Here is a 54,531-nt window from a genome sequence, read left to right on the forward strand (position 1 = left end):
CGCCAGGCACCGCGGCGCGGACCTGTCGGGTCTGCGATGGCGCGGTGCGCGGCTGCGCGGCGCCGACCTGCGGGGAGCCCTCCTGCTGGGCGCCGACCTGCGCGGTGCGGACCTGCGGCGCGCTGACCTGCTCGGAGCGGACCTGCGCGGCGCCGACGTCCGCGGCGCGGACCTCACCGGGGCCCTGTTCCTCACCCGGACCCAGCTCGACGCCGCCCGGGGCGACGCCACGACGCGCCTGGGCGGCCACCTCACCGCGCACTGGGCCCACCGGGTGCCCCGAGGTGACGCTGCAGGTCACAAGGGGTAGAAAGGCGGACCATGGCCAAGAAGTCGAAGCAGTCGAAGAAGGCGTCGAGCACGACGTCGAAGAAGAGCGCCACTGCGAGCCTGGCTGGGCGCCTCCGCGCCGCCCAGGCCGAGCTGGAGCGCACCACGGCGGCGAAGGCGGACACGGCCGACCGCCGCGACGTCGCCGCCAGCCGGCGCGACGAGGCGTCCGCCGCCGTCCAGGCCGCGAAGGCAGCCCGCAAGGACGCTCGCGCCGCCCTCGCCGCGGCCGAGAAGGGGCTGGAGAAGGCGAAGAAGTCGCTCGCCGACCTCAGCACCAAGGCGAAGAAGGCCGACAAGGCCGCCCACGCCGCTGACGTCGCCGCCGACGAGGCCCGCCGCGAGCACGAGCAGCTGGCCCGCAAGGCCGCCCGTCGCCAGGGCTCCGCCGACGCTGCGACCGCCGCCGACGCCCAGGCCCTCGAGCCCGTCGAGGCGCCTGCCTCCGAGCCCGCAGCCGTCGAGGCGCCCGCGGAGCCGACCGCGGACGCTGAGGCTCCGGTCGAGGCCTCGGCTGAGACCCCGGCCGAGCCGGCGGCAGCGTCCGAGGCGCCCGCACCGACGCGCCGCACCCGCGCCACGGGCACCCGCACCACGACGCCCCGCGCGCCGCGAGCCACGGGCACCCGCACCCGCCGCACCAGCGCTGCGGCCGCCGGCACGGGCACGGGCGAGCCCGGCGTCGTCGTCGACACCCCTGAGGGGGAGGCCGCCGACACCCCGCCGCGCACCACCCGCACCCGTCGCAGCACCGGGACCGCTGGCACGGGCACCCGCACCCGTCGTCCCCGCGCCGCCGCGGCGACGACCGCCCCCGCCTCCGACGAGGCCGCTGCCACCGAGGCGGCTCCGGCCGGCGTCTCCGACGCCGACCAGCCCGAGCAGGTCACCTCCGAGCAGCCCGCTCAGCAGGTCAGCTCTGGGCAGCCCGCTGAGCAGGCCAGCTCCGAGCAGCCGAGCGAGCACCAGGGCGAGCACCAGGGCGAGCACCAGGGCGACCAGCAGTCCTGACGCCCGCTCCGGACGCCCCGGAGACCCGCACCTCGCAGCCCGGGGCGCGGGTCTCCTGGGCGACCAGCGCACGACGTCCAGCACCCGGGGCCCGGCGACCCTCCTAGACTCGGCTCCCATGCCCGCCCTGCCCCGCGAGGAGGTCGCGCACCTCGCGCGGCTGGCCCGCATCGACATGCCCGACGCCGAGCTCGACCACCTCGCCGAACAGCTGACCGCGATCGTCGACGCGGTGGCCTCGGTCACCGGTGCCGTCGCGGCCGCTGAGCGCGCCACCGGTGAGCCGGTGCCCGCCACCAGCCACCCGGTGCCGCTGGTCAACGTGACCCGGCCCGACGTCGTCAGCGGCGTCCTCACCGCCGCCGACGCGCTCGCCGCGGCCCCCGAGGCCGAGGACGACAAGTTCCGCGTGCCGCGCATCCTGGGGGAGGAGGCATGAGCGACCTCACCCGCCTGGACGCCTCCGCGATGGCGCAGGCGCTCGCCGCCCGCGAGGTGAGCTCCGTCGAGCTCACGCAGGCCCACCTCGACCGGATCTCCGAGGTCGACGGGCCCGTCGAGTCCGGCGTCCACGCCTTCCTCCACGTCGACGCCGAGGGCGCTCTCGCACGCGCCGCGGAGCTGGACGCCGCCCGCGCGCGCGGTGACGAGCTGCACGCCCTCGCCGGCGTGCCGGTCGCCGTCAAGGACGTCATGGTCACCCGCGGCATGCCGAGCACCGCGGGCTCCCGCATGCTCGAGGGCTGGGTCCCGCCCTACGACGCGACCGTCGTCGAGAAGATGCGCGCCGCGGGGCTGGTGACCCTCGGCAAGACCAACATGGACGAGTTCGCCATGGGGTCGAGCACGGAGCACTCCGCCTTCGGGCCCACCCGCAACCCGTGGGCCGCGGACCGCATCCCCGGCGGCTCCGGCGGTGGCTCGGCTGCCGCTCTGGCGGCCTTCGAGGCGCCCCTGGCCACCGGCACCGACACCGGCGGCTCCATCCGCCAGCCGGCGGCCGTGACGGGCACCGTCGGCGTCAAGCCCACGTACGGCGGCGTCTCGCGCTACGGCCTCATCGCCCTGGCCAGCAGCCTCGACCAGGGCGGCCCGTGCGCCCGCACCGTGCTCGACACGGCGCTGCTGCACGAGGTGATGGGCGGGCACGACCCGCGCGACTCCACCTCCCTGACCGACCCCGTGCCCGCCGTGGTGGCCGCCGCCCGCGAAGGAGCCCGGGGCGACCTGACCGGCGTGCGCGTCGGCGTGGTGGCCGAGCTGGGCGGCACCGGGCACGCCGAGGGCTTCCAGCCCGGGGTGCTGCAGCGGTTCGCCGAGGCGCTCGACCAGCTGCGGGACGCCGGCGCCGAGGTGGTGGAGGTCAGCTGCCCCAACCTCGAGCACGCGCTCGGCGCGTACTACCTCATCCTCCCCAGCGAGGCGAGCAGCAACCTCGCCCGCTACGACGGCATGCGGTACGGCCTGCGGGTGGTGCCGGACGGCGCGGACGTCACGGCGGAGCAGGTCATGGCCGCCACGCGCGCCAGGGGGTTCGGCGCCGAGGCCAAGCGCCGCATCATCCTGGGCACGTACGCGCTGTCCAGCGGCTACTACGACGCCTACTACGGCAGCGCGCAGAAGATCCGCACGCTGGTCCAGCGCGACTTCGCCGCCGCTTTCGCCGAGGTGGACGTGCTGGTCAGCCCGACCGCTCCCACCACGGCGTTCCGGCTGGGGGAGAAGCTCGACGACCCGCTGGCGATGTACCGCGGCGACGTCGCGACCATCCCCGCCAACCTCGCGGGCATCCCCGGCATGAGCCTGCCGGTGGGCCTGGCGCCCGAGGACGGTCTGCCGGTCGGCCTGCAGCTGCTCGCGCCCGTCCGCGAGGACGCGCGCCTCTACCGCGTGGGCGGCGCCCTCGAGGCGCGCCTGCACGCCGCGTGGGAGGGGTCGCTGCTCGACCGCATCCCCGCCTGGACGCCCGCCCCGACACCCGGGACCCCCGCCGCGACCACCGCCGGAGCCTCCGCATGAGCACCAGCTCAGACCTCATCGCCTACGACGACGCCGTCGCGCGCTTCGACCCCGTGGTGGGCCTCGAGGTGCACGTCGAGCTGAACACCGCCACGAAGATGTTCAGCGGCGCGCCCACCGAGTTCGGCGCGGAGCCGAACACCCAGGTCGACCCCACCTCGCTGGGCCTTCCCGGCTCGATGCCGGTGCTCAACGCCAAGGCCGTGGAGTCCGCCGTCCGGATCGGGCTGGCGCTGAACTGCTCCATCGCGGCGGAGTGCCGGTTCGCGCGGAAGAACTACTTCTACCCGGACATGCCCAAGAACTTCCAGACCAGCCAGTACGACGAGCCGATCGCGTTCGACGGCTGGCTGGACGTGGAGGTCCCCGCCTCCGAGGACGGCTCGCTGCCGGCGTTCACGCACCGGGTGGAGGTCGAGCGGGCGCACATGGAGGAGGACACGGGCAAGTCCTCGCACGTCGGCGGCGCCACCGGGCGCATCCACGGCGCCGAGTACTCGCTGGTGGACTACAACCGCGCGGGCATCCCGCTCATCGAGATCGTCACGCGCCCCATCACGGGCGCCGGTGACCGCGTCGGGGAGGTGGCGCGCGCCTACGTGGCCACCCTGCGCGACCTGCTCCGGGGCCTGGACGTCTCGGACGTGAAGATGGAGCAGGGCTCGATGCGCTGCGACGTCAACCTCTCCCTGCGCGACGCCCCGGACGCCGAGCTCGGCACCCGCACCGAGACCAAGAACGTCAACTCCCTGCGCTCGGTGGAGCGCGCGGTGCGCTACGAGGTGTCGCGCCAGGCCGCGGTGCTGCTGTCCGGCGGCTCGGTGGTGCAGGAGACCCGTCACTGGCACGAGGACACCGGCCTGACCACGTCGGGCCGCGTGAAGTCCGACGCCGAGGACTACCGCTACTTCCCCGAGCCCGACCTGGTGCCGGTCGCCCCGGACCCGGCCTGGGTGGAGGAGCTGCGCGCGGCGCTGCCGGAGCCCCCGGCCGCCCGTCGCCGCCGCCTCCAGGGGGAGTGGGGGCTGACCGACCTCGACATGCGCGACCTGCTCAACGCCGGCGCGCTCGACCTCGTCGAGGCCACCGTCGCCCACGGCGCGCCCGCCGCGGCCGCCCGCAAGTGGTGGACCGGTGAGCTCAGCCGCGCGGCGAACACCCGCGGGACCTCCCTGGAGGACCTCCCGGTCACCCCGGCGCAGGTGGCCCAGCTCCAGGCGCTGGTGGACGGCGGCGGGCTCAACGACAAGCTGGCCCGGCAGGTGCTCGAGCACGTGCTGGACGGCGAGGGCGACCCGCAGCAGGTGGTGGACGCCCGCGGCCTCGCGGTGGTCTCGGACGACGGCGCGCTGCTCGCCGCCGTCGACGAGGCGCTCGCCGCCAACCCCGACGTCGCGGGCAAGATCCGCGACGGCAAGGTGCAGGCGGCGGGTGCCATCGTCGGCGCCGTCATGAAGGCCACGCGCGGGTCGGCGGACGCCGCCCGCGTGCGCGAGCTCGTCCTGGAGCGGGTCGCCGCAGACGCCTGAGGGGTCAAGGCCCCCTACCGGGAGACCGACAACACTCCCGTGAGCACTGCACGGACGAGCGACGGCGAGGTGCGCCGGGCCTCCTGGCTCGACGCCCTCGCCGTCGGCGCCGCCGCGGCGCTGGTCCTGTGGCTGGTCCGCGTGCAGCCGGCCCTGCCGTCCGTGCCGGGCCGGCTCTGGCTGCTCGCGCTCGTCGCAGCCGCCGTCGTCGCGGGGTGCACGGCGGTCGCGGCGGCGGTCCTCGCCCTGGCGGGCGCACGACTCGTGGCGGGTGGGTTCCTGGTGGCCCTCGCGGTGTCGTCGTCCGTCGTCGGCGCCGTCGTCATCACCGCTGGCCCTGGCGGTCGGTACCTCGACGGTGTGAGCGGGACGCTCGTGGGCGTCGTGGTGGTCGTGGGCTGCCTGCGCGAGCTCGTCGCCCGCCGGGAGCGCTCCGCCCTCGTCGCCGACCTCGAGCGCCAGGTCCGCACCGACGGCCTCACGGGTCTGCCCAACCGGCACGACCTGCTGGAGTCGGTGCAGCGGGAGCACGGGCAGCCGGGCCGCGGCAGCACCGTGGCGGTGGAGCTCGGCATCGACTCCTTCTACGAGTACAACGTCCAGCTCGGCGCGGCCCGCGGCGACGAGGCGCTGCGCGTGGTGGCCCAGGCGCTGCGCGAGGCCGTCCCCGCCGGGTGGACCGTCCACCGCCTCGGCGGTGACCAGTTCGTGCTCCGCGGCCCCGGCGACTCAGCGGCCGGCGCGGCGTGTGCGCAGGCGGCCCTGGACGCCGTCGTCACCGCTGCGGTTCCTGGCGCCGTCCCGCTCAGCGCCAGCGCAGGGGTGGCCGAGGCGCGCCCCGGCGCCTCCGACCCGACCGCGGTCCTCGCCGACGCGTCCGCGGCGCTGCGCGCCACCAAGAAGACCCACGACGGCGGCATCGCCGTCCACGACGCGGCCATGGCGGCGAGCTCGCAGCGCCAGCAGCTGGTGACCGCCGCACTGCGCAGCGCCCTGGCCCACGACGGCGTGGTGGCGCACCTGCAGCCGGTGGTGGACATCGCCACCGGGTGCACCGCCGGTGTGGAGCTGCTCGCCCGCTGGCACGACCCCGACCTCGGGCACGTGCAGCCCGACGAGTTCGTTGCGCTGGCGGAGTCCACCGGCCTGGTCCACCAGCTCGGGACGTCGGTCCTGCAGCGCGGTCTGGACGCCTTCGTGGCGGCCGGCTGCGTCGAGCGACGGCTGCGGGTCGCGGTCAACGCCTCGGTGCACGAGCTGCGCCGGCCCGACTACACCGACCAGCTGCGCGCCACCGCCGCCAGCCGGGGCGTGCCGCTGGAGCTCATCACCGTGGAGGTCACCGAGTCGCTCTTCGTGGCTCGGGACGACCCCGGCTTCCGCACGCTGCTGGAGCTCGACGCCGCCGGTGTGGCGCTGGCCATCGACGACTTCGGCACCGGCTTCTCCTCCCTGGGCTACCTCGAGAGGCTGCCCGTCACCTACGTCAAGGTCGACAGGTCGCTCGTCGTCGCGGCCTCGTGCAGCGAGCGCTCGCGGGCCCTGCTCGCCGCCGTCGCGTCCGTGAGCCGCGCGATGGACCTCCACGTCATCGCCGAGGGCATCGAGGACCAGGCGCAGGCGCAGATGGTCAGCGAGCTCGGCATCGCCCTGGGGCAGGGGTGGCTGTGGTCCAGGGCGCTGCCCCCCGAGGAGCTCGCGGCGCACCTCGAGGCCTCCGCTCGACGGCTGGCGGCCGCCTCGTGACGCCCTGGTGGGTCTCGGTGCGCGTCGCCGTCGTCGTGAGCGCCGCCTCGCTGGTGGTGGTCGCGGCCCTGGGGGTGACCGGGACCGGCCGCGCGGACGTCGTGGGCATCGCGCTCACCGGCCTGTGGGCCTCCCTGGCCGCCGTCGCCGTGCTGCTGGCGCCGCGCAGCGCCGGCCTCTCGCGGCGCTGGCGCACGTGCGGCCTCTGGCTGGCGCTGCCGTACGGGGTCGGCCAGCTGGTCCTCGCCGTGGAGAAGGCATCCGTCTCCGGAGTGCTGGCGTTCCCCGCCGCCGGTGACCTCATCTCCTTCCTCGCCGCCCCGGGCTGGTTCGCGGTGCTGCTGCTGGTGCCTCGGCCCGCCGGGCCGGCGGGCCGCCTGCCGCGGGTGCTCGCCGACGTCGGTGTCGTGGCGGTCGCGGTGGGCCTGCTCTTCTGGCGGATCGCCTTCACCGACGTGCACGCGGACACCGCCACGGTGGCCGCCTCGGTGGCCGTCCAGCTGCTGGAGCTGGTCATCCTGGCCCTCGTCGTCCAGCTCGTCGTGGTGACCCGGGACCGGGGTGCGGCCCTGCTCGCGCTGGCCGTCGCGATGATCGTCACCGGTGACCTGGCGTACTCGGCGGCCGTCCTGCAGGACGTGACCCTGCCGACCTGGCTGCAGGGCGCGCTGCTCTCGTCGGCCTGGCCGCTCGTGGCGGCGGCGCTGTTCGCGGTCCGGCGGCCGCGCCCGCGGCCGGAGGTCAGCACGGAGGCCGCAGCCTCCGTGGCCACCGTCGCCGCGCTGGCGCTGTGCGGCGGTGCCGCGGTGCTCGAGGTGGTGCTGAGGGGGCGCGGCGTCGACGCCACCAGCGCGGTGCTCCTCGTGCTGCTCCTGCTCGCCTGCACCGCGCGGGAGCTCGTCCTCCAGAGGCAGCGGGTCCGGCAGGTGGCCGCCCTCAGCGCCGCCGCGGACCTCGACCCCCTCACGGGTCTGTTCAACCGGCGGGCGCTCGCCGCCGCGCTGGCGGACCTGGCCTCGTCGAGCGGCCCCATCGGCGTCGTCGTCGTCGACCTCGACGGCTTCAAGCGCGTCAACGACGTGCTCGGCCACGCCACCGGAGACCAGCTCGTCGTGGCCGTCGCGCGCGCTCTGCGCCGGGCCAGTCCCGGCGCCGTCACCGCGCGCCTGGGAGGGGACGAGTTCGCGCTGGTCCTGCCCGCCGCGGAGCCGGTGGTGCTCGCCGCCGCGGACCGCCTCGCCGACCTCGTGCGCGACTGCGCGCAGGAGGTGCCGGGCGTGGCCGGGGTGAGGGTCTCTGCGAGCGTGGGCGTGGTCATGGGCGAGCGCGCCGACCTGCGCGAGACCGTCGACGCCCTCGCCGTCGTCTCGCGGGCCTCGGCCGCGATGCAGGAGGCCAAGCGCCGCGGTCGCGACCGGGTGGTGCGGCACGACGAGGTGGCGGGACGGGCTGCGCGCGAGCGCGAGGTGGTCGGGCTGCTGGGGCCCGCGCTGGCCACCGGCCGCGGGCTCGTGGCGCGCGAGCAGCCCGCGCTCGACATCGCCTCGGGGAGGGTGGTCGGCCACCGGGTGCTCCTGGGTCTCGCCCCTGACGTCCCGCCCCACGAGGTGCTCGACGTGGCCCGTCGCCGCAGCTGGGACGCGCCCCTGGCGCGGAGGTCGCTGCAGCGGGCCGTCGACGTGCTCGCTGCGACCCCGGGTGGGAGCGCCTGGCTGCACCTCGAGGCCCACCAGCTGCACGACGACGCGTGGCCGACCCGGATCGAGGCCGCGCTGCGGGAGGCGGCCGCGCCGTGCCGGGACCTCGTCGTGGAGGTCGCGGGCCGGATCGCGGAGGACGACGCCCGCGCGGTCCGCGCCCTGGACAGGCTCTCGGCGGTGGGCGTGCGCGTGGCCGTGGCGGCCCCGCACGCCGGTGGCGGCACCTCCCTGCCGCAGCTGCCGTCGCTGCCCGTCGACGTGTTCGTCCTGCCCCCGGCCACCGTCGCCGCCGCGCAGGCGCCGAGCGGCCTGGTGGTGGCGCGGGCGCTGGTGGACGCCGCCCACGGGCTCGGGCTGCAGGTCCTCGCCGACGGCGTCGACGAGCCGGCCCAGCTGGACCGCCTCGCCGCCCTGGGCGTGGACCTCGCCCGCGGCGCCCTGTGGCCGGCCGTCGACGCGACCGCCGGCCCGGGCCAGTGGGAGCCGGACCAGCGGGAGTCAGGCCAGCGGGAGGCGGAGGAGCCTGTCGTCGCCGGCAGCGGGGCGCCCGCGCGAGGTGTTGTCGGTCAGCACCCACAGTGAGCCGTCCGGGCCGGCGACGACGTCGCGCACCCGGCCGTGCGCACCGTCGACCACCCGCTCCGGCTCACCGAGGCGCCCGTCGTCCAGCGGGACGCGCCACAGCTCCTGTCCGCGCAGGGCCGCCACGTAGACCGCGTCGCCCGTGACGAGCAGCCCGCTCGGGGAGGCGTCGGCGGTGCGCCACGTGACCAGGGGAGCGGTGAAGGCGGGGTCGGTGACGTCCTCGGGCCCGCCCGACGGGCCGGCCACCGCGCCCTCCACGAGCGGCCAGCCGTAGTTGCGGCCCGGCTCGAGGAGGTTGAGCTCGTCCTGGGCGTTCTGCCCGAACTCCGCCGCGAACATGCGGCCCGCCGCGTCCCACCCGATGCCCTGGGGGTTGCGGTGCCCCCAGGTCCACACCGGCGAGCCCTCCACCGGGTTGCCCGGCGCCGGCTGCCCGTCGGGGGTGAGGCGCAGGACCTTGCCGGTGAGGGCGGTGCGGTCCTGGGCGGTGGAGGGCGCGCTGGCGTCGCCCGTGGTCACGTAGAGCATGCCGTCGGGGCCGAACGCCAGCCGGCCGCCGTGGTGCACGGCGGCCGAGGCGATGCCCGTGAGCACCGGTTCCGGGGCGGACAGCGATCCCGGCGCCGACGGGTCCGCGCTGCCTGGGGTGTACCGCATCCTCACCACGCGGTCGTCGGTGGCCGTGGTCGTGTACGCGTACACGTAGCCGTCCTCGGCGAAGGCGGGGGAGAGGGCCAGACCGAGCAGGCCGCCCTCCCCGCGGGGCTCCACGTCCGGCACCGACCCACCCGGTCCCGGGGCCGGCACCTGCTGCGCCTGCCAGCCCGTGCCGGACTGCGAGACCCGCACCACGCGCGCGGCGTCCCGCTCGCTGACCAGAGCGCTGCCGTCGGGCATCACGACCGTGCTCCAGGGCACGTCGAGCCCGGTGACGACGTCCTGCGCGGCCTGCGGCGTCCCGCGCAGCGCGAGCCCCGCGGCCAGCGCCGCGGGCGGACCGCCCACCCCGGAGGAGGGCGCCGACGCCGAGCCCGAGGACGACGAGGACGACGACGGCGCGGGGAGCTGCTCGGTGGAGACCGGCGCCGGCGCCGCGGCGTCCTGGCCGGAGCAGGCGGAGGTCGCCAGCGCGGCGGCGAGCAGGACGGCGGGCGCGGCGCGCCCCGCGCGTCCGGCGGGTGATCGTCGGCCCATCCCCCAGGGTCACCCGGTGCAGGTCGCCGGGCCAGTCGGGGCCTGACAGGGTGGGTGCCCGTGACCGACCAGACGACCGACGCGCTGCTCATCACCCTGCCCGACACCGACTGGCAGGAGGCCCTCGCGCCGCACCTGCCCGCCGGCGTGCGCAGCCTCGTGTGGGACGTCGACTCCGACCCGCGCGAGGCCCTCGGTGACGACGCCGACCACGTCGCCTACGTGGTGCTGCCGTACATGCACCCGGCCGGCGCGCTGGAGACCGTGGCCTCGCTGCCCGCCCTGCGGCTGGTGCAGACGACGTCGGCGGGCTACGACAACCTGCTCGACCGCCTGCCCGACGGGGTGCGCCTGGCGAACGGCGCGGGCATCCACGACGCCTCCACCTCCGAGCTGGCCCTGGCCCTGGCGCTGGCCAAGCTGCGCGGCCTCGACGACGCCGTGCGCGACGCCGAGCAGGGGGCCTGGCGCCCGGTGCAGCGCCGGGCCCTGGCCGACCGCCGCGTGCTCGTGCTCGGCACCGGCGGCATCGGTGGTGCCATCGCCGACAGGCTGGAGCCCTTCGAGGTCGACCTCGTCCGGGTGGCCTCCACGGCCCGCAGCGACGAGCGGGGCCGGGTGCACGGCGTCGACGAGCTGCCCGAGCTGCTGCCCACCACCGAGGTCGTCTTCATCGGGCTGCCGCTCACCGACGCGACGCGCGGCATGGTCGACGCCGCCTTCCTCGCTGCCCTCCCCGACGACGCGCTCGTGGTCAACGTGGGACGCGGGCCCATCGTCGACACCGAGGCGCTGCTGGCCGAGCTGCGCGCCGAGCGGCTGCACGCCGCCCTCGACGTCACCGACCCCGAGCCGCTGCCCGCCGACCACCCGCTGTGGGGGGCGCCGAACGTGCTCATCGCCCCGCACGTGGGCGGCAACACCACGGCCATGCGGCCCCGGGCCCTGAAGCTGCTCCGCACCCAGGTCGAGCGGCTGGTGGCGGGGCAGGACCCGCTCAACGTGGTGATCGGCTGACGTCCGCGGGCGGGGCCGTCCGGACGGCCCTCGGGGCCGGTGGGGGCGCTCCCTACGGGACCGTAGGATCGCGGGCATGACCCAGGCCGACATGAAGCCCCGCTCCCGCCAGGTCACCGACGGGCTCGAGGCCACCGCCAGCCGCGGCATGCTCCGTGCCGTCGGCCTCGGCGACGACGACTTCGCCAAGCCGCAGATCGGCGTGGCCTCGTCGTGGAACGAGATCACCCCCTGCAACCTCTCCCTGGACCGGCTCGCCAAGTCCGTCAAGGACGGCGTGCACGCCGCCCAGGGCTACCCGCTGGAGTTCGGCACCATCTCCGTCTCCGACGGCATCTCCATGGGCCACGAGGGGATGCACTTCTCCCTGGTGAGCCGCGAGGTCATCGCCGACTCCGTGGAGACCGTCATGCAGGCCGAGCGCCTCGACGGCTCGGTGCTGCTGGCCGGCTGCGACAAGTCGCTGCCGGGCATGCTCATGGCGGCCGCCCGCCTCGACCTGGCCAGCGTGTTCCTCTACGCCGGGTCGATCCTGCCGGGCTTCGCCAAGCTCTCGGACGGCACCGAGAAGCAGGTCACGATCATCGACGCGTTCGAGGCCGTGGGCGCCTGCTCGCGCGGACTGATGAGCCGCGAGGACGTCACCGCCATCGAGAAGGCGATCTGCCCGGGCGAGGGCGCCTGCGGCGGCATGTACACCGCCAACACCATGGCGAGCGCGGCAGAGGCCCTGGGCATGAGCCTGCCCGGCTCGGCGGCCCCGCCGGCCACCGACCGCCGCCGCGACGGCTTCGCCCGCCGCTCCGGCCAGGCCGTGGTGGAGATGCTCGCCAAGGGCATCACCGCCCGCGACATCATGACCAAGGAGGCGTTCGAGAACGCCATCTCGGTGGTCATGGCCTTCGGCGGCTCCACGAACGCCGTGCTGCACCTGCTGGCGATCGCGCACGAGGCCGAGGTGGACCTCACCCTCGCCGACTTCGACAGGGTCGGCTCCCGCGTGCCGCACCTGGCCGACGTCAAGCCCTTCGGACAGCACGTCATGACCGACGTCGACAGGATCGGCGGCGTCCCGGTGGTGATGCGCGCCCTGCTCGACGCGGGCCTGCTCCACGGCGACGTCATGACCGTCACCGGCAAGACGATGGCCGAGAACCTCGCCGACATCGCCCCGCCGGACCCGGACGGCAAGGTGCTGCGGGCGCTCGAGAACCCCATCCACCCCACGGGCGGCATCACGATCCTCCACGGGTCGCTCGCCCCCGGCGGTGCCGTGGTGAAGTCGGCGGGCTTCGAGTCCGACGTCTTCGAGGGCACCGCCCGCGTCTTCGACCGCGAGCGCGCCGCGATGGACGCCCTGGAGGACGGGACCATCACCGCCGGTGACGTCGTCGTCATCCGCTACGAGGGCCCCAAGGGCGGCCCGGGCATGCGCGAGATGCTCGCCATCACCGGCGCCATCAAGGGTGCGGGCCTCGGCAAGGACGTGCTGCTCCTCACCGACGGCCGCTTCTCCGGCGGCACCACCGGCCTGTGCGTGGGCCACGTCGCGCCGGAGGCCGTGGACGGCGGTCCGGTCGCGTTCGTGCGCGACGGCGACCGCATCCGCCTCGACGTCAAGAACAAGACCCTCGACGTCCTGGTCGACGAGGCCGAGCTGGCCTCCCGCCGCGAGGGCTGGGCGCCGCTGCCCCCGGTCTACACCCGTGGCGTGCTCGCGAAGTACACCAAGCTCGTGGGGTCGGCCAGCGGCGGCGCCGTCCTCGCCTGACCGCCCTCGTGGCTCAGCCACCGGGACGGTCCGTCTCAAGGAATGAGACGGACCGTCCCGGTGGCTGACAGGGCGCGCTCGAGGGGTCTACTCTCGCGGCATGGGCACCCTCGTCGTCGTACTCGCGCAGCGCGCGAGCTGACGCCGTCGTCGACGTCCTGCCGCGCGCGACCCTCCGGAGCCTTCGGGCCGGAGGGTCTTTCCATGCCCGGCGGGAACGAGTGCCGGGCTGCTCGCACCGCCAGCCAGCACACCGGCACCGCGTCCACGCCGGACCAGCAGCACCGCAGCACCAGGAGGACCGATGAGCACCGCCAGCACGGAGGGCGCCGCCGCCCCGCAGGGCGAGCGCATGACAGGCGCGCAGAGCCTCGTGCGCTCCCTCGAGAGCGCCGGGGCGGAGGTCGTCTTCGGCCTCCCGGGCGGGGCGATCCTGCCCACCTACGACCCGCTGCTCGACTCGACGAAGCTGCGCCACGTGCTCGTGCGCCACGAGCAGGGCGCTGGTCACGCCGCCCAGGGCTACGCCGCCGCCACCGGCCGGGTCGGGGTCTGCATGGCGACGTCGGGGCCGGGCGCCACCAACCTCGTCACCGCCATCGCCGACGCCCACATGGACTCGGTGCCGATGGTCGCGGTGACCGGGCAGGTCTCCTCCAAGGCGATCGGCACCGACGCCTTCCAGGAGGCGGACATCGTCGGCATCACCCAGCCGATCACCAAGCACAACTACCTCGTGACCGACCCGGCCGACATCCCGCGGGTCATCGCCGAGGCCTTCCACCTGGCCTCGACGGGCCGCCCCGGGCCGGTGCTCGTCGACGTCACCAAGGACGCCCAGCAGGCGATGACGACGTTCTCCTGGCCCACCTCGCTGGCCGAGCTGGACCTGCCGGGCTACCACCCGACCACGCGTCCCCACGCCAAGCAGGTCCGCGAGGCGGCCCGGATGATCGCCGAGGCGAAGCGCCCGGTGCTCTACGTCGGCGGCGGCGTCATCCGCTCCGGCGCCTCCGCCGAGCTGCGGCGCCTGGTCGACCTCTCCGGAGCGCCCGTGGTCACCACCCTGATGGCCCGCGGCGCCCTGCCCGACTCCCACCCGGCCAACCTCGGCATGCCCGGCATGCACGGCACCGTCGCCGCGGTGACGGCGCTGCAGCGCGCCGACCTCATCGTCAGCCTGGGCGCCCGCTTCGACGACCGCGTCACCGGGCTGCTCTCGAGCTTCGCCCCGGGCGCGGCCGTCGTCCACGCCGACATCGACCCGGCGGAGATCGGCAAGAACCGCCGCGCGGACGTCCCGATCGTCGGAGACGCCAAGGAGGTCATCTCCGACCTCGTCCCGGCCCTGGAGGCCGAGCACACCGCGGGCCGGCGCGCCGACCTGGCGGGGTGGTGGCGCCAGCTCGACGAGATGCGCACCACCTACCCCCTCGGCTATGACGAGCCGGACGACGGCTCGCTGAGCCCCCAGAAGGTCATCCAGCGCCTGGGCGAGATCAGCGGACCCGAGACGATCTTCACGTCCGGCGTCGGCCAGCACCAGATGTGGGCCGCCCAGTTCATCAAGTACGAGAACCCCAACACCTGGCTGAACTCCGGCGGTCTGGGGACCATGGGCTACTCGGTGCCCGCGGCGATGGGCGCCAAGGTCGGGAGCCCCGGGTCCACCGTGTGGGCCATCGACGGTGACGGCTGCTTCCAGATGACCAACCAGGAGCTGGCCACCTGTGCGATCGAGGGCATCCCGATCAAGGTGGCGGTCATCAACAACTCCAGCCTCGGCATGGTCCGGCAGTGGCAGACGCTGTTCTACGACGGCCGCTACTCCAACACCGACCTGCACACCGGTGTGGGCAGGGCCAAGGGCCAGCGCGTCCCCGACTTCGTCAAGCTCGCCGAGGCGTACGCCTGCGTGGGCCTGCGCTGCGAGGACCCGTCCGACCTGGACGCCGTCATCGACAAGGCGATGAGCGTGGACGACCGGCCCGTCGTCGTCGACTTCGTGGTCCACCGGGACGCGATGGTGTGGCCGATGGTCGCCGCCGGCGTCTCCAACGACGCCATCCAGTACGCCCGCGGCCTCTCGCCCGTCTGGGACCGCGAGGAGCAGGACCCTGAGACCGGCCTGGAGATGAACGGAACCGCCCGATGAGCGCGCTCACCGCCAGCAGCAACGCCAGCAGCACCGGCAGCTCGACCACGCGCCACACCCTGTCGGTGCTCGTGGAGGACAAGCCCGCCGTCCTGGCGCGCGTCGCCTCGCTCTTCGCGCGCCGCGCGTTCAACATCCACTCCCTCGCCGTCGGGCCCACCGAGCACCCGGCGCTCTCGCGCATCACCGTGGTGGTCGACGTCGAGGACTCCCCGCTGGAGCAGGTCGTCAAGCAGCTCAACAAGCTGGTGAACGTCCTCAAGGTGGTCGAGCTGGAGCCGGAGACCTCGGTCCAGCGCGAGGTGCTCCTGGTCAAGGTCCGCGCCGACGCCACCACCCGCGGCCAGGTGCTGGACGTGGTCAACGTCTTCCGGGCGGCCGTCGTCGACGTCGCCCCCGAGGCCATGACCATCGAGGCCATCGGCGCGCCCGAGAAGAACGCGGCGCTGCTCAAGGTCCTCGACCCGTTCGGCGTGCGCGAGATCGTCCAGTCGGGCGTCGTGGCCGTCGGCCGCGGTTCGCGCTCCATCACCGACCGGGCGCTGCGCAGCGCCTAGGGCACCGGGCAGCGCCTGATGCCCGTCCGCCAGACTTCCCGACACATCCCTACTGAAGGAGTGACAGCCACCGTGGCTGAGATGTTCTACGACGACGACGCCGACCTGTCGATCATCCAGGGCCGCAAGGTCGCGGTCATCGGCTACGGCAGCCAGGGCCACGCCCACTCGCTGTCGCTGCGCGACTCCGGCGTCGAGGTGCAGGTCGGCCTGGCCGAGGGCTCCAAGAGCCGCGCCAAGGCCGAGGCCGAGGGCCTGACCGTCACCACGCCGGCCGAGGCCTCGAAGTGGGCCGACGTCATCATGCTGCTGGTGCCGGACCACGTGGCCCGCCACGTGTACGCCGAGTCCGTCGAGCCGCACCTGACCGCCGGCAAGGCGCTCTTCTTCGGCCACGGCTTCAACATCCGCTTCGGCTACATCAAGCCCCCGGCCGACGTCGACGTCGCCATGGTCGCCCCCAAGGGCCCGGGCCACCTCGTGCGCCGCGAGTACGCCGAGGGCCGTGGCGTCCCGGTGATCGTGGCCGTGGAGCAGGACGCGTCCGGGAAGGCCTGGCCGCTCGCGCTGTCCTACGCCAAGGGCATCGGCGGCCTGCGCGCCGGTGGGATCAAGACCACCTTCACCGAGGAGACCGAGACCGACCTGTTCGGCGAGCAGGCCGTGCTGTGCGGCGGCGCGTCCGCGCTGGTGCAGGCCGGCTTCGAGACCCTCGTCGAGGCGGGCTACCAGCCCGAGGTCGCCTACTTCGAGTGCCTCCACGAGCTCAAGCTCATCGTCGACCTCATGTACGAGGGCGGCCTGGCCAAGCAGCGCTGGTCGGTGTCCGACACCGCCGAGTACGGCGACTACGTCTCCGGCCCGCGCGTCATCGACGCCTCGGTGAAGGCCCGCATGAAGGACGTCCTCACCGACATCCAGAAGGGCGAGTTCGCTCGCCGCTTCATCGAGGACCAGGACGCCGGCGCGCCGGAGTTCAAGAAGTTCCGCGAGGAGCAGCAGGGCACGCAGCTGGAGAAGACCGGTGCCGAGCTGCGCAAGCTCATGAGCTGGGTCGAGACCAAGGACGACGACTACGTCGAGGGTTCTGCCGCCCGCTGACGCACCCGTGTCCCGCACAGGGCCGCCCTGCGCCGCTCCCTCGGAGTGGCACGGGGCGGCCCTGGTCTGCTCCTGCGGGACCGGGGCCACCCCGGGCCGACGGGGGACTGGAACCAGATCCCCCCAGCCTCCTGGTGGGGACGACGATGAGAGCGGGCGCGCACGACGCCGTCTGCGCGAGTGCGCCCGGCCCTGGCGGAGTCCAGGGTCAGGGAGGGCTCGGTCCTGGCCCTGGACTCCGCCAGCGCGGTGCTGCCGGGTCCGGGAGTGGCGTGGAGGCTCCCGGCGTTGGGGCAGGGGTGAGCCGAGGGTCCCGCACCAGCGCGAAGAGCGAGCTGCCCACCAAGCCGTGCGCGGTGTGCGGCCGCACCATCACCTGGCGCAAGAAGTGGGAGCGCGACTGGGAGGGCGTCCGCTACTGCTCCGACGCCTGTCGGCGCCGCGCCCGCTCGGGCTCGGCCTCCGACGTCGACGCCGCCCTCGAGGCGTCGCTGGAGCGCCTGCTGGACGCGCGATCGTCGTCGTCCTCGGTCTGCCCGTCCGAGGCCGCCCGCGCCGTCGCGGGCGAGCGGGGCCTGGAGGGGGAGGCCTGGCGCGACCTCATGGAACCCTCCCGTGCGGCAGCGCGCAGGCTCGTGGCGGCGGGGCGGGCGCAGATCACGCAGGGCGGCGCCGTCGTCGACCCCGACACCGCGAAGGGCCCGATCCGCGTCCGCCGGCCGCGGACGTGATCGGGCGCACGGTCGCCGGGGTGGACGACGTGCTGGTGCTCCCCCTGACGGTGCTCCCGGCGCTGTTCGGGGTCGGCGTCCTCCTGTGGGCCGTGCCCCGTGCCTGCGCCGTCGACGGGGTCGACGCCCGACCCGCTCATCGGCATCCGCACCCGCGCCACGAAGAGCTCGCCGGAGGCGTGGGTGGGCGGGCACCGGGCGGCCCTTCCGCTCGCCCGGACCTCCGGCCAGCTCTCGCTTCCCTTCACCGCGGCCGTCATCGCCGCGGTGGCCGCAGGTGCCAGCGCCGTCGTGCCCGAGGCGACGGCCGCCGTCCTCGCCGCCGCGGGGCTGCTCACGGTGCTCGGCACGGGCACCGCGGCGAGCATCGTCGCCGACCGCGCTGCCCGCAGGCCTCAGCAGCGGGTGGGACGCCAGACGAGCACCGAGCACGGCGCGGAGTGCTGCACCCGCATCGCCGTCGAGCCGAGCAGCACCGTCTTGGTCAACCCCTTGCTCCCGGAGGCGACGACGATGAGGTCCGCCTGGAACTCCTCGGCGGCCTCGACGATCTCCGCCGCGGCCGACCCGCTGCGCACCTGCGTGCGCACCCGCCCCGGCCAGGCCGCGAAGGCCTCCGCCACGACGGCCACCGCGGACTCCGCCTCCTGCCGGTAGCTGGGAGCGGTCGGGTCGGGGCTGGCGGCTGAGCCGCGCCCGCCGATCTCGTCGCGGAACGGCACGGCCGCGGTCGGGCTCAGCACCGCGACCACGAGCAGCTCCGCGACCTCGGCCTCGTCCAGCAGCATGGGCAGGGCCCGTGCGGCCTGCAGCGACTCCAGCGACCCGTCGGTCGCGACGACCACCTTCGTGCTCATGCGCGCGATCGTGCCGGTCGCAGCCCGCCCGCGCGCGCCGAGGCGCCGGTCCGGCCGGTCCGGACTGCTCGGTGTGGCGTCTCAGACGCCCTTCTCGGCCGGCAGCAGACCGCGCGCGACGGCGTCGACGAGCTCGGCGTGGTCGGCCTCGGTCTGGTCGGCGTAGCGGCGGGCGAAGGCGGCCAGGGCCGTGTCGGCCTTGTCCGAGGAGCCGAGGTACCCGGCGATCATGGAGGCGCCCGAGGTGCGGGCGTGCCCCTTGGCCAGCAGCTGGGCGCACACCCCCGCGTAGTCGCGCAGGGCGTTGGCGCCGATGCCGTCCAGCACCACGCTGCCCTTCATGTTGCGGAACTGCCGCACGTAGTACTGCCGCTCGCCGACCGTCGTCCAGCCCAGCAGCGGGTCCGACGTGGTCTGCAGCGCCTGCTGGTACTCCACCACCCGCTGCCCCTGGTGCTCGTGCCAGGCGTTGTCGCCGTGCACCCACGGTGCGACGACGGAGCGACGGGCCTGCTTGAGCTGCAGGAAGACGACGTCGTCGCTGTCGGACCCCTCCAGCAGCGCCACGTAGGCGCGCAGCCCCACGCTGCCGACGCCCACCACCTTGTGGGCCACGTCCACCAGCGTGTAGCCGCCGAGCAGTCGCGCCCAGTGCGGTGCGAGCGTGGACAGGTAGGCGTCCAGCGCCTCGGCCAGCAGCGGTGCGTCGTCTGGTTCGGGACGGGTGATGAGCGGCGGCTCCACCACGATCCGCCGGGTGAACACCGCGCCGGAGCCCGCCCCGGAGCGGTCCTCGTGGGCCACCACCTCGGTGAAGCGGGGCAGCGCGCGGTCGCTGGTGCGGTGGCGCGCCCGCTTGGCGGCCCGCTCGACCTCGTGGCGCAGTCCGGGGTCCTTCGTGGCGCCGGCCAGCCGGTCCACCCCGAAGCTCGTCCAGCTGCGCTCGAGCAGCGGCTGCTCGGCCAGCTCGTGCAGGTGCTCCCGGTAGGCGCGCACGGAGGCCCGCACGGCCCGCTCGCAGGAGTCCTCCGCCAGACCCGCCTGCCGGCCAGCGACCCAGGCGCTGGCCACGAGGCGGCGCAGGTCCCACTCCCACGGGCCGGGGTGGGCCTCGTCGAAGTCGTTGAGGTCCATGACGAGCTCGCGCGAGGGCGAGCCGTACAGGCCGACGTTGCCGATGTGGGAGTCGCCGCAGATCACCGGGGTGATGCCGGTGGCGGGCAGGGAGGCGAGGTCAGCGGCCATGAGGCCCGCCGTGCCGCGCAGGAAGCCGTAGGGGCTGGCCGCCATGCGCCCCACCCGCACGGGGACGAGGCGCTCCAGGCGCCCCTCGTGCGCCTCGCGGATCTGGTCGACCACGCTGCGGCGGTCCGCTGGGGGCGCCCAGTCCGCCATGGCCGAGCGCGGCACCTGCTGGCGCAGCGACCGCCCCAGGGCGTAGCGCTCGGCGCGCGGGAGCGGCCGGGAGCGCAGCGAGCCGTACGGAGCGGAGTCCGCCTGGGCCAGCACCACGTGCCCCGGGCGCCCCGGCCCGCGCAGGTGTCCCGTCTCGATCCCCACGAGGCGGCAGCGTGGCACCTCGGGCACCGCCCGGGTAAGTTAGGTGATCCTTACCAGCGTCCGTAGGGTGGGGCTCCGTGACCGCTGCCTCCACGGCGCCCCTGGGCTCCGCGCCGCCCCTGCGCGCTCTGTGGCGCCACCACCGACGCCACCGGCCCCGCTTCGCGCTCGCGGTCCTCATGACCACCCTGAACACGGCCGCCGACGTGGCGCCGGAGCTGCTCCTGGGCGTGGCCATCGACATCGTGGTGCGGGGCTCCGACTCCTTCGTGGGCACGGTGCTCGGGATCGAGGGGCGCTTCGAGCAGCTCGTCGTCGTCGCCGTCGTCAACGCCCTCGTGTGGGTGGTGGAGTCGCTCACCGACTACGCGGCCTCCGTGCTGTGGCGAGGTCTCGCGCAGTCCGTGCAGGACGAGCTGCGCACCGAGGCCTACACGGCCGTCCAGGCCATGGACGTCGGCTGGCACGAGCGCACGCCGTCCGGCCAGGTGCTGTCGGTGCTCTCCGACGACGTCAACCAGCTCGAGCGCTTCCTCGACGTCGGCGCGCGCACCGTGCTCCACACCGCGCTCACCGTGGTCTTCGTGGGCATCGTCTTCGGGGCGACGTCGTGGCAGGTGGCGGTGCTGGCCTTCCTCCCGGTGCCCGTCATCGCGTGGGGCTCGATCCGCTTCCAGCGCCGGCTCGAGCCGCTCTACGCCGACGTGCGCTCCACCGCGGGAGAGGTGGCGGCCGTGGTGGCCGGGAACCTCGGCGGCGTCGCGACGATCCGCGCCTTCACGGCCGAGCAGCGCGAGAGCGCCCGGGTGGCCCGCGCCTCCCGCGAGTACCGGCTGGCCAACGCCCGCGCCATCCGCTCCAGCTCCGCGTTCGTGCCGCTGATCCGGATGGCCATCCTCGCCGGCTTCAGCGCCACGCTGCTGCTGGGCGGCTGGTACACGCTGCAGGGCCGCCTCGAGGTGGGCCTGTTCACCGTGCTCGTCTTCATGACGCAGCGCCTGCTCTGGCCGCTCACCGACCTCGGCCAGACCCTCGACCTCTACCAGCGGGCCATGGCGTCCACCCGCCGCATCTTCGGTCTGCTCGAGCTGCGCCCGTCCGCCGTGGAGGGCACCACCGCGCTGCCGTCCCCGCCGCGCGGCGCGCTGGAGCTGCGCGGCGTGCGGTTCGGGTACGACGACGGGCCCGACGTCCTGCGCGGCGTCGACCTGGTGGTCCCCGCGGGCGAGACCCACGCCGTGGTCGGGACCACGGGCGCCGGCAAGTCCTCGCTGCTGCGCCTGGTGCTGCGCTTCGCCGACCCGCGCTCCGGCGCGGTGCTGCTCGACGGCCGCGACGTGCGCGACCTCACGTGGGACTCGCTGCGCGGCGCCATCGGCTACGTCAGCCAGGACGCCTTCCTCTTCCACGGCACCGTGCGCGAGAACATCGCCTACGGCCGCCCCGACGCGACCGACGCCCAGGTCGAGGAGGCCGCGCGCGCCGCCGAGGCCCACGACTTCGTCGCGGCCCTGCCCGACCGGTACGACACCGTGGTGGGGGAGCGGGGCCAGACGCTGTCGGGCGGCCAGCGCCAGCGGCTCGCCCTGGCCCGCGCGCTCCTGCGCGACCCGGCGCTGCTCGTGCTCGACGAGGCGACCTCCGCCGTCGACACCGAGACCGAGGCCGCGATCCAGCGGTCCCTCGCGCGGGTGACGGCCACGCGGACGGCGCTCGTGGTGGCGCACCGCCTGTCCACCGTGCGCGACGCGGACCGGATCTGGGTGCTGTCCGCCGGACGCGTCGCGGAGAGCGGCACCCACGAGGAGCTCGTGGCCCTCGGCGGCGCCTACGCGGGCCTGTGGGCCGTGCAGACCGGCGAGCACACCCCGGCCTCCGCCCCGTGACCGCCGGGCGCGGGGCGGTCGCCGGCGAGGGCTCCGCCGCGGCGTCGGTAGCCTCTGGGGCCATGACCAGCACCGCTGCAGCGCCCTCCACGCCGCCCTCGAGCGTCCAGCTCGCCGTCATCGCCGGTGACGGCATCGGCCCGGAGGTCGTGGCCGAGGGGCTCAAGGTGCTGCGCGCCGCCGTCGAGCCGACCGGCACGACCGTGGACACCACCGAGTACGACCTGGGCGCCAAGCGCTGGCACGCCACCGGCGAGACGCTGCCGGACAGCGTGCTCGAGGAGGTCCGCGGGGCGGACGCGATCCTGCTCGGGGCCGTCGGCGACCCGGGGGTGCCCTCCGGCGTGCTGGAGCGCGGCCTGCTCCTCAAGCTGCGCTTCGAGCTCGACCACTACGTCAACCTGCGCCCCGGCAAGCTCTTCCCGGGCGTGCGCGGTCCGCTGGCGGAGCCGGGCGACGTCGACTTCGTCGTCGTCCGCGAGGGCACCGAGGGCCCGTACACCGGCAACGGCGGTGCGCTGCGCGTGGGCACCCCGGCCGAGATCGCGACCGAGGTCAGCGTCAACACCGCCTTCGGGGTGGAGCGCGTGGTCCGCGACGCCTTCGCCCGCGCCCAGGCGCGCCCCCGCAAGAAGCTGACCCTGCTTCACAAGCACAACGTGCTGACGTTCGCCGGTCACCTGTGGCGCCGCACCGTCGAGCGCGTGAACGCCGACTTCCCCGACGTCACCGCCGACTACGCCCACGTCGACGCCGCGATGATCTACCTCGTCCAGGACCCGAGCCGGTTCGACGTCATCGTCACCGACAACCTCTTCGGCGACATCGTCACCGACCTCGCCGCGGCCGTCTGCGGCGGCATCGGCCTCGCGGCGAGCGGCAACATCAACCCCGACCGCACGGCGCCGTCGATGTTCGAGCCCGTCCACGGCTCCGCTCCCGACATCGCCGGCCAGGGGATCGCGGACCCGACCGCCACGGCGCTGTCCGTCGGCATGCTGCTGGCCCACCTGGGCCACGCCGACGCCGCCGCCCGCGTGGAGGCCGCCGTCGCGGCGGACCTGCTCGAGCGCGGCACCGCGAAGCGCTCCACGTCGCAGGTCGGCGACGCGCTGGTCGCCCGGCTCGGCTGAGCCCGAGGACGGCTCAGGACGACGACGACGCGGGCGCGCCCAGCGCGGGCGCGCCCGCACCGTCGTCCGGGTCGTCGTCCCCGTCCACGTCCTCGGTGCAGACGCGGTTCCTCCCGGAGTCCTTGGCGCGGTAGAGCAGCGCGTCGGCCCGGGCCAGCAGCGAGGCCGCTCCCTCCCCGGGGCGGCGCACGACCAGACCGGCCGAGACCGTGTGCGGGGCGGGCGTCGAGACCCGCACGTCGTGGACCAGCGCCTCGGCGTGCAGCGCGTCCGCACCGCTGAGCAGGACCACGAACTCCTCGCCTCCCCAGCGGTGCAGGCCCGCGCTCGCGGGCAGGGCGGAGGACCAGGCGCGGGCGGCGGCGCGCAGCAGCGCGTCGCCGGCGGCGTGCCCCAGGGAGTCGTTGACGGCCTTGAACCTGTCGAGGTCCAGCAGCGCGAGGGCCACGGGCGCCTCCTCCTGCGCCGTGAGCCGCTCCACGGCGCCGCTGCAGGCACGGCGGTTGGGCAGCCCGGTGAGGTCGTCGACGCCGACCAGCCGCTCCAGCGCGGCCGACTTCTCAGCGGCCACGCGCAGGGCGCCGTGCAGCCGCAGGGTGCTCAGCACCGCGGCCAGCAGCGCGCCGGTGCCGAGGACCTGCCAGTCGACCCGCAGGCCCAGCAGGCCCTGCACCACCAGCGCTGCTGCCGGCAGGCACGCCGAGGCCGGCAGCAGCGCCAGCACCAGCCGCGAGCTCCCGCGGACGGGCTGGCGCGGGAGCGCGGGCCGCGACCATGCGCACACCGCGAGCGCTGCCAGCGAGAACGCCAGCCCGAAGGGCGCGCCCAGCCACGGCCCCACGAGGTCGTACGCGTACCCGGACAGCAGCAGGTAGCCCGCGTTGCCGACCAGCAGCAGGACCACGGCCGCCTGCAGCAGAGCGGCCACCGGCCGGGTGACCGCTCCCGCGACGGTCGCGCGGACCACCAGCACGAGCAGCGCGAGGTCGAAGACGGGCGCCACGAGGGCCTGCGCGGTCTGCACGGTCGAGCCGGTGGCGGCGAGCGCGGCCAGGGGGGCGTGGACCGCCGCGGCGACCACCGCGGTGGGACCGACGACCACGATGAGCGCGTCCAGGGACGCGCCGCTGCGACCGGGCCCCACGGCCAGCTGGGCCGCGCGCAGCAGCGCCAGGTACCCGAGCACGAAGCCGACGTCGGCGACCGAGGGCACCACGGGGTCGCCGTGCACCCACCAGAGCACGCGGAAGACGACGTCGCCGGCGGCCATGAGACCGGCGCCGGCGGCCGTCCAGACCATCCGGCGGCGCAGCGCGACCACCGCGAGCAGGAGCACCGGGGCCACCACCGCCGCGCCGCTGGAGAGCGGGTGGTGGGGGAAGAGGGGGACGGTCAGGGACGCGACCGCGCACAGCGCGGCTGCTGCCACCTCCCAGGTGGGGGAGGTGTGGTGCTGCTCCACCCCGCAGACATCGGCGCGGGGAGCCGCTCGCCCGAGGGCCTGGTGGAGCTGCCACCCCGGTGGCCCAGCGAGGGTCAGCCGGACGCCGGTCGGACGGGGGCGAGGGCCGGGTCCGGGTCGGCGCGCTGGCCGGTGGGGTCGCTGGCGCAGACCCGGTCCCGGCCGGACTGCTTGGCCGCGTACAGGGCGGCGTCGGCGCGCGCCAGCACCGCGGTGGTGTCCTCGCCGGGGCGCAGGACCGCCAGCCCGGCGGACACCGTGTGGGGCCGGGGCGTGGCCAGCCGCACGCCGTCCAGCACGGCCAGGGCCCGCGGTGCAGCGGTGTCCGGCAGGAGCACCACGAACTCCTCCCCGCCCCAGCGGTACAGCCCGGCGCCGGGCGGCAGCGCCGCGCGCCAGGCGCGGGCGGCGTCGCGCAGCAGCGCGTCGCCGCCGGCGTGGCCGAGGGTGTCGTTGACGCGCTTGAACCGGTCCAGGTCGAGCAGGGCCAGCGCCGCCGGAGCGGCGCCGGAGCGGACCACCTGCTCCAGGTCGGTGGTGCACGCGCGGCGGTTGGGCAGGTCCGTCAGCTCGTCGACGAGCGCCAGGCGCTCCAGCGCGCGGGCCTGTTCGGCGGCGACGCGGAGCGCCCCGTGGAGCCGGATGGTGCTGAGGACGGCGGTGAGCAGTGCTCCCGTGCCCAGCACCTGCCAGTCCACCTCCCCGCCCGCGAGGCCCTGGGCCACGAGCGCGGCTGCCGGCAGGCACGCCGACGCGGGCAGCAGCGCGAGGACCACCCGCGAGCGGGTCCGGTGGCGCCGCGCCGGAACCGGCGGGGCGCTCGACGGGCCGACGCGGCCGTGGAGCGCCACCGCCACCGCGAAGAGCGCCCACGCCAGGCCGAACGGCGCTGCCATCCAGTGGGTCATGGCCTGGGGGGTCCAGGCGAGGAGCACCACGAACCAGGCGTTGCCGAACAGCAGGAGGGCGCACCCCGTCTGCAGCGCGGCGGCCTGCACCCAGGTCAGCGCTCCGGCCACGGCGGCCCGCACCACTGCCATCAGCAGCACGAGGTCGAGCACCGGGTAGGCGATGGTGAGCACGCCGACCGCCGACGGCCCGTTGACCACCGCCGGTGCCGCCACCGCCGCCACGATGACGACGGCGGGTCCGACGACCACGAGCAGGGCGTCGAAGCTCGCCTCGCGACCGGCCGGACCGGCGGCCACCCACGCGGCGCGGGTCAGGACGAGGTACGCGGTGGTGGTGAGGACGTCCGCGGGTGAGGGCAGCACCGGCGTGCCGTGCTGCCACCACAGCACGTGGAAGAGGGCGCTGGCGACGACCAGCAGCACCGCCGCCGCCGCGACCCAGCGCATCCTGCGCCGGACCGCCAGCACCCCGAGGAGCAGCTGGGGCAGGACTGCGATGACCGCTCCCAGCACCGGGCCGACGGGGAGGAGCGGGGCGAGGGCGACGGCGACCGCGCAGGCCGCTGCCGTCGCCACCTCGACGGTGCGCGAGGTGAGGTGCTGCTCCACGGGAGAAGCATCGGGTGCCGCTGTCCTCCGCCCGAGGGGTGGTCTCCCGCGGTGCCCCGGTCCCCGCCGCCCCGAGAGGAGCACGGACCAGCACCGGAGCGCCGCGGGCGCAAGCTACGCTTCCGTAGCATGTCCGCTGACAGCCTCCAGGCCCCCGCGCCGCTGTCCTTCGAGCGCCAGCCGCACCCCGCCCCCGTCGCGGACGCCGACCGCGCGGCCGTGCTGGCCTCCCCGGGGTTCGGCAAGCACTTCACCGACCACATGGCGCACGCCGTCTGGACCGCCGAGGGGGGCTGGGGCCAGGCCCGCATCGAGCCCTACGGACCGCTCCTGCTCGACCCGTCGGCCGCCGTCCTGCACTACGCGCAGGAGGTCTTCGAGGGCATGAAGGCCTACCGCTGGGCCGACGGCTCGGTGTGGACCTTCCGCCCCCAGGCCAACGCCGCCCGCTTCGCGCGCTCCGCCCGGCGGCTCGCACTGCCGGAGCTGCCCGAGGCCGACTTCCTCGCCTCCCTGGAGGCGCTGGTCGCCGCCGACGAGGCGTGGGTGCCCACCGGCGGCGAGACCAGCCTGTACCTGCGCCCGTTCATGTTCGCCTCCGAGGCGTTCCTCGGGGTGCGCCCCGCGGCGAAGGTCGACTACCTCGTCATCGCCTCCCCGGCCGGCTCGTACTTCACCAGCGGCCCCCGTCCGGTGAAGCTGCTCGTCAGCCGCACGTACACGCGCGCGGCCGCCGGTGGCACCGGCGCCGCCAAGTGCGGCGGCAACTACGCCGCCAGCCTGCTGGCGCAGCAGGAGGCGTACGCCGCCGGCTGCGACCAGGTGGTCTTCCTCGACGCCGCCGAGCAGCGGTGGGTGGAGGAGCTGGGCGGCATGAACGTCTTCCTCGTCACCGCCGACGGCCGCCTGCTCACCCCCGAGCTCACCGGCTCCATCCTCGAGGGCGTCACCCGCGACTCCATCCTCGAGATCGCCCGCGACCTGGGGCTGCAGCCCGTCGAGCAGCGCATCGCCCTCGACGACTGGCTGTCGATGGCGGCCAGCGGCGAGGTCACCGAGGCGTTCGCGTGCGGCACCGCGGCCGTGGTCACCCCCATCGGCAGCTTCGTCGACGGCCCCGACACCAAGCCGGCGGCCGCGGAGGCGGACGTCGCCGGCAAGGTGACCGAGGCGATCCGCTCCACCCTGCTCGACGTCCAGTACGGCCGCGCCGATGACCGCCGCGGCTGGATGCACCGCCTGGTCTGAGGAGACCCACGATGAGCTCGACGACGACGACGGCGGCCGCCGTCCAGGTCTACGACACGACGCTGCGCGACGGCGCCCAGCAGGAGGGGCTCAACCTCTCCGTGGCCGACAAGCTGGCCATCGCCACCCACCTCGACGAGCTCGGTGTCGGGTTCATCGAGGGCGGCTGGCCCGGCGCCAACCCCCGCGACACGGAGTTCTTCGCGCGGGCCCGCACCGAGCTGCACCTGCGCCACGCGGTGCTCGCAGCGTTCGGGGCCACGCGCCGCGCTGGCGGGTCGGCGGCCACGGACCCGCAGGTCCAGGCCCTCCTCGACGCGCAGACGCCGGTGGTGACGATCGTGGCCAAGAGCCACGTCGGGCACGTGAAGCTGGCGCTGCGCACCACCGAGGAGGAGAACCTCGCCATGGTGCGCGACACCGTCGAGCACCTCGTGGCGAACGGCCGGCGCGTCTTCCTCGACGCCGAGCACTACTTCGACGGCTACGCGCTCGACCGCGACCACGCGCTCGCCGTCGTCCGCACCGCCGTGGAGGCGGGCGCCGAGGCCGTCGTGCTCTGCGACACCAACGGCGGCCGGCTGCCGCACGAGGTCGAGGAGGTCGTCGCGGCGACGCTGGCCGCCTCGCCCGCCGGCACCCGGCTGGGCGTGCACGCCCACAACGACTCCGGCTGCGCCGTCGCCAACTCCCTCGCGGCCGTGCGCGCTGGCGCCACCCACGTCCAGGGCTGCGTGAACGGGTACGGCGAGCGGACGGGCAACGCCGACCTCGTCGTCGTCGCCGCGGACCTCGTGCTCAAGCTGGGCCGCCAGGTGGTGCCCGCCGAGTGCCTGCGCGAGGCCACCCGGATCGCCCACGCCGTCGCGGAGATCACCAACGTGGCGATGTACGCGCGCTCCCCGTACGTGGGCGCCTCGGCGTTCGCGCACAAGGCGGGCCTGCACGCCAGCGCCATCCGCGTGGACCCCGACCTGTACCAGCACACCGACCCGACGGCCGTCGGCAACGACATGCGGATGCTCGTCTCCGACATGGCCGGGCGCGCGTCCATCGAGCTGAAGGGCCGCGAGCTCGGCCACGACCTCGCCGGGGACCAGGACGTCCTCTCCCGCGCAGTCGCCCGCGTCAAGGAGCTCGAGCTGGCCGGGTGGACCTTCGAGGCAGCCGACGCCAGCTTCGACCTCCTGCTGCGCGAGGTCCGCGACGGCGCCCGACCCAGCTACTTCGAGGTGGAGAGCTGGCGCGCGTTCATCGAGCACGGCAAGGGCACCGGCCCGACGTCGGAGGCGACCGTCAAGCTGCGCGCCGGCGGCCAGCGCCTCGTGGCCACCGGTGAGGGCAACGGTCCGGTGAACGCCCTCGACGCCGCGCTGCGGCAGGCGCTCATCCCGGTCTACCCGCAGATCGCCGGGCTCGACCTGACCGACTTCCGGGTGCGCATCCTCGACGCCGACGCCGGCACGGACGCCACCACCCGGGTGCTCATCGACACCACCGACGGGCGGGCCACGTGGACGACGGTGGGCGTGGCGCCCAACCTCGTCGAGGCCTCCTGGCAGGCGCTCGTGGACGGCATCACGTACGGGCTGCTGAAGTCGGGCCTGCCGGTGCCCGAGGCCTCCCCGGCCGTCTCCCCGGCCTGACCCTCCGCGGACCACCACCGGCAGGTCCTGGCACGACCCGCGCCTGCCGGTGGCCACCGCCTGGCCGAGGTGGGCAGGTCCAGTGCCGGTGGGCAGGCTGGGTGCCGGTTCCGGTCCCGGAAGCGGCACCCAGCCTGCCCGCTGGGCCACCGCCTGCCCACCGAGCCTCACCGTGGGAGCCGCAGGACCAGCCGTGCGCCCTCGTCACCGCCGCCCGGCACCTCGACCACGACCGGCAGCTCCGCTCGCGCGAGCTGCGAGCGACGCTGCTCCGCGACGGCCAGCGCCTCGAGGCGGCACGCCTCCGGTTCCCGCGTGAGTCGCCGGTGCGAGGACCTCACCGTCTGGATGCCGACCTTCGCCAGGCGGCCGTCGCGCTCGACGTCGCGCTCCCGGTCCAGCGGGGAGTCGTGGTACGCCCGCCCGCCCGTCCAGCTCCAGGGCGAGCGCGGCGGCCTCGTCGTAGCAGTCGAGCACTGACGTCCGCCCGTCGACGCGCACCTCCACCTGCCGGTGCAGCCCGGCGAACGCCGGTCCGGTGAACACGCGCTCGTAGCCCCACAGCTCCAGCTCGCTGCGGCACCCCGCGCGGATGGCCGCCACCAGCCGCCGGAGCTCCGAGACCCCGCCCGCCTGCCGCCGCGCGGACAGCGCGTCATCGAGCCCGGTCGGTGTCACCAGCCTCCGCCGCACTCCGACCAGGGCCGGCGCCCGCTGGTCGCTGCCGCTCAGCAGCGGCCAGCTGTCGACGACGGCCCGGGCGGCGGTGACGACCTCCAGCCCGCCGCGCAGCACCCGGGCCGCATCGGAGCGGCAGCGGTGGAGCTCCACGCGCCAGGACGAGCCGGTCGGGACCGTCCGCCGCCGGTGGTGGGGGACGGAGACGTGCACCGCAGCCCGCAGCACCTCCGCTGGAACGGGCAGCCCGTGCAGGTCCAGGGCCGTCGTGTGCGACAGCGCAGCAGGCGCACCGGCGAACACGAGCGCTGCGAGGGAGCGGCCTCCCGGGGAGTCAGCACGGTCCGGGAGTGCGAGCACGCCCGGCAGGACCCGCACCACCGCCCCCGAGGTCACAGCTCGCACGACCGCGCTGTGGCTGGTCTCGCCCGTCAGGCGGGTCCAGGACGCGATGCCGCCGAGCTGCTCGAGCGCTGCGGGCACGCGGGACCTGGGAGGCACGTGCGCCAGCGTGCAAGGACAGGCGCCGGTGGTGCTCGGCGCTCAGCCGTCCTGTGGACGACGACGCCGTCGACGTGGCCGGGACCGGGCCTGTGGGCGCACGGCGCCGTCCCGCAGCTGCAGCGACGGCCACCCCCGTGCCGCGCCTGGGCGCCTTGCCGCTCGAGCTGGGCGCCTTGGCCACGTGCCCAGTGGAGGCACTCGACCCAGCCCGGCCAGCCGACCCAGCCGCCCCGGCCCGCCCCGCCCCGGCCTGGCCGGCCCGCCCCGACCGAGCGGCCCCGGCCGGCCCGGCGGTCAGCGGGCGGCGGCGCGGACCTGGTCGACGCCCTTGTTGGCGAGGGCGTCGGCGGCCTCGTTGCCGGGGTCGCCGGCGTGGCCCTTCACCCAGCGCCACTGCACGTCGTGACGGGCGACGGCCTCGTCCAGCGCCCGCCACAGCTCGGCGTTCTTCACCGGCTGCTTGGAGGCGGTGCGCCACCCGTTGCGCTTCCACCCGGCGATCCAGCTCTGGATGCCCTGCATGACGTAGGTCGAGTCGACGTGCAGCAGCACCGTCGAGCGGCGCTTCAGAGCACCGAGCCCCTCGATGACCGCGGTGAGCTCCATGCGGTTGTTGGTGGTGGCCGCCTCGCCGCCGAACAGCTCCTTGGTGTGCCCGCCGGAGCGCATGAGCACGCCCCAGCCGCCCACGCCGGGGTTGCCCTTGCAGGCGCCGTCCGTCCACATCTCGACGACGGGCTGCTCGGCGGAGCCGGGGGAGTCGGGGGAGGTCACGTCCGCCGAGGGTACGCACCACCCGTTCGCCCGAGGAAGATCAACCCCTCTGGGGCGCCTGCCGATCATGGGGGACGGGAGCGGCGGGACCGCGGCTCCCGGATCCCCGACGAGGTGGAGGTGTCACGCGTGCTGGGTGTCCTGCTGCGGCCGGCGGAGCGTCTGATGGACGCGCTGACGTTCGGGCGCAAGGTCGCCGTGCTCGCCGCGTGCCTCCTGCTGCCCCTGGGGGTGGCCCTCCACGCGCAGCTGGCCAGCCAGGGCGGGAACATCGACGTCGCCGTGGCCGAGCGCGAGGGCCTGCAGCTGGTGCGCCCGGCGCTGCTGCTGCTCGCCGACGCCTCCGCCGCCAGCGTCGCCGCTCCCGCCGACCAGCAGGCCGCGGCGCGGGCCGTGCAGGAGGACCTGCGCGCGCTGCAGGCGGCGCGGGCCGGGCTCGGCAGCGCTGACCGCAGCGACGAGCAGCTCCAGGCCCTCGCCACCGCTGTCGCGGCCGCCACCGCCGGCGGCGGCTGGGACGCCGTGCTGGACCGCGCCGTCGCCTTCAGCGACGCGGAGACCAGCCGCTCGCAGCTCATCCTCGACCCGTCGCTGGACTCCTACTTCGTCATGGACGCCCTCACCGCCCAGGTGCCCGGGGTGCTCGTGCGCGCCAGCCGCGGCGCCGTGCAGGCGGCCGCCCTCACCGCCACCTCGCCCGTGGCCGACCGCAGCGCGCTCGCGGTGACCGCCGCCGAGTCCGCCACGGCGATCACCGCCACCGCGGCCACCCCGTCCCAGGACGAGGGCGCCTCCGCGGCCGCCGGTGCGCTCGCCGCCACCACCGCGGGTCGTGCCGCGGTCACCTCCCTCGCCGACGCGCTGGACGACCTCCTGGCCGACCGGGCGGCCGACCTCCGCCAGCAGCGCGCCGTGGCCCTGGCCATCACCCTGGGCTGCCTGGCGGTGTCGTTGTGGGTGGCCCTGGCGTTCCTCCTGGGCACGCGCCGGCGGCTGCGCAGCATCCACGGCGTCCTCACGCACGTGGCCGAGGCCGACTTCACGCACCGCGCCGACGTCGGCGGCCACGACGAGCTCACGGCCATGGCCACCAAGCTGGACGACTCCTCCGCCGCCGTGGCCGACGTGTTCGCGCAGATCGCGGCGCTCAGCGCGCAGGCGCGCGCCAGCACGGAGGAGGTCGGGGGGCTCGCCGCCGCGCTGCGGACGCGGATGAGCACCGACGCCGCCCGGGCCCAGGAGCAGGCCGCCGACGCCGGTGCCGCTGCCGAGCACGTGGGGGTGGCCACCAGCGGCGGGGTGGAGGTGGTGCTCGCCATCACCGAGATCACCGAGAGCGCCAGCCGTGCCAGCTCGGCCGCCGAGCGGGCGCGCGACCGCGTCGACCAGGCGGGCGCCGCCGTGCGCGAGCTCGCCTCCAGCGCCGAGCGCGTCGGCCAGGTGGTGGGGATCATCGCCTCGGTGGCGGACCAGACCAACCTCCTGGCGCTCAACGCCACCATCGAGGCGGCCAGGGCCGGTGAGGTCGGCAAGGGCTTCGCCGTGGTCGCGCAGGAGGTCAAGGACCTGGCGCGCGTGACCGCGGGCGCCACGCAGGACATCGAGAGGCTGGTGGCCGAGAGCGCCGCGCGCGCCAGCCACGCCCAGGCCCTCGTGGCCGACCTCGAGGGCGACATCGGGCAGGTCGACGAGGCCCAGGGCGTCATCGCGGCCGCGGTCGAGGAGCAGTCGGCCACCGGCACGCAGATGAGCTCCGTCCTCACCACCGGGGCCCAGGCGGTGGAGCGGCTGGGCGCGTCGGCGGCGCAGGCCGACGCCGCGGCCCAGCGGGCGGTCCAGGAGACCGAGCTGCTGGCCGCGGCCAGCCAGCGCCTCGCGGGCGCGGTGGAGCAGCTGGACGGGGTCGCGCGCCGCGTGCGCACCTGAGCCGGGCCGCTCCCGGGGGGAGAGGGGGAGCGTCGCCCGATCTAGGCTCTCCAGGTGCGCATCACCAGGTTCACCACCGGAGACGACCCGAGGTTCGGCCTCGTCGAGGGAGACCCCGGTGAGGAGGTGATCCACGTCGTCGTGGGAGACCCGCTGTACGCCCCCCTGCAGCCCACGGGCGAGCGCGTGCCGCTGGCCGACGCCCGCCTGCTCGCGCCGGTCATCCCGCGCAGCAAGATCGTCGGTATCGGCCGCAACTACGCCGACCACGCCAAGGAGATGGGCAACGAGCTGCCCGAGAAGCCGCTCATGTTCCTCGTGCCGAACACCGCCGTCATCGGCCCGTCGGACCCGATCGTCATGCCCGAGGGCTCCGAGCGCGTCGACTACGAGGGCGAGCTCGCCGTCGTCATCGGCCGCGTCTGCAAGGACGTCCCCGAGGACCGGGTGGCGGAGGTCGTCTTCGGCTACACCGTCGCCAACGACGTCACCGCCCGCGACTGGCAGAAGGGCGACGGGCAGTGGGCCCGCGCCAAGGGCTTCGACTCCTCCAAGCCGCTCGGGCCGTACATCGTCCCGGACCTGACCCTCGAGGACGTCGAGGACCTGCGCCTGCAGACCCGCCTGGACGGGAAGACCGTGCAGGACGGCACCACCAAGGACATGGTCTTCGGCGTCGCCGAGCTCGTCGCGACGGCCAGCCGCGCGTTCACGCTGCTCCCGGGCGACGTCATCCTCACCGGCACCCCCGCCGGCGTCGGCCAGCTGCGCGAGGGCCAGCGCGTCGAGGTCGAGGTCGAGGGCATCGGCGTGCTGAGCAACCCGGTGGTGCGGCGATGAGCGCGGCGACGACCACGGCGACGAGCCCGGGCAGCGCCGTCAGAGTGCGCATCGCGCCGTCCCCGACCGGCGTGCCCCACGTCGGGTTCCTGCGCACGGCGCTGTTCAACTGGGCCTACGCCCGGCACACCGGCGGCACGTTCGTGCTGCGCATCGAGGACACCGACCTCGCCCGCCACAGCGAGGAGAGCTACCACCAGATGGTGGAGGCGCTGCGCTGGCTGGGCCTGGAGTGGGACGAGGGCGTGGAGGTCGGCGGCCCCCACGAGCCGTACCGCCAGTCGCAGCGCAGCGCGCTGTACGCGGACGTGCTCGCGAAGCTCGTCGAGGGCGGGTACGTCTACGAGTCGTTCTCCACCCCGGAGGAGGCCGCCGAGCGGCGCCGCGCCGCGGGGGAGGATCCCCAGCGCGGGTACGACAACGCCGACCGCGACACGACGGAGGCCGCGAAGCAGCAGTTCAGGGCGGCCGGCCGCGAGCCGGTGTGGCGCCTGCGGATGCCCGACGGAGACCACTCCTTCCACGACCTCGTGCGCGGCGAGGTCCGCTTCCCCGCCGGGTCGGTGCCCGACTACGTCGTGGCCCGCGCCGACGGCACGCCGCTGTACACGCTGGTCAACCCCGTCGACGACGCGCTGATGGGCATCACCCACGTGCTGCGCGGAGAGGACCTGCTCTCCTCCACGCCCCGCCAGCTGGCGCTGTTCGACGCGCTCAAGGCCATCGGGACGGCGCACGTCACGCCCCTGTACGGGCACATGCCGTACGTCATGGGCGAGGGCAACCGGAAGCTGTCCAAGCGCGACCCGGAGTCCAACCTCTTCGTCCACCGCGAGCGGGGCTTCCTGCCCGAGGGGCTGCTCAACTACCTCGCGCTGCTCGGCTGGTCGATCGGCCCCGACCGGGACGTCTTCACCCCGGCGGAGATGGTCGAGGCGTTCGACGTCGCCGACGTCGTCGCGAGCCCGTCGAGGTTCGACCTGAAGAAGGCCGAGGCCATCAACGCCGCTCACATGCGGCTGCTGGCCCCCGAGGCGTTCGAGGCGCGGGTGCGGGAGCGGCTCCAGGCCGACGGCGTGCTGCCCGAGCAGCCGAGCGAGCGCCAGCTGGCGCTGCTGGCCGGTGCGGCCCCGCTGGTGCAGGAGCGCATGGTGCTGCTCGGGGAGGCCGCGCCGATGCTCGGCTTCCTCTTCGTCGACGACGACGCGCTCGTGGTCGAGGACGACGCCCGCTCCTCGCTGCGCCCCGAGGCCGCCGACGTGCTCGACGCCTCCCTGGCGGCGCTGTCGGCCCTCGACGACGACGCGTGGGTCGCGGCGTCGCTGGAGGCCGCGCTGCGGGAAGCGCTCGTGGACGGGCTGGGCGTCAAGCCCAAGTTCGCCTTCGCGCCGCTGCGCGTGGCGGTCACCGGCCGTCGCGTCTCACCGCCGCTGTTCGAGTCGATGGAGCTGCTCGGACGCTCCAGCGGCCTGGCGCGCCTGCAGGCCCTGAGGGCCTCCCTGGGGTGAGGCCGGCCCCGCGCGGGCAGGTCGACGAGCAGGTGCGCTGGGGCCCGCGCCCGTACCCGCAGCTGCTGCGCGGGCCCCGGCACCGCTGGTGGCGCCCCCTGCTGGGCGCCGCCGTGGTGCTCGCCGGCCTCGTCGTCCTCCTGCTGGCGGTGGGCGCGGCCTACGCGGTGGCGGACGCCCTCCTCGGGCGTCCTCCCACCGACGAGGAGGCGCTCGCGAGCCCGTGGGCGTTCCTGGGGAACAACCTCGTGCTCGCGGCGCTCGTCCCGCTCAGCTGGGCGGCCGTGCGCGTCGGGCACGGCATCGCGCCGCGCTGGCAGGCCTCCGTGGTCGGTCGCACCCGGTGGCGCTGGATGGTGCAGTCGGGGCTGCTGCCCGCCGCCGTGGTGGGCGGCAGCGTGCTCGGGCTGGGGCTGCTCGCGACGGCCGCCGGCCAGGAGCCGTTCGGCTCGGGCGACCAGCGCAGCCCCACCACGACGGCCGCGCTCGTCGTCGTCGTCCTGCTCACCACCCCGCTGCAGGCGGCGGGGGAGGAGCACCTCTTCCGCGGGTGGATGAGCCAGGCCGTCGGCTCGTGGTTCCGCCGCCCCGTCGCGGGGGCGGTCGTGGCGGCGCTGGTCTCGGCGGCGGCGTTCGCCTTCGCCCACGGCGACCAGGACCCGTGGCTGTACGCCGACAGGTTCCTCTTCGGCCTCACCGCCTCCTACCTCGCCTGGCGCACCGGGGGGCTCGAGACGGGCATCGCCTTCCACGCCGTGAACAACGTGGTCGTCTTCATGCCGACGGTGCTCGCGGGCGGGCTCGGGGAGTCGCTGCAGACCACGTCGGCCTCGCCGCTGCTGGTGCTCGTGGACGTCGTGGGGTTCGCGCTCATCGCCCTCGGGACGACGCGGCTCGCCCGTCGGAGGGGGCTGGTTCGGCTCTCGGCCCCACCCTGTGTAGAGTCTTCCCTCGGCGCGGTCACGCGGAACGGTCTGCAGGCCGAATCTCGGGACAGTGCCAGTGCTTCGATCACTGAAGGTGAGAACCCCAGGTGATCGGGTGGGGTATGGTGTAATTGGCAGCACAAGGGATTCTGATTCCCTTAGTCTAGGTTCGAGTCCTGGTACCCCAGCGGCCCCGTTGTGTAGTGGCCTAGCACGCCGCCCTCTCAAGGCGGTAGCGCGGGTTCGAATCCCGTCGGGGCTACACCCGAGGCCCGGTGCGCGAGAGCGCACCGGGCCTCTTTTTTCGTGCCACGAGGCAGCCGCTGACGAGTGCTGGACCGCAACGGGGCGCCCGGCTGCGGACGCGACAGGGTCAGGCGGAGCGGGCGAGGGCGTCCGAGAGGCGGGAGGCCGCCGCCAGCACCGCTTCGGCGTGCAGGCGGCCGGGCTGGCGGCCCAGGCGCTGCAGGGGCCCGGAGACGGACACCGCGGCCACGACGCGCCCCGCGGGGGAGCGCACGGGCGCCGAGACGGACGCCACGCCGTCCTCGCGCTCGGCGGCCGAGCTGGCCCAGCCCCGCCGGCGCACGGCGGCGAGCCCGGCGGCGCTGAAGGCCGCGCCGGACAGGCCGCGGTGCAGGCGCTCGGGGTCCTCCCAGGCCAGGAGCACCTGCGCGGCCGACCCGGCGTGCATGGACAGGGAGGCGCCCACGGGCACGGAGTCGCGCAGACCCGGGCCGGGGCGGTCCGCGGCGGCCACGCAGACGCGCACATCGCCCTGGCGGCGGTACAGCTGGGCGCTCTCGTGCGCGGAGTCGCGCAGGGCGGCGAGGACGGGGCCGGCGCTGGCCAGCAGGCGGTCCTCGCCGGCGGCCGCGGCCAGCTCTCCCAGGCGCGCGCCCAGCACGAACCGGCCCTGCAGGTCGCGCGCCACGAGGCGGTGGTGCTCGAGGGCGACGGCGAGGCGGTGGGCCGTCGGGCGGGACAGCTGCGTCGCGCTGACGAGCTGCGCGAGGGAGAGGGGGCCCGCCTCGAGAGCGGTGAGCACGCCGACGGCCTTGTCCAGGACGCCGACTCCGCTAGACTTGTCCACGGCTCGATACTCCCGTCTCGAATGCTGAGAACGCAAACCAGCTGGCGACACGCCGGGACGGGCAGGACCTGATGTGGAGGACGCAGTGGGACGCACGCTGGCCGAGAAGGTCTGGGACGCGCACGTGGTGCGCAAGGGGGCTGCGGGTGAGCCCGACCTGCTCTACATCGACCTGCACCTCATCCACGAGGTCACCAGCCCGCAGGCCTTCGACGGCCTGCGCGAGGCCGGCCGCCCGGTGCGCCGCCCCGACCTGACGATCGCCACCGAGGACCACAACATCCCCACGGTGGACATCGACAAGCCCATCGCGGACCTCGTCAGCCGCACCCAGGTCGACACGCTGCGCCGCAACGCGGCCGAGTTCGGCGTGCGCATCCACTCCCTGGGTGACGTCGACCAGGGCATCGTCCACGTGGTCGGCCCGCAGACCGGTCTGACCCAGCCGGGCATGACCATCGTCTGCGGCGACTCGCACACCTCCACGCACGGCGCGTTCGGCGCGCTGGCGTTCGGCATCGGCACCTCCGAGGTCGAGCACGTGCTCGCCACCCAGACGCTGCCGCTGGCCCCGTTCAAGACGATGGCCATCACCGTGGACGGCGAGCTGCCCGAAGGCACCACCAGCAAGGACATCATCCTCGCGGTGATCGCCAAGATCGGCACCGGTGGCGGCCAGGGCTACGTGCTCGAGTACCGCGGCGAGGCGATCCGGGCGCTGTCCATGGAGTCGCGCCTGACCGTCTGCAACATGTCGATCGAGGCGGGCGCCCGCGCCGGCATGATCGCGCCGGACGAGAAGACCGTCGCCTACATCAAGGACAAGCCCCACGCCCCCAAGGGCGCCGACTGGGACGCGGCGGTCGCGAGCTGGAGCGAGCTCGTCACCGACGACGACGCCGTCTTCGACGCCGAGGTCGTCATCTCCGCGGCCGACCTGGAGCCCTTCGTCACCTGGGGCACCAACCCCGGCCAGGGCGTGCCGCTGAGCGCGTCCGTGCCCGACCCGGCGCAGATGACCGACGAGGGCGAGCGCGCCGCCGCCGAGCGCTCCCTGGAGTACATGGGCCTGCAGGCCGGCACCCCGATGCGCGAGATCGCCGTCGACACGGTCTTCATCGGCTCCTGCACCAACGGCCGCATCGAGGACCTGCGCGTCGCGGCCGACGTCCTCAAGGGTCGGAAGGTCGCCGAGGGCGTCCGCCTCATGGTGGTGCCCGGCTCGGTGCGCGTGCGCCTGCAGGCCATGGAGGAGGGCCTGGACCAGGTCTTCCTCGACGCCGGCGGCGAGTGGCGCGGCGCGGGCTGCTCCATGTGCCTGGGCATGAACCCCGACCAGCTCGCCGTCGGCGAGCGCGCGGCCAGCACGTCCAACCGCAACTTCGAGGGCCGCCAGGGCAAGGGCGGGCGCACCCACCTCGTCTCCGTGCCCGTGGCCGCCGCCACCGCGGTGCGCGGCACCCTGTCCAGCCCCGCCGACCTCGCCCCGGCCGCCCAGCCGGCCCTGGTCTGAGCCCGGAACCGCCGAAGAGGAGCGCGAGGTACTGACATGGCTCTGGAGCCCTTCACCACCCACACCGGGGTCGGCGTGCCGCTGCGCCGCAGCAACGTCGACACCGACCAGATCATCCCGGCGGTCTACCTCAAGCGGGTCACCAAGACCGGCTTCGAGGACGGCCTGTTCGCCGCCTGGCGCAACGACCCGACCTTCGTGCTGAACAAGGACGCCTTCCGGAACGGGTCGGTGCTCGTCGCCGGTCCCGACTTCGGCACCGGCTCCTCGCGCGAGCACGCCGTCTGGGCCCTCAAGGACTACGGGTTCCGCGTGGTGCTCAGCTCCCGGTTCGCGGACATCTTCCGCGGCAACTCCGGCAAGCAGGGCCTGCTCGCCGGCCAGATGTCCCAGGACGACGTCGAGCAGCTGTGGAAGCTCCTCGACAACGACCCGGGCGCCACCGTCACGGTCGACCTCGCCGAGAAGACCGCCACCTGCGGCACCGCGGTGTTCCCGTTCCAGGTGGACGACTACACCCGCTGGCGCCTCATGGAGGGCCTGGACGACATCGGCCTCACCCTGCGCCACGAGGCGGACATCGACGCGTTCGAGGCCACCCGTCCCAGCTGGAAGCCGGCCACGCTGCCCGTCCTGTCCTGAGACGTCCGTGATCAGGCGGTGACCACCCGGTGACGCACCGGGTGGTCACCGCCCGTTCTGCCCCGGTGCAGACCTGGTGCAGACTTGCTGGACGCCCCAGCGGCCGGTCGCGCGTCCCGCGCGCTCGAGGGGCGAACACGAGGGGACCCATGAGCAGCACTCTGACCGTCACCGGTGGCGCGCCCCTGAAGGGCAGCGTCGCCGTGCGAGGCGCCAAGAACTTCGTGACCAAGGCGATGGTGGCCTCCCTGCTGGGAGAGACCACGTCCCGCCTGCGCAACGTGCCGGACATCAGCGACGTGGCCGTCGTCCGCGGCCTGCTGGAGCTGCACGGCGTGCGCGTCTCCGAGGGCGCCGAGGACGGTGAGCTGGTCCTCGACCCGGCCGACGTCGAGGTGGCCGCCGTGGCCGACATCGACGCCCACGCCGGCTCCAGCCGCATCCCCGTGCTGTTCTGCGGTCCGCTGGTGCACCGCCTGGGCGAGGCGTTCATCCCCGACCTCGGCGGCTGCCGCATCGGCGACCGGCCCATCAACTACCACCTCGACGTGCTGCGCCAGTTCGGCGCCGTGGTGGACAAGCGCCCCTCCGGCATCGCGCTGAGCGCCCCTCGCCGCCTGCGCGGCACCCGCATCGCCCTGCCCTACCCCAGCGTCGGGACGACGGAGCAGGTGCTCCTGACGGCCGTGCGGGCCGAGGGCGTCACCGAGCTGCGCAACGCCGCCGTCGAGCCGGAGGTGCTCGACCTCATCGCGGTGCTGCAGAAGATGGGCTCGATCATCAGCGTCGACACCGACCGCGTCATCCGCATCGAGGGCGTCGACTCCCTCACCGGCTACGAGCACCGCGCCCTGCCCGACCGCATCGAGGCCGCCTCGTGGGGTGCTGCGGCCCTGGCCACCGGCGGTGACGTCTACGTCGAGGGCGCCCGCCAGCCCGACATGATGACCTTCCTGAACACCTTCCGGAAGATCGGCGGCGCGTTCGACGTCGACGACTCCGGCATCCGCTTCTCCCACCCCGGCGGCCCGCTGCGCTCCATCGCGCTCGAGACCGACGTGCACCCCGGCTTCATGACCGACTGGCAGCAGCCGCTCGTCGTCGCCCTCACCCAGGCCCAGGGGCTGTCGATCCTCCACGAGACCGTCTACGAGAACCGGCTCGGCTTCACCGACGCCCTCGTGCGCATGGGCGCGACCATCCAGGTGTACCGCGAGTGCCTCGGGTCCACCCCGTGCCGCTTCGGCGCGCAGGACTTCCGCCACTCCGCGGTCGTCTCCGGGCCCACCCGCCTGCAGGGCGCGGACATCACCGTGCCGGACCTGCGCGGCGGCTTCAGCCAGCTCATCGCGGCGCTCGCCGCGGACGGCACCTCCCGCGTCCACGGCATCGACCTCATCGACCGCGGCTACGAGCACTTCGCCGACAAGCTCGCCGCCCTGGGCGCGCAGGCCGTCCGCGACGAGGAGCCCGCCCGGGTCTGAGCCCCAGGCAGACGCGCCAGGACCTGCTGCGACCCGGCGAGGGTCAGGCGCAGGCCTCGCGCCGCGGGCGACCCTCCAGGACGCTCGCGGTGCGGGGCCCGAGCCCGAGGGTGACGGCCTCGTCGAGCTCGGCGGCGGTGTCGACGTCCCGGCGCAGCCGCGCCAGGTCCAGGCCCACGGGCACCGCACCGTCGCGGCGGTGCGCCAGCGCCGACCCCTGGCCGAACCGCGGTCGCAGCAGACCGCCGGCAGGGCCGTGCAGCCACCCGGCGAGCAGCACCGTGCCCGTGCCGTCGGCGTCGGGCACGGCCGCCGTGCCCCCGGCGGCCAGCACGGGGAGCGCTTCGTCGAGGGCGGCGGCCAGGTCGCCCGGTCGCAGCCCGGGCACGTCGGCCAGGAGGACGGCGACGGGGCCGCGCTCGTCGCCCTGGAGGCGCAGCGCGGCGAGGCCCTCGTCGAGGGCCGCGAGCAGACCGCTGCCCGGCGCGGACTCGCGCACCACGCGGGCGCCCAGCGCCGCGAGGCGCTCGCCGCGCCCCACGTCGGCGCAGACCACGTGCACGGAGGCCACGCGCGGGCAGGCCAGCGCCGCCTCCACGGTGTCCAGGGCGATCGCCTCCGGCAGCCCGGGGACGTGGCGGACGACGTCGGCCAGCCGGCTCTTGGCGGTCGGACCGCCCTTGACGGGCATCAGCAGGCGCCACCGCGACTCCGGGGCGCCGTCCTGGCGGCCGTCGCGGCAGGTGTCCTCGAGCACCCGACGATCCTGCCAGCCCGCGCCAGCGGTGCCCGCGCTGCAGGTGGGGCGGTCCTCCGGCTAGCCTCGGCAGCCGTGTCCCTCCTGCAGCCCGGACTGGGCGTCCCCCTCGGTGCTGCGGCGGTGGTGGTGCGCGGCGTGCTGCGCACCGTGTCCCGCCACGAGTGGCGCGGCCTGGAGAACCTGCCCGACGGCGGCTGCGTCATCGCTGCCAACCACGTCTCCTGGCTCGACCCGGTGACGCTGGCCGACGTGCTGGTCGCCGCCGGCCCGGTGCCGCGGATCCTCGCGAAGGAGAGCCTGTTCCGCGCCCCCGTGCTGGGCGGGGTCCTGCGCGTCATGCGCGGGGTGCCGGTCAGCCGTGGCACGGGCGACGCCGCCGTGGCGCTCCAGCACGCCGTGGACGCGGTCCGCAGCGGAGACCGGGTGGTGATCTTCCCCGACGGCACGCTCACCAAGGACCCGGACGGCTGGCCCATGGTCGGCAAGACCGGCGCCGCGCGCCTGGCGCTGACCACGGGGGCGCCGCTCGTGCCGCTGGCGCAGTGGGGCCCGCAGCAGCTGCTGCCGCGCAAGGGGCGTCCCCGCCTCTTCCCCCGGCCCACGATGCGGGTCCTCGTGGGGGAGCCGATGGACCTGGCCGCCTACCAGGGCCGCCCGCTGACCCAGGCGCTGCTGAGGGAGGTCACCGAGCTCGTGGTCGACGCGATCGCCGAGCTGCTCTCGCAGCTGCGCGAGGAGCCGGTCCCGCCCCGCTGGGACCCCCGCACCGGCAGCCGACGCCCAGCGGTGGCGCCGCCGGCGGCGCGTCCCGAGGTCGAGGGAGCCCCGTGAGCGCTGGGAGAACCGACAGCAGCGCGAGCAGCCGCGGTACTGGTCGCCGCGTCGCCGTCCTCGGCGCCGGCAGCTGGGGCACGACGTTCGCGCAGCTGGTCGCCGACGCCGACCCGGGCGCCCGCGTGGTGGTCTGGGGCCGTGACGCCACCGTCACCGACGAGATCACCCGTGAGCACGCCAACTCCCGCTACCTGCGGGGGCTGCGCCTGCCCGGCGGCGTCAGCGGCACCACCGACCTCGTCGCAGCGCTGGAGGGCGCCGACGACGTCGTCCTCGCCGTGCCGGTCCAGCGGCTGCGCGGCGTGCTCGCCACCGCGGCCCCCCACCTGGGCGGCGGCGCTGGCGGTGCGTCCGGGCCGACCGTCGTCAGCCTCCTCAAGGGCCTCGAGCTCGAGACGCACCTGCGCGTGAGCCAGCTGGTGGCCGAGGTCCTCGGTGACCTGCCGTACGCCGTGGTGTCCGGGCCCAACCTCGCCCGCGAGATCGCCGAGCGCCGCCCCTGCGCCACCGTGGTGGCCTCGGTGCACGAGCACGTCGCCGACCGGGTCGCGGCGCTGTGCGCCACAGACTACTTCCGTCCCTTCACCGCCCGCGACGTGGTGGGGGTGGAGGTGGCCGGGGCTGCCAAGAACCTCCTCGCCGTGGGGGTCGGCCTGGCCGAGGGGCTGGGCCTGGGCGACAACGCCAAGGCCTCGGTCATCGCGCTCGGCCTGGCCGAGGTGACGCGCCTGGTGGTGGCCCTCGGCGGGTCGGCCGCCACGGTCGCGGGCCTGGCCGGAGCCGGTGACGCCTTCGCCACGTGCGCCTCCACCCTGTCGCGCAACCACCGCCTCGGCGTCGGCCTGTCGCAGGGCCGGCCGCTGCAGGAGGTGCTCGACGGCCTCGGGGGCACGGCCGAGGCCGTGGGCACCGCGCGCTCCATCACCGCGCTCGCCGAGGGCGCCGGGGTGAGCATGGGCGTGGTCGGCCAGGTGGCCGCGGTGCTCGTGGAGGGACGCGACCCTCGCGACGCCGCCCTGCACCTGCTGTCGCAGCCGCTGCGCGACGAGCGGCTGCCCTGGCGGTAGGCCCGTCGTCAGCCCAGGCGCGCCCGGGGGAGCCTCACCACCACCGCCGCACCGCCGAGCTCGTCGTCGTGGCCCAGCTCGAGCTCGCCGCCGTGGTCGGTGACCACCGCCGCCACGATGGCCAGCCCCAGCCCCGCGCCGCTGGAGGAGCGGGTGCGCGCCGCGTCGCCGCGCGTGAAGCGCTCGGTGGCGGTGGCGACCAGCTCGGGGGGGAACCCGCGCCCGTCGTCGGCGACGACCAGCTGCACCCGCTGGCCGGCGTCGAGGGTCGACGTGCGCACCCGCACGCGCGCCGCCCCCGCGGACTCGGCGTTGGCCACGAGGTTGGCCAGCAGCCGCCCCAGCGCCCGCTCGTCCCCGTCGACCACGGCGGCGGGTCCGATGACCCGCACGTCGACCGGGTGCGCGGCGGCCAGGCGGGGCGCCTCGCGCTGCGCCAGCGCCGCCAGGTCCACCGCGGCGCGGGCGCTCGCGCCCCGCTCGGCGGAGGCCAGCACCAGCAGGTCCTGAGCGAGGTGCTCCAGGCGCTCGGCCTCTCCGAGCGCCGCCGCGAGCGACTCCGCGGCGTCCTCCGGCAAGTCCTTCCCGAGCCGCAGCGCCAGCTCCAGCTCCCCGCGCAGGACGGCGATGGGGGTGCGCAGCTCGTGCGCGGCGTCGTCGACGAACTCCCGCTCGCGCCGCACGGCCTGCTCGAGCCTGTCGAGCATGCCGTTGAGCGTGCGCGCCAGCACGGCCACCTCGTCGCCCCCCGGGGGCTGGGGGAGGCGCTGGTCGAGCTCGGCGGCGGACAGGCGGGCGGCGCGGCGCGTGAGGTCCGCCACGGGGCGCAGAGCGGCGCCGGCCAGCACCCACCCCGCCAGGCCGAGGCTGGCCACGAGCACCGGGGCGCCGGCCAGGAAGAGCAGCACCAGGCGCGTCTCAGCCTCGTCCAGCTCGCGCATCCGCGTGCCCACCACGAGCACGGAGCCCGCCTCGGGCACGGAAACCGGGGTGGCGGTGAAGCGCACCCGGCCCTGCCGCGGCAGCTCCAGGCTGTCGCTGACCGGCGCCTGGGTGGACCGCACCTCGGCGAGCACCTTCGCGGGCAGGAAGGACCCACCGCTCGGCCGGGCGCCCCGCGACTCCAGCACGGACGCGGCCGGCGAGGTCTCCACCAGCGTCCCGTCGGGGGCCACCAGCTCGGCGATGGGGTCCTCCCGGACCACCCTGACGTCACCGCGCGCCAGCGCCTGCCGCAGCGCCGAGGTGCGGGTGTCCAGGCCCGTGTCGACGGCGGCGTCGAACTGGCGGTCGGTGGCGAAGGCGAGCAGGCCCACCGCGGCGGCGATGACCACGGCCACCGCCGCGGCGAACAGCACCGCCAGGCGGGCCCGCAGCGCCGCCGGCAGCAGCCGGCCCAGACCACCGCCGACGCGCCGGGGCGGGTTCACCGCTCCGTCATCCTGCACCGGGCACCCTCTCAGTAGACCCTGCATGACGTGGCGTCCAGCGCGCTCCCAGAGAGCCGCCCGCTCGCCCGTCCCGATCCCGCCCGACGAGAGGACAGCATGACCGCCCGCCGCGACGTGCGACGCCTCCTGGCGGGGGTGTCGTCGTGAGGATCCTCGTCGTCGAAGATGACGCGGCGATGGCGCGGCTGCTGCGCCGGGCGCTGGCCTCCGAGGGCTACGCCGTCGACGTGGCCGGCACCGGCCCCGACGGCCTGTGGGCGGCCACCGAGAACGACTACGACGCCGTGGTGCTCGACGCGATGATCCCCGCGCCCAACGGCTTCGAGGTGGCGCGGCAGCTGCGCGAGCGGGGCCGGTGGGCTCCGGTCCTCATGCTCACCGCCCGCGCCGACGTGGCCGACCGGGTCCGCGGCCTCGACTCCGGCGCCGACGACTACCTCACCAAGCCGTTCGCCCTCGACGAGCTCTTCGCCCGCGTGAGGGCGCTGGTGCGCCGCGGCGCCGTCCCCCGTCCCACCGTGATGCGCGTGGGGGACCTCGAGCTCGACCCGGGCAGCCGCCGCGTCGAGCGCGACGGCGTGCCCGTCGAGCTCACGAGCAAGGAGTTCGCCCTGCTCGCGGAGCTCATGCGCCACCCCGGGCAGGTGCTCTCGCGCAGCCACCTCATCGACCACGTGTGGGACTCCGCCTACGACGGAGCCTCCAACGTGGTGGAGGTGCACGTGCGGCGGCTGCGGGAGAAGGTCGACAGGCCGTTCGGGCGCGAGAGCATCCGCACCTCCCGCGGCGCGGGGTACCTCGTCACCGACGACACCGCCGACGCCTCCGCTGACCTCCCCGCAGCCGTCCGCGACAGCGACGGAGACGCCCGGTGAGGCCCGCCGCGCTGGTCGCAGCCCTCGCGGGCGCCGCCGTGGTCGGGCACGCCGCGCCCGCCGTGCTGGGCCGAGGTCGGTGGCGCGACCGGGTGCTCCCCGGGCTGGTCGGCCGCGGCGCCCCCGGCGGCGTGGCGCTCACCTTCGACGACGGCCCCCACCCCGAGGGCACGCCCGCGGTGCGCCGCGCGCTCGACGCCCTCGGGGTGCGCGCGACGTTCTTCGTCCTGGGCAGCCAGGTGGAGCGCCACCCCGGGGCCGTCGCCGCGCTGCTGGCCGACGGCCACGAGGTGGCCCTGCACGGCCACGAGCACCGCAACCACCTGGCGCGCACCGCGCCCGCCCTCGCGGCCGACCTGGAGCGCGCCCGCGCCGCCGTGGTCCGGGACGCGGTGGCCAGCGGCCTGGACGCCGTGGACGTCGAGGCCGGCCTGCGCTTCACCCGGCCGCCCTACGGCGCCGTCTCCGGGGGGACCCTGTGGGCCGCGCGCGCCTCGCGGCTGCGCCCGGTGCTGTGGACGGCGTGGGGCCGCGACTGGCTCGGGCACGGCGGTGACCAGGTGGCCGCCACCGTCCTGGCGGACCTGCTGCGCGACGCCCCCGGCCCCGCCGGCGGCGGGGCCACCGTGCTCCTGCACGACTCCGACTGCACCTCCGTGCCCGGCTCCTGGCGAGGCACCGTCGCCGCCCTGCCGCGCCTGGTCGAGGCCGTGCGCGAGCGCGGCTGGGAGCTGCGCCTGCTGTCCGACCACCTCGGGCGGAGCGCGAGCACGAGCACCAGCACGACGGCGGGGGCCGTCGCGTGAGGGCCGACATCTGGCTGGCCCTGGCGTCGGCGGCCTGCTTCGCCCTGTCCACCGTCGCTCAGCACCGCGCCGCTGTGGAGCACGCCGACGAGGGGACGGGCACCTCGCCGCTCAGGCTCGTGGTGCGCCTGGCGCGCAGCCCCCTGTGGCTGGTGGGCCTGGTCGCCGCCGTCGCCGCGCTGCTGCTGCAGGCGCTCGCGCTGAGCAAGGGCGCGCTGGTCGTCGTCCAGCCCATCCTCCTGCTGGGACTGCTGCTGGCCCTGCCGCTGTCCGACGCGCTGGCCCGGCGGATGCCCGGCCGAGGCGAGGTGCTGGCGGCGCTGGCCGTGCTCGTGGGCCTGGCGCTGTTCATCGTGGCGGCCGACCCAGACCGCGGGGTGCCGGTGGCGCGGCAGGGCCACCTCCTGGTCACCGCCGGCGGCTGGACCGCCCTGGCGCTGCTCGCCGCGCTGCTCGGGGAGACCGTGCTCCGCGGGCGCAAGGCGCTGCTGCTGGGACTGTCCGGAGGGGCGCTCATCGGCGTCTCCAGCGCGCTGCTCAAGCAGGTCGTCGGCCTCTTCGGCCGCGGCCCGCTCGACGCCCTCCTCGACCCCGCCTTCGCCGGCGTGGTGCTCACGGGCGTGGCCGGCCTCATCGCCACGCAGGCGGGCTACGCCGCCGGGCACCTGTCGGCGTCCCAGCCGGCCCACTCCATCGCCGAGCCGGCCGTGGCCGCGGCCATCGGCGCCACCGCCTTCGCCGAGCACCTCGCCACCGGGGCGCTGCCGCTGCTCGGCCAGGTGGCGGGCGCGCTGCTCATGGTGGCCGGGGTCATCGCCATCGCCGCCGTGGTGCCCGACCTCCACGACGACCCCCACGACGGCTCCCGCGGGCGCCCCGAGCGCACCGGGCGCCCCGGGGCCGAGCGGGGGGTGGCCTGAGTGCTCCCCGTCGTCCTCGCCCTCGTGGCCGCTGGCTGCTTCGCCGGCTCCACCGTCACCCAGCACCGCGCCGCCTCCACCGCCCCGGCCGACAGCGGCACCGGGGTGCGGCTGGTGCTCTCGCTGCTGCGGCAGCCCCTGTGGCTGCTCGGGCTGCTCTTCGGCCTGGCGGGCGCCGCCCTCCAGACCGTCGCGCTGTCCCAGGGCGCGCTGCTCGTGGTGCAGCCGCTGCTGGTCACCGGGCTGCTGCTCGCCCTGCCGCTGTCGGTGCTGGTGGAGGGGCGGCGCCCGCCGCTGCCGGAGTGGCTGTGGGCCAGCGCCGTCGTCGTGGGCCTGGCGGTCTTCCTCGTCTCCGCCCAGCCCGGCGGCGGCAGCGCCGTGGCCCAGCCGTCCGCGCTGCGCAGCTGCGTCCTCGTCGGTGCCGGCGTCGTCGTGGCCGCCGCCGCCCTCTCCCGCGCCGGGAGCGGTCGCTACCGAGCGCTGCTGCTGGGACTGGGCGGTGGCACGGCGCTGGGGGTCGCAGGGGCGCTGCTCAAGGAGGCGACCGGCCGCTACCAGGCCGACGGGCTGCTGCAGGCGCTCGGCACCTGGCCCCTGTGGGCGCTGCTGCTCGCCGGTGCCACCGGCGTGGTGCTCAACCAGTCCAGCTACCGCGTCGGTGTGCTCACCGCCTCCCAGCCCGCCATCACCATCGCCGAGCCCGTCGCCGCCGCGGTGGTGGGCGCCGCCGCCTTCAGCGAGCGGCTCGCCGCGGGGGACGGCGCCCGGGCCGTGCAGCTGGTCGGCATGCTGCTCATGATCACCGCCGTCGTCATGCTGGCGCGCCTCACGGCCGGCCAGGGGCCGACGGCGCCCGCGGCCACCCACGACTCGTCCCGTCCACCCCACTCCCCTGAGGAGGAGCTGTGCTGAAGCCCCCGGTCGAGCCCGAGCCCGAGGCGATGCCCGACGCGTGGGCGAGCGTCCTGGTCGTCTCCGGCAGCGTCGGAGCCGGCCACGACGGCGCTGCGAACGAGCTGGCCCAGCGCCTGCGCGCGCTCGGCGTCCACGTGGACGTCGAGGACCACCTGCGCGCCTTGGTGCCCGGCGCCGCGCTCTTCCTGCGCCAGGGCTACACGCAGAGCGTGGGCCGCGTGCCCGCCCTGTTCGAGTGGCTCTTCCGGGTCCTCGAGGACTCCCGCTTCTGGCGCCTCCTGCTGGCCCTGCTGTGCCGCACCAGCTGCTGGCGCCTGATGCGCTGGTCCCGCCGCCGCCCGTACTCCCTCGTGGTCTCCACGTACCCGCTCGCCAGCCAGGCCCTCGGCCACCTCCGTGAGCGCGGGCGCCTGCGGGTGCCCGTGGTGACCTACCTGTGCGACCCGGCCGCGCACCGGTCGTGGATCCACCCCGGTGTCGACCACCACTGGACGGTCACCGAGGCCACCGCACGCCAGGGCCGGCGCGACTACGGCACGCCCATGACGGCCGCCGGACCGCTGGTGCCGGAGAGGTTCACGCGGGTGCCCGCCGAGCGCGGCGCGCAGCTGCGGCGCGAGCTGGGCATCGACCCGGCCCGCAAGGTCGCCCTGCTGGTGGCCGGTTCGCTCGGGCTCGGGGACGTCGCCGAGAGCGCCGCCCGCGTGGGCGAGGCCGGGCTCGTGCCGATGGTGCTGTGCGGACGCAACGAGGAGCTGCGCGCCCGAGTGGCCGAGGTGCCCGGCGCGGTGGCCCTGGGGTGGCGCAGCGACGTGCACGAGCTGCTGAGCGCCGCCGACGTGCTGGTGCAGAACGCCGGCGGGCTCTCCTACACCGAGGCGCTGGTCGCCGGGCTGCCCGCGGTCAGCTACCGGTGCATCCCGGGGCACGGCCGCGCGAACGCCGCCGTGCTCGAGGGGGCGCGCCTGGCCCCCTGGGCGCGCACCGACGCCGAGCTGGCGCCCGCGCTGCGCTCCGCGCTGGCCCGCGGGCGCCGGGTGCCCCAGCTGGGCGACCCGGCCGAGGCCGTGCTCGCCCTGCTCGTGCCCGCCGACACCCGCGCCGTGGAGCTGGTCGACCTCACCGCCGCCCGCCGCCGCGCTCCCCGCGTGCCGCGGCCGCTGCGCCCGGGACGCGTCGCCACTGCCGCCCTGGTGACGGCGCTGCTCGCGCCGGTGCTGGCCCGCCGCAGCAGCTGACGGGGCCGTCCGCCCACCCGGTGAGCCGCCGACCTCAGGAGGGGCCGGCGGCCTCCAGGGCCCGGGACAGGTCCGTCCAGAGGTCCTCGACGTCCTCCACGCCCACCGACAGGCGCAGCAGGTCCTCCGGGACGACCACGGGCTCCAGGGGGTGGCGGCGGCGGCGCTCGATGAGCGACTCCACCCCGCCGAGGCTCGTGGCGGGCAGCCACAGCCGGGTCGCCTCCTGCACGGCCTGCGCCGCGGTCGCCCCGCCGTGCACCTCGATGCTCAGCACCGAGCCGAAGCCGCGCATCTGCGCCGTCGCGCGGGCGTGGCCGGGGTCGGAGGCCAGCGAGGGGTGGCGCACCCGCTTCACCGCGGGGTGGTCGGCCAGCCGGCGCGCCAGCTCCGCGGCGGAGGCCTGCGAGCGCTCGACCCGCAGGTGCAGCGTGCGGACCCCGCGCAGCGCCAGCCACGTCTCGAACGGACCGGGGATCGCGCCGACCACCGTGCGGTGCTTGGTGATGGCCGCGAGGAGCTCGGGGTCGCGGGTGAGCACGGCACCCAGCACGACGTCGGAGTGGCCTGCGAGGTACTTGGTCACCGAGTGGACGACGACGTCGGCGCCCACCACCAGCGGCTGCTGGACGAGCGGGGTGGCGAAGGTGTTGTCCACCACCGTGCGCACGCCGGCCCGGCGCGCCGCAGCGCACAGCGCGGGCAGGTCGGCCACCTCGAGCATCGGGTTGGTGGGTGACTCCAGCCACAGCAGGTCGCCGGGGGCCGTGCCGGACAGGGCCGCGGCGACGGCGCCGGTGTCGGCGACGGGCACGCGCAGCTGGCGCAGCCGCCCGCTGGCCTCCAGGTGGTCCAGCAGTCCCAGCGTGGTGTTGTAGGCGCTGTCCGGCGCGATGACCAGGCCCCCGACCGGCACCTGCTCGACCACGGCGCTGATCGCGGCCATCCCCGAGGCGAACGTCCGCGCACCGCCGCCGTCGGCCGGGCGGGCGTCCTCCAGGAGCGCCAGCACCTCCTCCAGCGCCTCCCACGTGGGGTTGGCGAACCGGGCGTACCCGCGCGCGCCCGGCTGGGTGCTCGCGACGAAGGTGGAGGTCAGCTCCACCGGGGCGTTGACGGGGGCGTCGGGGGTCCGGGGCGGGCGGCCGGCGGCGACGGCGAGCGTCTCGGGCGACCAGGCGGAACCGGCAGGGGCGTCGTGCACGCGGCCAGGCTAGGCGGCGGGACGCGGTGGCTGCTGTCGGCCGGGTGGTCGGCGGCTAGGGTCGCTGGCCATGGCCGAGCCGCAGCGCGAGCGTCCCCGGGTGGCCGTCGTCTTCGGGGGGCGGTCGAGCGAGCACGCCATCAGCTGCGCCACCGCGGCCGGTGTGCTCTCCGCGCTCGACAGGTCCCAGTGGGACGTCGTGCCCGTGGGCGTCACCCCCACCGGTCACTGGGTGCTCGTCGACGACGACCCGGTGCGCTGGTCCATCCGCGAGGGCGCGCCGCTGCCCGAGGTCGGCGCCGGTGACGGCCCCGGCGTGCTGGTCCCCGTGGCCACCGACGACCGGGCGCTGCGCGTCAGCGAGCCGGGTGCGCCCCCGCGCGTGCTGGGCGACGTCGACGTCGTGCTCCCCCTGCTGCACGGCCCCTACGGCGAGGACGGCACCCTCCAGGGCCTCCTCGAGCTGGGCGACGTCCGCTACGCCGGCTCCGGGGTGCTGGCCTCCGCGCTGTCGATGGACAAGGGCTTCACCCGGACCGTGCTGGCCGCCGCGGGCCTGCCCGTCGGGCCCTGGGTGACGCTCCTGCCCGGGCAGTGGGAGGCCGACCGCGAGGCCTGCGAGGCGCGGGTCGCGGCACTGGGGTGGCCGGTCTTCGTCAAGCCCGCGCGCGCCGGTTCGAGCATGGGCGTCTCCAAGGTCTCCGCGCCCGAGCAGCTCGCCGCCGCTGTCGAGCTGGCCACCTCCCACGACCCCAAGGTCGTGGTCGAGGCCGCCGTCCCCTCACCGCGGGAGGTGGAGGTCGGCGTGCTGGCCGAGCTCGTCGAGGCCCCCGGCGGGCGTCAGCGGGCCGTGCCGCGCGCGTCCGTGGTCGGCGAGGTGGTGGTCGGCGAGGGCCGCGACTTCTACGACTTCGAGGCCAAGTACCTCGACGACAGTGCCGTGAGGCTCGACAGCCCCGCCGACCTGCCGGCCGAGGTCGCCGACCGCGCTCGCGCGCTGGCCCTGGAGGTCTTCACCGCGGTGGGAGCCGAGGGCCTGGCCCGGGTGGACCTCTTCCTCACCGCCGACGGCGAGCTGCTGGTGAACGAGGTCAACACCATGCCGGGGTTCACCGCGTCGTCGATGTTCCCGCGGCTGTGGGCGGCCACCGGGCTGGCCTACCCGCAGCTGCTCGACAGGGTGCTGCGCCTGGCGCTGGCCCGCCCCGCCGGCCTGCGCTGAGGCTCGGGCTCAGGAGCAGACCGCGGTCTGCTCGATCAGGGCCACCGCCTTGGCCACCTCCTGGGGCGCGGCGCTCGTGACCGAACCGTCAGCCGGCATCTGCAGCGACACCGCGGGGTCGCGGCCGTAGGTCGTCCAGGTGGTGCGCCCGTCGCCGTCGTCCACCGGGATCCAGTCCACCGTCGCGCCATCGCCCTCCACCGCCTGGCAGCCGCCGGCCGTCTCCAGCGCGCTCAGCTGGTCCACACCGCAGCGCAGCACCACGGTGACCTCGCGCCCGTCGGGGCTGCCTGCGGGCACACCGCTCCAGGCAGCCGCTCCCTGGGCCGTCGTCTCCCGGCGCTCCAGACCGGCGACGCTGTCCGGCAGCGCGGTGTACACCTGCGCGCACAGCTGGTCGTAGCCGCGCGGCGCCGGCTCGACGCCCACCGCGCTGGTGCAGCCCGCGACGCCCGCCACCAGCGGGACGACGAGGAGGGGTGCGGCGGTCAGGCGGAGCGGGCGGCGACGGGGGTGCACCCCGTCATTCACGCATGACGGTGCACGTGACGGTCCTCACGATCCCCGGGACCACCGCGATCTGACCCAGCACCAGGGCGCCGAGGTCGTCGACGGGACGCGCCCCGACGTGCACCACGACGTCGTACGGACCGGTCACGGCGTCCGCGGCCATGACGCCGTCGAGGTCGGCGAGCGCGGCCGCGACCTGGTCGGCCCGGCCGACCTCGGTCTGCACCAGCACGTACGCCTCGACCACGACCGCAGCACCTCCCACGCCCGCGCCTCCGGCGCCGTCGCCGGCGGTGGTCACGGAACGGTCACGCTACCTTCCACGGGTGGTGAGCAGGAGACCGGAGCGCGACTCCGGAGCGGTCGGTCGTCTCGGCGAGGCCGAGGTGCTCACCCGTCTCCTCGCTGCGCTGGGAGTGACCGGTGCGCCGGCTGGGACGGCGCCGCTGGTCGGCCCCGGCGACGACGCCGCACTGGTCGCCGCCCCGGACGCCCGGGTGGTGGCCACCACCGACCTGCTCGTCGAAGGGCGCGACTTCCGCACCGACTGGTCCTCCGGCGACGACGTCGGCGCCAAGGCGGTCGCGCAGAACCTCGCCGACGTCGCCGCCATGGGCGCGGTGCCCACCGGGCTGCTGCTCACGGTGGGCGCCCCGCCCGAGACGCCGGTGGCCTGGCTGGAGGACCTCGGCCGGGGCGTCGGCGCCGCGTGCCGGCGGTGGGGCACGTCGGTGGTCGGCGGCGACCTCTCGGGCTCCTCGGAGCTGCTGGTCTCCATCACGGCGCTCGGAGACCTCCAGGGGCGCGCGCCCGTGCTCCGCGGCGGGGCCAGCCCCGGGGACGTGCTCGCGCTCGCGGGCTGCGTGGGCCGTTCGGCCGCGGGGCTGGCGCTGCTGTCCGCCGGGGGGCCGGCGCTCGCGGCCGAGGTCGCGCCGGAGCTGCTCGCCGCCCACCGCAGTCCCGTGCCGCCCGTCGAGGCGGGCCCGGCGGCCGCGAGGGCCGGGGCGACGGCGATGCTCGACGTCAGCGACGGCCTGGGCGTAGACGGCCGCCGCATCGCCGCGGCCTCCGGGGTCCACCTCGACGTCGACTCCTGGTGGGAGGACCAGCACGTCCTCGACCTGCTCGGCGCCGCCCGCGCGGTGGTCCGCCGGCTGGCCCGCGACGACGACGAGCAGGTGCTCGCGCGCAGCTGGGTCCGCGGGGGAGGGGAGGACCACGCCCTGCTGGCCGCGTTCCCGCCCGAGGTCGCCGAGCGCGGCCTGCCGGAGCCGTTCGTGCGCATCGGGGAGGTGCTGCCCGTGCGTGAGGGCTGGCCGGCGGTGACGGTGAACGGCGACGTCGAGGTGGTCGGCGGCTGGGACGTCTACGCCTGAGCGCGGCGCGAGCGGGCCTCCCCTCCCCGCTCAGGCGGCGGCCGGTCCCGTCCGGCTGGTGGTGCTGAAGGTCGAGGCGTGCCAGACCAGCGGTGCTGCGTCCTCCTGCTGCGCGAGCGCGCGCACGCGCAGCAGCACGACGTCGTGGTCTCCGGCGGTGACGGTGTCGTGCACGGTGCACTCCATCCACACCGGTCCGCCCTCGATGCGCAGGGCGCCGCTCGCGGCGGCCGTCACGGGCACGCCGGTGAACCTCCCACCGACGTCCTTCGAGGCGAGCTGTCGGGCCAGCGCTCCCTGGCCGGCTCCCAGCACCGACGCCCCGACGGCCGGTGCCCCGGCCAGCCGCGCCCAGCTGCGGGAGCCGTGCGCGACGGCGAAGAGCACCAGCGGCGGGTCGAGGGAGATGCCCACCTGGAAGGACGAGGCGACCACGGCGGTGGGCTCGCCGCCGACGACGGCCGCCAGCACGGCCACCCCCGTCGGGTAGCGGGAGAAGGCGGCCCTGACCGCGTCCGGGCCGCCGACCGGCACCGCTTGCAGGGAGGTCACGGGGCCACCGGGACGACCAGGCCGGAGGTCCCGGTGCGGGCGGCCTCGAAGCGGGCGGCGACGTCGGCCCAGTTGACGATGTTCCACCAGGCCTTGACGTAGTCGGGCTTGACGTTCTTGTAGTCCAGGTAGAAGGCGTGCTCCCACATGTCGAG

The 54,531-nt window shown here is 75.6% G+C and carries 48 protein-coding genes, 2 tRNA genes and 1 pseudogene (1 of these 51 only partly in view); 36 read left to right on the top strand and 15 right to left on the bottom strand.

What is annotated here, in order from left to right; all coding sequences use genetic code 11:
* From FMM08_RS15805 to FMM08_RS15835, 7 genes are all read left to right on the top strand, one after another.
* A protein-coding gene (locus tag FMM08_RS15805) for a pentapeptide repeat-containing protein (RefSeq protein WP_147927333.1) crosses the window boundary here: on the top strand, positions 1–310 show its end. 560 nt of this gene lie to the left of the window's left edge; 310 of the gene's 870 nt are visible here — the last part of the coding sequence; its start codon lies beyond the left edge, outside the window; it ends in the stop codon at positions 308–310.
* Positions 311–321: 11 nt separating this feature from the next.
* A complete protein-coding gene (locus FMM08_RS15810; protein ID WP_147927334.1) occupies positions 322–1,341 on the top strand; it encodes a hypothetical protein in 1,020 nt (339 codons plus the stop codon).
* Positions 1,342–1,459: 118 nt separating this feature from the next.
* Entirely contained in the window at positions 1,460–1,780 is a 321-nt protein-coding gene (gene gatC, locus FMM08_RS15815; protein WP_147927335.1) for an Asp-tRNA(Asn)/Glu-tRNA(Gln) amidotransferase subunit GatC, read from the top strand.
* On the top strand, positions 1,777–3,360 hold the full coding sequence (gene gatA, locus FMM08_RS15820) for an Asp-tRNA(Asn)/Glu-tRNA(Gln) amidotransferase subunit GatA (RefSeq protein ID WP_147927336.1): 1,584 nt from the start codon (positions 1,777–1,779) through the stop codon (positions 3,358–3,360). Before gatC ends, gatA begins: the two co-directional genes overlap by 4 nt.
* A complete protein-coding gene (gene gatB, locus FMM08_RS15825; RefSeq protein WP_147927337.1) occupies positions 3,357–4,889 on the top strand; it encodes an Asp-tRNA(Asn)/Glu-tRNA(Gln) amidotransferase subunit GatB in 1,533 nt (510 codons plus the stop codon). The genes gatA and gatB overlap by 4 nt, the downstream gene beginning before the upstream one ends.
* Before the next feature lie 39 nt (positions 4,890–4,928).
* Positions 4,929–6,635 carry a putative bifunctional diguanylate cyclase/phosphodiesterase gene (locus FMM08_RS15830; RefSeq protein WP_147927338.1) on the top strand — a complete coding sequence of 569 codons (1,707 nt, stop codon included), beginning with the start codon at positions 4,929–4,931 and terminating at the stop codon, positions 6,633–6,635.
* Complete coding sequence (locus FMM08_RS15835; protein ID WP_147927339.1) at positions 6,632–8,917, top strand: bifunctional diguanylate cyclase/phosphodiesterase; 2,286 nt, start codon at positions 6,632–6,634, stop codon at positions 8,915–8,917. Before FMM08_RS15830 ends, FMM08_RS15835 begins: the two co-directional genes overlap by 4 nt.
* On the opposite strand, the gene FMM08_RS15840 is transcribed toward FMM08_RS15835, so the two are convergent.
* Positions 8,834–10,114 carry a PQQ-dependent sugar dehydrogenase gene (locus FMM08_RS15840; protein WP_147927340.1) on the bottom strand — a complete coding sequence of 427 codons (1,281 nt, stop codon included), beginning with the start codon at positions 10,112–10,114 and terminating at the stop codon, positions 8,834–8,836. The genes FMM08_RS15835 and FMM08_RS15840 overlap by 84 nt on opposite strands.
* A 60-nt stretch (positions 10,115–10,174) precedes the next feature.
* On the opposite strand from FMM08_RS15840, the gene FMM08_RS15845 reads away from it, so the two are divergent.
* The 7 genes and pseudogenes from FMM08_RS15845 to FMM08_RS24235 form a co-directional block, all read left to right on the top strand.
* The gene (locus FMM08_RS15845) at positions 10,175–11,131 is read left to right on the top strand and encodes a 2-hydroxyacid dehydrogenase (protein WP_222710836.1); all 957 of its coding nucleotides are present in this window, start codon (positions 10,175–10,177) and stop codon (positions 11,129–11,131) included.
* A 76-nt stretch (positions 11,132–11,207) separates the two neighbouring features.
* Positions 11,208–12,902 carry a dihydroxy-acid dehydratase gene (gene ilvD, locus FMM08_RS15850; RefSeq protein WP_147927341.1) on the top strand — a complete coding sequence of 565 codons (1,695 nt, stop codon included), beginning with the start codon at positions 11,208–11,210 and terminating at the stop codon, positions 12,900–12,902.
* A gap of 304 nt (positions 12,903–13,206) precedes the next feature.
* Positions 13,207–15,057, top strand: coding sequence for an acetolactate synthase large subunit (locus FMM08_RS15855; RefSeq protein WP_147927342.1), 1,851 nt, complete (start codon positions 13,207–13,209; stop codon positions 15,055–15,057).
* On the top strand, positions 15,054–15,614 hold the full coding sequence (ilvN, locus tag FMM08_RS15860; protein ID WP_147927343.1) for an acetolactate synthase small subunit: 561 nt from the start codon (positions 15,054–15,056) through the stop codon (positions 15,612–15,614). The genes FMM08_RS15855 and ilvN overlap by 4 nt, the downstream gene beginning before the upstream one ends.
* A gap of 72 nt (positions 15,615–15,686) precedes the next feature.
* On the top strand, positions 15,687–16,715 hold the full coding sequence (gene ilvC, locus FMM08_RS15865; RefSeq protein ID WP_147927404.1) for a ketol-acid reductoisomerase: 1,029 nt from the start codon (positions 15,687–15,689) through the stop codon (positions 16,713–16,715).
* A gap of 299 nt (positions 16,716–17,014) precedes the next feature.
* On the top strand, positions 17,015–17,446 hold the full coding sequence (locus FMM08_RS15870) for a DUF2256 and DUF3253 domain-containing protein (protein ID WP_255472467.1): 432 nt from the start codon (positions 17,015–17,017) through the stop codon (positions 17,444–17,446).
* 99 nt (positions 17,447–17,545) lie between these two features.
* Positions 17,546–17,776, top strand: a pseudogene (locus FMM08_RS24235) (SdpI family protein); the annotation flags it as partial.
* 65 nt (positions 17,777–17,841) lie between these two features.
* On the opposite strand, the gene FMM08_RS23750 reads toward FMM08_RS24235, so the two are convergent.
* Positions 17,842–18,303: a universal stress protein gene (locus FMM08_RS23750; protein WP_147927346.1), complete on the bottom strand. Its 462-nt coding sequence runs from the start codon at positions 18,301–18,303 to the stop codon at positions 17,842–17,844.
* An 81-nt stretch (positions 18,304–18,384) separates the two neighbouring features.
* Positions 18,385–19,863, bottom strand: coding sequence for a DUF2252 domain-containing protein (locus FMM08_RS15885; RefSeq protein WP_222710838.1), 1,479 nt, complete (start codon positions 19,861–19,863; stop codon positions 18,385–18,387).
* A gap of 77 nt (positions 19,864–19,940) precedes the next feature.
* Between FMM08_RS15885 and FMM08_RS15890 the strand changes: the two genes are divergently transcribed.
* Both FMM08_RS15890 and FMM08_RS15895 read left to right on the top strand, forming a co-directional pair.
* Positions 19,941–21,749: an ABC transporter ATP-binding protein gene (locus FMM08_RS15890; protein ID WP_222710839.1), complete on the top strand. Its 1,809-nt coding sequence runs from the start codon at positions 19,941–19,943 to the stop codon at positions 21,747–21,749.
* A gap of 62 nt (positions 21,750–21,811) precedes the next feature.
* Positions 21,812–22,882, top strand: a complete 1,071-nt coding sequence (locus tag FMM08_RS15895; protein WP_147927347.1) for a 3-isopropylmalate dehydrogenase — start codon at positions 21,812–21,814, stop codon at positions 22,880–22,882.
* Positions 22,883–22,895: 13 nt separating this feature from the next.
* Here FMM08_RS15895 and FMM08_RS15900 read toward each other — a convergent pair whose 3' ends face one another.
* On the bottom strand, positions 22,896–24,344 hold the full coding sequence (locus FMM08_RS15900) for a GGDEF domain-containing protein (protein ID WP_147927348.1): 1,449 nt from the start codon (positions 24,342–24,344) through the stop codon (positions 22,896–22,898).
* Between the two features lie 74 nt (positions 24,345–24,418).
* A complete protein-coding gene (locus FMM08_RS15905) occupies positions 24,419–25,864 on the bottom strand; it encodes a GGDEF domain-containing protein (protein WP_147927349.1) in 1,446 nt (481 codons plus the stop codon).
* 129 nt (positions 25,865–25,993) lie between these two features.
* On the opposite strand from FMM08_RS15905, the gene FMM08_RS15910 reads away from it, so the two are divergent.
* Together FMM08_RS15910 and cimA are read left to right on the top strand one after the other, a co-directional pair.
* On the top strand, positions 25,994–27,112 hold the full coding sequence (locus tag FMM08_RS15910) for a branched-chain amino acid aminotransferase (protein WP_147927350.1): 1,119 nt from the start codon (positions 25,994–25,996) through the stop codon (positions 27,110–27,112).
* A gap of 11 nt (positions 27,113–27,123) precedes the next feature.
* Positions 27,124–28,758, top strand: coding sequence for a citramalate synthase (gene cimA / locus FMM08_RS15915; RefSeq protein ID WP_147927351.1), 1,635 nt, complete (start codon positions 27,124–27,126; stop codon positions 28,756–28,758).
* A gap of 204 nt (positions 28,759–28,962) precedes the next feature.
* Here cimA and FMM08_RS15920 read toward each other — a convergent pair whose 3' ends face one another.
* Together FMM08_RS15920 and rnhA are read right to left on the bottom strand one after the other, a co-directional pair.
* Positions 28,963–29,937, bottom strand: coding sequence for a hypothetical protein (locus tag FMM08_RS15920; protein WP_147927352.1), 975 nt, complete (start codon positions 29,935–29,937; stop codon positions 28,963–28,965).
* Between the two features lie 297 nt (positions 29,938–30,234).
* Positions 30,235–30,666: a ribonuclease HI gene (rnhA, locus tag FMM08_RS15925; RefSeq protein ID WP_147927407.1), complete on the bottom strand. Its 432-nt coding sequence runs from the start codon at positions 30,664–30,666 to the stop codon at positions 30,235–30,237.
* Between the two features lie 168 nt (positions 30,667–30,834).
* On the opposite strand from rnhA, the gene FMM08_RS15930 reads away from it, so the two are divergent.
* The 6 genes from FMM08_RS15930 to FMM08_RS15955 all read left to right on the top strand — a co-directional run bounded on the left by FMM08_RS15930 (position 30,835) and on the right by FMM08_RS15955 (position 36,176).
* Positions 30,835–32,640 (top strand): methyl-accepting chemotaxis protein, encoded by a 1,806-nt coding sequence (locus FMM08_RS15930; protein WP_147927353.1) that lies wholly within the window; start codon positions 30,835–30,837, stop codon positions 32,638–32,640.
* Positions 32,641–32,694: 54 nt separating this feature from the next.
* On the top strand, positions 32,695–33,480 hold the full coding sequence (locus FMM08_RS15935) for a fumarylacetoacetate hydrolase family protein (protein WP_147927354.1): 786 nt from the start codon (positions 32,695–32,697) through the stop codon (positions 33,478–33,480).
* Entirely contained in the window at positions 33,477–34,988 is a 1,512-nt protein-coding gene (gene gltX, locus FMM08_RS15940) for a glutamate--tRNA ligase (protein ID WP_147927355.1), read from the top strand. Before FMM08_RS15935 ends, gltX begins: the two co-directional genes overlap by 4 nt.
* Positions 34,985–36,025, top strand: coding sequence for a CPBP family intramembrane glutamic endopeptidase (locus FMM08_RS15945; protein ID WP_147927356.1), 1,041 nt, complete (start codon positions 34,985–34,987; stop codon positions 36,023–36,025). The genes gltX and FMM08_RS15945 overlap by 4 nt, the downstream gene beginning before the upstream one ends.
* Before the next feature lie 5 nt (positions 36,026–36,030).
* Positions 36,031–36,102: transfer RNA gene (locus FMM08_RS15950), tRNA-Gln, on the top strand.
* A 1-nt stretch (position 36,103) separates the two neighbouring features.
* A tRNA-Glu gene (locus FMM08_RS15955) sits at positions 36,104–36,176 on the top strand.
* A 111-nt stretch (positions 36,177–36,287) separates the two neighbouring features.
* Here FMM08_RS15955 and FMM08_RS15960 read toward each other — a convergent pair.
* Positions 36,288–37,007, bottom strand: coding sequence for an IclR family transcriptional regulator (locus FMM08_RS15960; protein ID WP_147927357.1), 720 nt, complete (start codon positions 37,005–37,007; stop codon positions 36,288–36,290).
* Between the two features lie 85 nt (positions 37,008–37,092).
* On the opposite strand from FMM08_RS15960, the gene leuC reads away from it, so the two are divergent.
* The 3 genes from leuC (at position 37,093) to murA (ending at position 40,646) form a co-directional block, all read left to right on the top strand.
* On the top strand, positions 37,093–38,520 hold the full coding sequence (gene leuC, locus FMM08_RS15965; protein ID WP_147927358.1) for a 3-isopropylmalate dehydratase large subunit: 1,428 nt from the start codon (positions 37,093–37,095) through the stop codon (positions 38,518–38,520).
* Between the two features lie 42 nt (positions 38,521–38,562).
* Positions 38,563–39,162, top strand: coding sequence for a 3-isopropylmalate dehydratase small subunit (gene leuD / locus FMM08_RS15970; RefSeq protein ID WP_147927408.1), 600 nt, complete (start codon positions 38,563–38,565; stop codon positions 39,160–39,162).
* Between the two features lie 149 nt (positions 39,163–39,311).
* Positions 39,312–40,646, top strand: a complete 1,335-nt coding sequence (murA, locus tag FMM08_RS15975; RefSeq protein WP_147927359.1) for a UDP-N-acetylglucosamine 1-carboxyvinyltransferase — start codon at positions 39,312–39,314, stop codon at positions 40,644–40,646.
* 43 nt (positions 40,647–40,689) lie between these two features.
* Here murA and FMM08_RS15980 read toward each other — a convergent pair whose 3' ends face one another.
* Complete coding sequence (locus FMM08_RS15980; protein WP_222710841.1) at positions 40,690–41,403, bottom strand: CofC family guanylyltransferase; 714 nt, start codon at positions 41,401–41,403, stop codon at positions 40,690–40,692.
* 75 nt (positions 41,404–41,478) lie between these two features.
* Between FMM08_RS15980 and FMM08_RS15985 the strand changes: the two genes are divergently transcribed.
* Entirely contained in the window at positions 41,479–42,237 is a 759-nt protein-coding gene (locus FMM08_RS15985) for a lysophospholipid acyltransferase family protein (protein ID WP_187279787.1), read from the top strand.
* Entirely contained in the window at positions 42,234–43,307 is a 1,074-nt protein-coding gene (locus FMM08_RS15990; RefSeq protein ID WP_147927362.1) for an NAD(P)H-dependent glycerol-3-phosphate dehydrogenase, read from the top strand. The genes FMM08_RS15985 and FMM08_RS15990 overlap by 4 nt, the downstream gene beginning before the upstream one ends.
* Before the next feature lie 8 nt (positions 43,308–43,315).
* Here FMM08_RS15990 and FMM08_RS15995 read toward each other — a convergent pair whose 3' ends face one another.
* Entirely contained in the window at positions 43,316–44,755 is a 1,440-nt protein-coding gene (locus FMM08_RS15995) for a sensor histidine kinase (protein ID WP_147927363.1), read from the bottom strand.
* A gap of 146 nt (positions 44,756–44,901) precedes the next feature.
* Here FMM08_RS15995 and FMM08_RS16000 point away from each other — a divergent pair, with 146 nt between their 5' ends.
* The 5 genes from FMM08_RS16000 to FMM08_RS16020 are packed head-to-tail and all read left to right on the top strand — an operon-like array spanning position 44,902 to position 49,512.
* A complete protein-coding gene (locus FMM08_RS16000; RefSeq protein ID WP_147927364.1) occupies positions 44,902–45,633 on the top strand; it encodes a response regulator transcription factor in 732 nt (243 codons plus the stop codon).
* Positions 45,630–46,439 carry a polysaccharide deacetylase family protein gene (locus tag FMM08_RS16005; protein ID WP_147927365.1) on the top strand — a complete coding sequence of 270 codons (810 nt, stop codon included), beginning with the start codon at positions 45,630–45,632 and terminating at the stop codon, positions 46,437–46,439. The genes FMM08_RS16000 and FMM08_RS16005 overlap by 4 nt, the downstream gene beginning before the upstream one ends.
* Positions 46,436–47,359 (top strand): DMT family transporter, encoded by a 924-nt coding sequence (locus FMM08_RS16010; protein ID WP_147927366.1) that lies wholly within the window; start codon positions 46,436–46,438, stop codon positions 47,357–47,359. Before FMM08_RS16005 ends, FMM08_RS16010 begins: the two co-directional genes overlap by 4 nt.
* Entirely contained in the window at positions 47,360–48,271 is a 912-nt protein-coding gene (locus FMM08_RS16015) for a DMT family transporter (RefSeq protein ID WP_147927367.1), read from the top strand.
* Positions 48,265–49,512, top strand: a complete 1,248-nt coding sequence (locus FMM08_RS16020) for an MGDG synthase family glycosyltransferase (protein ID WP_147927368.1) — start codon at positions 48,265–48,267, stop codon at positions 49,510–49,512. The genes FMM08_RS16015 and FMM08_RS16020 overlap by 7 nt, the downstream gene beginning before the upstream one ends.
* Before the next feature lie 34 nt (positions 49,513–49,546).
* Here the strand turns inward: FMM08_RS16020 and FMM08_RS16025 are convergent, their stop codons facing one another.
* Complete coding sequence (locus FMM08_RS16025; RefSeq protein WP_147927369.1) at positions 49,547–50,716, bottom strand: trans-sulfuration enzyme family protein; 1,170 nt, start codon at positions 50,714–50,716, stop codon at positions 49,547–49,549.
* A 70-nt stretch (positions 50,717–50,786) separates the two neighbouring features.
* On the opposite strand from FMM08_RS16025, the gene FMM08_RS16030 reads away from it, so the two are divergent.
* A complete protein-coding gene (locus tag FMM08_RS16030; RefSeq protein ID WP_147927370.1) occupies positions 50,787–51,938 on the top strand; it encodes a D-alanine--D-alanine ligase family protein in 1,152 nt (383 codons plus the stop codon).
* 9 nt (positions 51,939–51,947) lie between these two features.
* On the opposite strand, the gene FMM08_RS16035 is transcribed toward FMM08_RS16030, so the two are convergent.
* Entirely contained in the window at positions 51,948–52,469 is a 522-nt protein-coding gene (locus tag FMM08_RS16035) for a DUF3515 domain-containing protein (RefSeq protein ID WP_147927371.1), read from the bottom strand.
* A complete protein-coding gene (locus tag FMM08_RS16040) occupies positions 52,462–52,695 on the bottom strand; it encodes an Lrp/AsnC ligand binding domain-containing protein (protein ID WP_147927372.1) in 234 nt (77 codons plus the stop codon). The genes FMM08_RS16035 and FMM08_RS16040 overlap by 8 nt, the downstream gene beginning before the upstream one ends.
* A 79-nt stretch (positions 52,696–52,774) precedes the next feature.
* On the opposite strand from FMM08_RS16040, the gene FMM08_RS16045 reads away from it, so the two are divergent.
* Positions 52,775–53,824, top strand: coding sequence for a thiamine-phosphate kinase (locus FMM08_RS16045; RefSeq protein WP_255472475.1), 1,050 nt, complete (start codon positions 52,775–52,777; stop codon positions 53,822–53,824).
* A 30-nt stretch (positions 53,825–53,854) separates the two neighbouring features.
* Here the strand turns inward: FMM08_RS16045 and FMM08_RS16050 are convergent, their stop codons facing one another.
* Positions 53,855–54,376: a flavin reductase family protein gene (locus FMM08_RS16050; protein WP_147927374.1), complete on the bottom strand. Its 522-nt coding sequence runs from the start codon at positions 54,374–54,376 to the stop codon at positions 53,855–53,857.
* A partial coding sequence (locus FMM08_RS16055) for a Fe-Mn family superoxide dismutase (RefSeq protein WP_304653991.1) occupies positions 54,373–54,531 on the bottom strand: 159 nt, incomplete at its 5' end. The genes FMM08_RS16050 and FMM08_RS16055, both read right to left, overlap by 4 nt.

This window comes from Quadrisphaera setariae (assembly GCF_008041935.1).
GTDB classification, from domain to species: Bacteria; Actinomycetota; Actinomycetes; order Actinomycetales; family Quadrisphaeraceae; genus Quadrisphaera; species Quadrisphaera setariae.

What these genes read in the sequence shown, in the direction of transcription:
- murA (WP_147927359.1), top strand. Translation starts at nt 39,312, where the DNA reads ATGAGCAGCACTCTGACCGTCACCGGTGGCGCGCCCCTGAAGGGCAGC.
- gltX (WP_147927355.1), top strand. Translation starts at nt 33,477, where the DNA reads ATGAGCGCGGCGACGACCACGGCGACGAGCCCGGGCAGCGCCGTCAGA.
- rnhA (WP_147927407.1), bottom strand. Translation starts at nt 30,666, where the DNA reads ATGTGGACGGACGGCGCCTGCAAGGGCAACCCCGGCGTGGGCGGCTGG.
- FMM08_RS23750 (WP_147927346.1), bottom strand. Translation starts at nt 18,303, where the DNA reads ATGAGCACGAAGGTGGTCGTCGCGACCGACGGGTCGCTGGAGTCGCTG.
- gatB (WP_147927337.1), top strand. Translation starts at nt 3,357, where the DNA reads ATGAGCACCAGCTCAGACCTCATCGCCTACGACGACGCCGTCGCGCGC.
- ilvD (WP_147927341.1), top strand. Translation starts at nt 11,208, where the DNA reads ATGACCCAGGCCGACATGAAGCCCCGCTCCCGCCAGGTCACCGACGGG.
- FMM08_RS15810 (WP_147927334.1), top strand. Translation starts at nt 322, where the DNA reads ATGGCCAAGAAGTCGAAGCAGTCGAAGAAGGCGTCGAGCACGACGTCG.
- FMM08_RS15840 (WP_147927340.1), bottom strand. Translation starts at nt 10,114, where the DNA reads ATGGGCCGACGATCACCCGCCGGACGCGCGGGGCGCGCCGCGCCCGCC.
- gatA (WP_147927336.1), top strand. Translation starts at nt 1,777, where the DNA reads ATGAGCGACCTCACCCGCCTGGACGCCTCCGCGATGGCGCAGGCGCTC.
- FMM08_RS15855 (WP_147927342.1), top strand. Translation starts at nt 13,207, where the DNA reads ATGAGCACCGCCAGCACGGAGGGCGCCGCCGCCCCGCAGGGCGAGCGC.
- FMM08_RS15910 (WP_147927350.1), top strand. Translation starts at nt 25,994, where the DNA reads ATGTCCGCTGACAGCCTCCAGGCCCCCGCGCCGCTGTCCTTCGAGCGC.
- FMM08_RS16030 (WP_147927370.1), top strand. Translation starts at nt 50,787, where the DNA reads ATGGCCGAGCCGCAGCGCGAGCGTCCCCGGGTGGCCGTCGTCTTCGGG.
- gatC (WP_147927335.1), top strand. Translation starts at nt 1,460, where the DNA reads ATGCCCGCCCTGCCCCGCGAGGAGGTCGCGCACCTCGCGCGGCTGGCC.
- cimA (WP_147927351.1), top strand. Translation starts at nt 27,124, where the DNA reads ATGAGCTCGACGACGACGACGGCGGCCGCCGTCCAGGTCTACGACACG.
- FMM08_RS15895 (WP_147927347.1), top strand. Translation starts at nt 21,812, where the DNA reads ATGACCAGCACCGCTGCAGCGCCCTCCACGCCGCCCTCGAGCGTCCAG.
- ilvN (WP_147927343.1), top strand. Translation starts at nt 15,054, where the DNA reads ATGAGCGCGCTCACCGCCAGCAGCAACGCCAGCAGCACCGGCAGCTCG.